Below are 57,171 nucleotides of genomic sequence, written 5' to 3'. Positions count from 1 at the left end.
GGTCGCACCCGTCGTCGGCCTCGGAGTCGCGTCCGCGCTGAGCTTCCAAAACCCTACCGTCGCGCGCGTGTTCGTCCTCGAGACGGCGATGCCCGCCGCCGTGACACCGCTCGTTTTGATGATCGAGTTCGCCGGCAGCGCCCGCTCGGACGGCGTGCTCGTTTCGGAGTACGTCTCGACCTGCGTGTTTCTGACGACGCTGCTTTCGATTCCTGCCCTGACCATCACGATCGCAATTTTGCAGTCCGGCGTGGTGATCTGAGCGACGGTCGGCCGCTGTTCGGATCCCGTACAGAGGCTCTCCGTCCGGCCTCAGCGAACGCCGCGTCCGCTATGACCATCCATAATAAACTATTAAACGTTTATTTTCACCGGCATCAGCGACTACGAGCCATTCCACCGTCGATTCCGCACAACCATGGTGTAGTTCACCACACTGAATTTATGTATGTGTTCGTTGCATTTGTCGGTGATGGCTATAAGTAATACGGTGGTGGCAGCCCTGAACGAACTGCCGTCGCCACAGACAGACACCGACGACGCGGCCGGAGTCACCGAAGAAGCGACCGAAACCCGATTCCAGAGCAGTCTCGGGGTACCGACGCTGGCGCTGCGACCAATCCGCCAGTCGCTCGTCTTGCAGGGATTCACGCAGCGCGTCGAGGGGAACTATGGGAGCCGATAAGCCCATTCGCTACCCCGTAATCGATCGCAGACCATCGAGAATCTCCGGATCGGTCGTCTCGTCCGACCTGCCGGACCAGCTCCGCCCGTGGAACCGTCCGCGAACTGTCCAGCGACCGGGAACGGACGGTGTGCGTCTATGACTGCTCACCGACGATCGTCGGACGGCCGGACGGACCGCGTGGCTGTGATCGGCGCGTCGATGACGCAGTTCGGACACCGCGAGGATGAGTGGATCATGGACCTTCTCGCCGAGGCCGGAACGGAGTGTCTCGACGATGCAGGCGTCGATGCGGACGAGATCGAGCACCTCTACGTCTCGAATATGACCAGCGGCGAGTTCGAGGGAATGACCGGCGTGATGAACGCGTTAGTTCACGAGCTTGGAACGATACCGGCCTACACCCAACGCGTCGATCAGACGAGTGCCAGCGGCGGCGCAGGAATATACGCCGCGTGGCGGTCGGTGGTAAGCGGGGACAGCGACATGACGCTGCTCGTCGGCGGCGAAAAGATGACCCATCGGTCGACCGCCGAATCGACCGACATCATCGCCTCCGTGGGCCATCCCGTCGAGTACAAACACGGGGTCACGCTGCCGTCCTTTGCCGGGCTCACCGCGCGCCACTACCTGGAGCGATTCGACGCACCCCGGGAGAGCCTGGCGCACGTCGCCGCCAAGAACCACCGGAACGGTATCGATAACCCCAACGCACAGTTCCAGAAGGCGGTAGACGAGGAGACCATCCTCGAGTCTCCGATCGTCGCCGACCCGCTGCGATTGTACGACTTCTGTCCGATCACGGACGGCTCGGCCGCGCTCATGTTCTGTCCCGAGTCCATCGCCGAGGAGTACGCCGACGAGTACGCCGTCATCTCGGGGATCGACGGCGCGAGCGATACCCACGTCGTCCACGAGCGCAAGGACCCGACCGTGATGGGCGGGGTCGTCGACAGCGGCTCGGGGGCCTACGAAATGAGCGGCCTCGAGCCCGCAGACATCGAGGTGGCCGAACTCCACGATATGTTCACCATTCTCGAGTTCCTGCAGATGGAAGGGCTGGGATTCGCCGAGCAGGGCGAGGCCTGGAAGCTCGTCGGGGAGGGACACACCGAGCGCGACGGGGAATTGCCGATCAACACCTCCGGCGGGCTCAAATCGAAGGGGCACCCGCTCGGCGCGAGCGGCGTCGCCCAGGGCGTCGAGATCTACGAACAGCTCGTCGGCGAGGCCGGCCCGCGACAGGTCGACGCGGAGACGGGGCTGTGCTGTAACGTCGGCGGCTTCGGTAACTGCGTGATCACCACCATCATGGAGGCTGCACAATGAGCATGGACGCGACCCGCTACGAAGACGGCTCGATCAGCTATCCCGGCCACGCGCGCGGCCCGAACGGCGCGGAGCCGGTCGAAACGATCGATCTCAGCGAATTCACCGCCGAAATCGTTACCTGGACGACCAGTACCGCGACGCCGCCCGGCGTCCGCGAACCCAACCACATCGCCATCGTCGAGTTCGACGTAAGCGAGGCCCAGGGGGCCTCGGAAAGTCAGACGAAGTCCGACGGTGACGGCGAGTCGGTCCGTGCGATCGGCCAACTGACCACCGGTGAGGTCGAGACGGGCGACGAGGTCCGTCCTGTTCACGTCGACGAACTCCGCGAACCCGGCGCCGGCATTCGCGAGCCCGAGAGTCAGGACTGGGACGGCTACCGGTTCGAGCCGGTGTGAGAGGAGTCGAACGCTCCTCAGTGTCACTCGTCGTGCTCGGACCCGCTCGAGGGCTTGAGAAGCGGCGGTGAGATGGATAGCAAAAGTGAACGAGGCGGTGAGATGGATAGGAAGCGAGCGAAGAGAGGAGGGCTCGATCAGTGCCCCTGATCGTGCGGGTTCAGCGCCGTGCCGTAGTTCTCGGCGTGGTCCGTGTAGTCGATGAACCGAGGCGCATCCGGATCGAAGGGGCGCTCTAAGCTCTCGAAGGCCTTCTTCTTGTCCCAGCCCTGGAGTTTGCCGACCGCGCTTTTGTCCTCGAGGTCGTGGTAATCGAGTTTCGGCTCGGTCAACTCCCAGGCGTTCATCCCCTGCTCGGTGCGGACGATGACGCTCGAGTACTCGTCGGACGAGCCGACGGAGCCGACGGTGATGTCGGCACAGAAGCCGGTGAAGTCGGCACACTCGTCACAGCCTTTGAGCGCAGCGTCGTGGAAGTTCTCGATGTCTTCCTCTAAGATCATCTCGCCGTCGTGGCCGTAGACCATCATCTTGCCGTGGAGGACGTCCATCTTGCCGATCTCGTCGGGCGAAATGTCTCGTTTTTCCTCCAACTGTTCGCCCATGAGGCTGTAGTAGTTGAAGTTCTTCGTACACATCAGCGCGATCGTATAGTCGACCGCGCGAACGCCCTCGTTCTGTGCCTGGTAGTCCCACTCGAAGTCCTGCAGGGCGCGGATGCCCTCGATCTCACAGGGCGTACCGACGATAGCGAGACTGAGTTCGTCCCAGGACTTGTCGGGAAGCTTGTGCTCCCACTGCTCTAAGTTCAGGTTGCCGAGGGCCATCGTCTGGTTGTAGACGGTCCCGGCGTTCTCGATGAGCTCCTCGGTGGTCGTCGCGAGGTAGCTCTCTGCCTTCCAGGCCTCCTCGTCGCTCTCGGTGGCGACGAGCGCGCCGTCGATCTCGCCTTCCTCGAGCAGCGTTGCGAGGACCCCGGTGACGACGCCGCCGTCCTGGGCCCCGTCGGTCCAGGTCGTCCTCGACCTTCGCGGAGAACTCCGTGATCGGATCGCCGGCACCCTTGACGTTGTCCTCGCCGCCAGTGATCTTCCACTGGCGCTCGTACCGGAGGCCGCCGCGGGGACAGAAGTCCCAACAGAGCGAACAGCCGGTACACATCTTGACCAGTTTCGGCAGACCGTCGTCGCCGATCCCGATCGAGTCCGACGGACAGGCGGCGACGCAGGTCCCACACTGGATACAGCGGCCGTCGTCGATGACGGCCTCGTCTAATTCCATGAACCAGGTCTTTTCGTCCGGCGTCTCGATGTCGTTCATCTGCGACCGGATCGAGTACTCCGGCGTTTCGAGATCGGCGCCATCCGGGATTCCGACGCGCGCGTCGGGCGAACCGTTGTCGACGTCCTGACTGACGTTTTCGGCGGGCTCGGTGAATTCGAGGTCGCCGAGGTCGCCCATCTCGTCGACGTTGGCAACGCCGGCACCGTCAGAGCGGAGCTCTGACGAGGATTCACTCGCTACGTTCGCGTCACCCCCGTCGGTCGCAACGGGCTGATTCGCCGTCCCGTCCCGGGTCTTCTCGCCGCAGGTGCAGGTATCGGGCGAGCAACTGTCGCCGTTGGCCCCGCCGCCGTCCGTGGCGATGGCACCCTCTCGAGCGTGGTCCGCGCCCTCGCGAGAGCGTGCCTCACCGCTGCTCGCATCGGGCACGATGACGGCGTCGTCATCGTCGTCCGATGCAGGGACGTGGGGGAATCGACGCTCGTCGCCGCAGCTTCTGGACTCGTTTCGATCGTCCTCACCGTCAGTCCCCATGGGCAACACCCCGTGCGACCGGCGCATCGGCCCCTTGCATGATCGTGCGAAGCCGGTCGTTGTCGACGCGACGACACCACTGGTAGAACTTCTCACTGTCGTTGCGATCCTCGGAATAGGCGTCGAACAGTTGCTCGAGCGCCGGGATCACGGAGTCGGCGGGCACCGCGTTCTGGACCCAGTCCAAAAACTCGTTGTCGGCACCTAACGAGCCGCCGAGGCCGAAGTCCATCCCCTCGACGAGGGTGTCGCCCTCCTCGTTGGAACTGTCTTCGTCCTCGAGTTTGACGGTTTCGCCGCGGAAGCCGATGTCGGCGATCTGGGGTTGGGCGCAGGACGCCGAGCAGCCGGACATGTGCATCCGGATGGCCTCGATGTCGTCGGGGACGTCGATACGGTCGTCGAGCTCGCGAGCCCAACGCTTGGTTCGCTTTTTCGTCTCGATGATCGCGTAGTTACAGAACTCACTGCCCGTACAGCCGACCGCACCCCGCGAGAACGGCCCCGGATCGGGGCTGTACTCCTGGGCGAACGGCTCCGCGAGGAGGTCGTCGACGTTCTCTTCGGGAATGTGGGTGATGAGGAAGTTCTGGTCAGTCGCCAGGCGGACGGAGGCGTCATCGGTGCCGTACTTCTCGGCGGCGCGGGCGGCAGCGGCGAACTCGTCGCCGCCCATGCGGCCTGCGACGACGTTAAAGCCAACGTACTGCAGGCCGTCTTGCTTCTGGTCGCGAACGCCGACGTGGTCGCCCTGGTAGCCGACGGTCAGGTTCCGGCCGGCGGTGGGCAGGTCGATCGTACAGCGGTCGCGGATCGCCTCCTCGAATTTCTCGGGACCGAGCTGCTCTACGAGGTAGCGCATGCGGCAGACGCCGCGGTTGTTGCGGTCACCGATTTCCTTGAACGTCTGGGCGACGGCGCGACAGAACTCGACAGCGTCCTCGGGTTTGATGAAAACGTCGAGTTCGGAGCCCATCCGCGGTCCGTCGGAGAGGCCGCCGCCAACGCGGGCGTGGAAACCGTAGAGGTGATCGCCACCGTCGGACGAGTCCGACGAGCCTCCGGCTTCGCCGGAGACGTCGATCTCCTTCTTCGCGGGGACGAGCCCGACGTCGTTGATCTGGGACTGCGCACAGTCGTGGGCGCAGCCGGTGATCGTCATTTTGAACTTCCGCGGAAGGTTGGCGTACTCGCGATTCTCGGTGAAGAAGTCCGAGACGGCTTCGATGACCGGTTGTGCATTAAAACACTCGTGGTCGTCGAGTCCGGCCGCGGGGCAGCCCAGCACGTTCCGCGCTGAGTCGCCACAGCCCTGTACCGTCGTCAGCCCGACCTCGTCGTAGCGCTCCCACATTTCGGGCACGTCTTCGACGCGGATCCAGTGTTTCTGGATGTCCTGCCGGGTCGTGATATCGAGGTATGCGTCTCCCCAGAGTTCGTTCTGTTCTTCGCCACCGTACTCTTCGGGGGCGACAGCCAGGTCGTCGGTGACCTCGCCGATCACTTCGGCCTGTTCCGGTGTCAGATATCCCCCAGGCACCTTGGTTCGGATCATGAAGTAACCCTCCTGCTTCTGGGCGTACATTCCGGCCCACTTCAGGCGCTCCCACTCGCCACCGCCGGCTCGATCCTCGATTTCCTCGAAAGACAGGTTTTCTTCGGCGTATTCGTGGACGTCGTCGATGACGTCGAGAGGATGTTTCTCCTGTTTGTGTTCTTCGACTGTATTCATACGACCCACCTCGTGAGTCGTGCAGAATCAAAAGAACCGACGCTTTCGAAATTCGTGCGGACCATTGTTTACCGAATAATACACCCCCTCGCCTATACAGTCAAGCAACTCGGCGAATCATGACGTGGGTCGTTTTCACCAGTAAATATTGCCTCCAAGAGTTGGCGTTATCGATCGAGGAAGCCGGAAATTCGGGCAGAAGATCAAAATACGCCGTTCAAAGCAGCGTATCGCAATAGGCGCGTCGGTGATAGAAGCAACAAACACCGGTAGTTCGTAATCACGGGTGGCGTCGACTGTTGACGGTCGATAACCGATAGCTATCGGTATCTGTATCCGAAACAGGCGACGAGTTCGCCATCGCGTCGGGGATCGGGGGAAAGCGTCGGTTTCTCAGCGATACCATCATACTGCGCCCGGAGAGCGATCCGGTCGTCGAAATAGTAGGTGGCGCGAATGTCCCATTCGTCGCTCGGCGGCGACTGTTGGGTTTGCTTCGTCAGATTGTAAACGATCGCAACCAGAACCGCGTGAGCAGCGTTAGACGAGTCGATAAGAGACGTCTGCGAGGCGGTGCGCTGAAGGGCGAAGAACCGCGTTACAGATCCATATTTAGTAAGAAACGCGTTCTGTCGATACGCTCGCTCGAATTTCGTGGCGTACTCGAGAGCGCTGTTTTGAAGCGACGACGGACGGTCTATCGAACCGCGATTGTCGTCGGAAATCAGCTCAGCCGGCGGCGTCGGATACGTTCTCGGCTCGAGTGCATCTTCGGCGGCCGGCGCGAGAGGAGTCGGACGCGTGATTGCACTGCACTCGTACCTGTCGGCAGGGACGAGGCCTGAATCGAGCGACAGTGCCTCCCCGTTGGAGGCGCTTCGCTGAAACCCGCCCGTCGCTACTGCTGCGGTCGTCGCGAACGACGCGAGGAACGCCCGCCGAGAGCGAGGAGGGTTCATACAGGGCCATCTCGGACGAATAATAAGTGTCTTCCGAAATGGCAAACAACTGAAGTTCTGATGATGACCGGTAGTCGGCTACTCGTCGGCGAGTAGTCGATCGACCATCTCGTCCGGGTCGAACCGTTCTATATCATCGTAGCCCTGTCCGACGCCGAGGAACAGGATGGGTTTCCCGGTGACGTGGGCGACCGAGATTGCCGCACCACCGTTGGAGTCGGCGTCGGCTTTCGTTAGGATTGCCCCGTCGATCTCGGCGGCTTCGTTGAACTCACGCGCGCGATTGACCGCATCCTGGCCGGCGACCGCTTCGTCGACGAACAGCGTCATGTCGGGGCCGACAACGCGATCGATTTTCTCGAGTTGATCCATCAATCCCTCGTTGGTGTGGAGTCGACCTGCGGTGTCGCCGAGGACGATATCGACGTCGTTCGCCTCGGCGTACTCGACAGCGTCGTACAGCACCGCTGCAGGATCGCCGCCCTGTTCGTGGCTGATACACTTCGTTTCCAGGGCATTGGCATGCTCTTGAATCTGCTCGTTGGCTCCGGCGCGGTAGGTGTCGCCGTTTGCCATCACGGTCGAGTACCCACGGTTCTCGAAGTACTGACTCAATTTGGCGATTGATGTTGTCTTTCCGACGCCGTTGACGCCGGTGAAGATGATAGTAACGGGCTTGTCCTCGATTGCAATCCGCTCGTCGAAGTCGAACTGGCCGACGCTAATCACGTCGGAGATCGCATCGTGTAACGCTTCTTCTACGACCTCGCCCGTCGAGGTGGTAAAGGTCCGAGTCTCGCCGATCAACTCGTCGCGGATGTTGTCGAGAATCTCCTCCGCAACTCCCATTTCGACGTCACTCGAAAGCAGTGCCATCTCGAGTTCGTGAAGCGGGCCCTCGAGGTCGTCTTCCTCGATGACGAACTTCCCCTTGACGAGGGATCGGGCCTTGGCACCGAATCCGGTCGAACTACCGTCGTCTTGGGATTCGTCGCCGTCGTCGACAGCCGTCTCGTCCTCACGAGACGCCGTCCCGTCCGACCCTTCCTCCGGTTCGGCGGATTCCTCGGCGAATTCGGGTTCGGTGTCGGCCGCAGGCTCCTGACCAGGGGCCTCGGCTGGTCGTGACCCGGGGGAGTTGGCCGTCGCAGTCACCCTTCCTGCCGGTTCGCTCTCTCCCGGACCGGCGGTCGGTTCGTCAGCTTCCGCTTCCTGCTGGTCCATCTCCGGCTCGCTATCGTCTTCGTCGAGTTCCGCGCCCTCGATGTCGTCTTCGTCGAGTTCCGCGCCCTCGATGTCGTCTTCGTCGAGTTCCGTGCCCTCGATGTCGTCTTCGTCGAGTTCCGCGCCCTCGATGTCGTCTTCGTCGAGTTCCGCGCCCTCGATGTCGTCTTCGTCGACATCTTCGATGTTCTCTTCGGCGGCTTCTTCGGCGTCTTTGCGGAAGCTTCCGAGTTTCTCCTTCAAATTATCGAACATGGGTGGCGAGTGAGGACCGACGCGTTACTCGTCGGGGCCCTGACCCTGACCCATCTGCTGCATCTGCTGTTGCATCGCCTGCTGCTGGATCTGCTGGGCCTGCTGTTCGAGTTCGCTGCTCTCGGTTTCGAGTTCGGCGATATCCTCGTTGACCTCGTCGATTCGGTCGTCGAGACGTTCTTTCTTGTTTTCGAGGACATCGACGGCGTCGCCCTCTTCGAACTCCGCGGCGTAGTCGGCGCCGAGGTCGACGATCACTTCGTCGATGTCTTCGATGGTCGCTCGGAGGTACGCGCCGCCGCCGACCGGTACCTGAACCGTCGAGTCGGTCTCGAGCGATCTGAGGGCCTCGATTGCCTCGTCGACCTCGGTTTTCTCCTGTTGGATGGCTTGGACGTTGGTCTGGAGGGCTTCGATCTGTTCTTCGATTTCCTGGAGTTCCTGGGACAGTTGCTGGAGTTGCTGTTGACTCATCGTTCGGATACCTCGTCGAGTTCGATTTCGGTCCGCTTGAGCCCGTGCTGGCTGCCGAGTTGAGAGAAGGCGTGTTCCCGGGCGACGTTCTCGTTTTCGGCGTCGATGGTCGTCTCGAACGGCGCGTAGCCGTCTCGACTCTTGAATCGACCACTGACCGTAAATTGACTCATGTCTATCTCTCCGGCAGGCAGTCGGAAGAATCTTCCCTTCCTGTTCGGTCGCCAGCGCATCGAGTCGGTAGACGGATGCGAATCGGCCGATAGCAGGCGCCGGGTCATCGGGGTTCTTTCGGCCACGGAGAACACCAAACATGACTGTTTTAATAACTATATCTCGAATGGTCATTTTGCTATTTTCTAAATCGTATCCCTGAATAATACGACCCTATCAGATGAAATTGACTTGGTGAAACGGCTGGTGAATGATAATCAGCTATCCGTCGGTTTCCGACTTCAAATACGGCATTTAGCGGCGTTTCACGTCATCTTCTATCGATAACCACAGTTAGTCGATTATTAGACCTGTTGGTATCAATATAGACTAAAAGTGCGATTTTTAGCCGGCCCACCGTGTGTAATGGCATTCTTCTGAAATCGTATACAAAATACGTTACTAAGGGGACGTCGTTCCGAATTACCTTACCTTCAATATTTAAATATCAGATATTATTACTAATATGTAGAGTTTTACTTAGGCAATACTATCGAAATTATAACATATAAAAGGGACGACGGCGCGCGCCTCGAGCGAGGGATGATCCCACGTCAGTCGAGGTACCAATAGCGTGTGTCGGCAACTGTGAAGCGACCGATAGTACCAGGTCGAGCGAGGCCGAGCAAACGGCACCCCCGAACTGGGTATTCGCGCCATCTCGTCCCGATTCGACGGTCAGGTCACCGGTCTATTTTCGCAGGTCGAAGGGTTTATGCGGGTAACGAGCCTCTGTTTGGGTACTCGATGCACGGAGTGCGACAGCGTACTGCACGAAGTCGAGTACGGCGAGTGTGACATCGCCGTCTTTCACATCGACGAATGCGGTTTCAAGAGGCACACCCCCACGGTCGACTATCCGAGCCAAACGGGATGTCGACGAGTCGTGAGGAATCGACGACGAGGCGAAGATGCGGTCCGATTCGGTGAAGCACACGGTCTCCGGATCTCGAGAGCTATCCGATCGACACCTCCGAGTGAGGGCTCGACGCGCCGCAGTCTTGCGAGCGTGTAGGCGCCATCGTCGGCGGCGCGGATAGCGGCTGCGCTGGAACTAAAATAGCAGAAACACCCGAGACAGCGGCGCTGAAGGTCAAAATACTTTTGGTCCGACGTGCGGTGGTTCTATTCGGTATGAAATTTGGGATCTTCCCGATAGAAGGTGGTGATACCTGGGAGGGCGTCACCGAAGATTGTCAGTTAGCGGAGCGCGTCGGCTTCGAATCGTGCTGGGTAAACGACCACCAGGCGACCGAGGGCGACAACTATTGGCCGTCGCCACTCACGCGTTTGACCAGCATCGGAACGGCGACCGAGTCGCTCGAGTTAGTTACCTCAGTCATGATTCTGCCACTGTACAATCCCCTGCACGTCGCTCAACGGGCGGCCATGCTGGACAACATCTCCGGCGGCCGGCTGACGCTCGGTGTCGGGTTGGGCTACGTCGAAAAGGAATTCGACGCGTTCGGCGTGCCGATGGACGAGCGAGCCGGACGGATGATCGAGGGCATTCAGTTTATCGACGAGTTCCTCTCGGCCGAAGAGCCGATCAGCTACGACTGTCCGTTCTTTTCGGTCGAAGACTGGCAGCCGTTGCCGAAGACGATACAGGAACCGCGGCCGTCGCTGTGGATCGGCGGCTGGGGCGACAAGCAGATCGCCCGTTCGGTGAAATTCAGCGACGCCTGGGTACCGGGAGTGGTCGCCGACCTCGAGATCGTTCAGGACCGAAAGGAGAAACAACGGGCGGTCGCGGCGTCTCAGAACGCCGACTGGGACGCGATGGAACATCCGCTCATGCGCGAAGCGGTCATCGGAAGAACCGAAGCGGAAGTCATGGAGCGCAAGGAGTACGTTCACCGAACCTACATGGACGAGTACGGCGGCGAGTTCTCGCATCCGCTCTTGTCGGGAGACTCGGTCGAAGACTTCGAGGAACTGGCCGACGATCGGTTCATCTTCGGAACGCCCGAGGAGGTCGCCGAACAGATCGAGGAGATGCGCGATCGGTTCCCGCTGGACCATCTGGCAGTCCGGTTCCACCACTCGGGGATGCCCGCCGAACTCGTTCGTGATCAGATCGAACTCTTCGGCGAGGAAGTGATTCCGGAGTTCGAGTAATCGTTCGCGACGGAACTGACGGCACGGTGGACGTTGTGGGCTGCGCTACCCATTGTCGATACCGCAGATTGTTTTCGCCGTTCGGGATGATAGCCGGAGACGTGGTACAGAAACGCGATGAGAGGTATCCGGAGAGCAGTCTAATCGGGGTCTAGCCCGACGCCGCCTAACGGACGCGTCGGTGGTCGATGGGGTCGACAGGCACAGCGAAGCCGAAAACGATAGGGGTCCGTAATCGAGTAAACGGTCAGCTGTACGTGGACACGACCTGATCCAGCGCCAGGGAGACGATCTTGTAGAAGGCGACCGCGACCAGCATTATGACGATGATCGTCCCGAACGCGAATCCGATCTCGGCACGCTGAGTTGCTCTGACGATCAGGAATCCGAGACCGTCTCCCGTCGCCAGGAATTCCGCGATAATGACGCCGACGAGGGAGAGCTGGACCGCGATACGAGTGCTGCTGGCGATATGCGGGAGGGCCTCCCAGATTTTGATGTACCGCAGCATCTGCCAGCGGGAGGCGCCGATGACGTCTCCGAGATACTTGAACTCCTCTTTCGTCTGGGACATCCCGGTGAGCGTGTTGATAAAGACAGGGAAGAACGCAACCCACGCGCCGAACAGGCCGACCGCCATCGTTCCGCGTCCGAACCAGATGATGAACAACGGTGCCAGAATCGCGTGTGGAAACGAGTAGACGAACACGATAACGGGCATGGACATCTGACGAACGGTCGCGACTTCCGAGATGAGGACGCCAAGTGCAACTCCGATGATCATGGCGAATACGAACGCCAGGATGGCTTCGGAGAACGTCACGAGGATACCGTCCACGATCATGTCCTTGTTCGCCATCGTCTGTCGATAGGTGAACTCGATGCTCGGGAAGTACGTGTTGCCACGCGTGTTCAGGAATCTGGAGTAGCCTTCCCAGACCGCGAGCAGTCCGAGGACGACGACCATGGACCATCGTTTCCGTCTGTACTGCGAACGAGCGCCGAGTTTGATTGATTCCCACATTGTTACTCCGTGGCGAAGAAACTGGCTTCTTGCCAGAACACGATTCGGTCCTGAAGCAGGTACATTACGAAGATCAACGTCGTCGTCGTCAATCCGAGCAACAGGACGACGGCGATTACCATGTCGAGGTTGAGAGCGCGCAACCCGAATAGCGCGAGAAAACCGAGCCCCTTCTGGCCCGCAACGAATTCGCCGACGACGGCCCCGATCATCGCGAGGGAAACGCCGACTTTCATTCCGTCGAAGATACTCGGCAGGGCGTTGAAAAATCGCACGTATCGGAACTCCTGCCACGTCGTCGCCCCGATGACGGTCATCAGGTTCTCCGTCTCCTCGGGTATCGAATCGAGGCCGTCGATCGTGTTGATAAAGATAGGGAAAAACGCGATCCACGTCGCGATCAGCAGGTTCGAGTAGGTCCCGATCCCGATGTAAAAGATGATCAACGGCGCCAATGTCACGCGCGGAACGGAATTAGCACCGACGATGACGGGCATGAGCGCCCTCCGCAAACCGTCGAAGACGATCAGTGGGACGGCGATAACTATCGATAGCACTACGGCGATGCAAAATCCCAGGAGACCGGCAGTAAGCGTCGGCCATAGATTCTCGAAGATGAGCCCCTGCAGGTCCAAAAACGTGACGACCACTTCGCTCGGCGCTGCGAGAACGTAGTCTGGAACCACATCCAAAACGCCGGCTGCCAGTTCCCAGGTGACCAGCAGGATACCGATTCCGAGGAGCGAGAGGCCCCACCGTCCTGTCCGCGACGACAGTACGGAACCCGCCGAAGCGCTCAGACGCGCCTGAAACTCACTCACTGAAGTACTCATACGTATCAGACACCAGGTCCACGAACGTTTCGTCGTGGCGCGTTTCTTTCGTTCGCGGGCGGGGCAGGTCGACGTCGATCACGTCGAGGATGCTCGCGGGCCGCGGAGAGAGAACGACGACGCGGTCAGAAAGGAAAACGGCCTCCTCGAGGTCGTGCGTAATGAACAGGATCGTCTTGTTCGTCTCGTTCCAGATCCGGAGCAACTCGGCGTTCATCTTGTCCTTCGTCAGCGCGTCGAGCGCGCCGAACGGTTCGTCCATCAGTAACACGTCCGGATCGTACACGAGGCTCTGACAGATCGTCACGCGCTGTTGCATGCCGCCGGAGAGTTCCTGGGGATACGCGTCGGCGAACTCCTCGAGGCCGGTCATCGAAAGGAGGTCCGATGCACGTTCCCGGTAGTATTCCTCGTCTCGTTCGAGAACGCCGTTCTCGGACATCACCGTAACCGGGAGCATGATGTTATCGTATACCGTCCGCCAGTCGAGCAGGACGGGGCTCTGGAAAACGAGACCGACGCTGTTCTTCTGGTGATCGTCCGACTGGACGTCGACCCCGTTGATCTCGACGCGACCGTCGGTCGGATCGAAAATCCCGGCTGCGAGGTGGAGCAACGTCGACTTGCCACAACCCGACGGACCGACGACGGAAATAAACTCACCCTGATCGACACTGAGAGAAATATCTTCGATGGCGAGAATCGATTCGGATTCAGTGTCGTATCGCTTCTTCACGTTGTCGTAGAGGATCGCCGCGGACTGTTGCGTTGATTCCTCAGTGAGAGACATTGAGAGGAGTTTCTGGTTCAGGGTACAAATAACTTCACGTGCGGAACTCACGTGCCGATTTACTGACCGCCCGGTCACGAGAGCTGCGATTCCTCACGCAGAGGTCGAGAGCGATCGGACGGTGATCTGCGCTGTCGAACGGTGGGGTTTCGGTTACAGGAAGTACTCGTTCCAGCGACCGGCGTAGTCTTTGACCTGTGAATACTCGTCGTCGTCGAACGTCGCCAGTTCCGCCTGGTCCTGGATGTCCGCCAGGACCAGGTCCTCTCCCGACGGAAGGTCTCCGGGATTGTCGACGAGCGCGTCCCCGACCACGTCGAGTGTCTCCTGCGTTTTCCCGGCCGTAATCGAGCCGAGCCCGTTCTGTTTAACCTCCTCGCCCATCGAGAGGGTCACCGCAACCTTGAGTTCGTCCTCCAGTTGCGCCCGCTCCTGGGCCTGTAGTGCGGTATTCACCTCGTTGATCAGGATGTCCAGGGTCTCGTCGGGGTTGAGCATACACCAGCGCTGGGCCTTCGAATACCCCTCGAGAACTCCGACCGCGTAGTCGACGTTCTCGTCGTCGGAGATCCACTCGCCGTTTGCAAAGAACGGATAGCCGTAGATGTCCGCGTGAGTGCCAAGCGGCGAAACGCCGAACTCGAGATCGAGCTGGCGCTGGTAGACCGCGAGTTGCTGGAGCGATCCCCACACCGCGTTAACCTCACCCGACTCCAAGAGCCCGGTGACGACCTCCTGCTCGGCGAACTCGGCGCTGCCGACGTCATCCGGGTTCACGCCGACGACCGACGGGTAAACCGGCCAGGTAACTTCTGCGAACGGCGACGCCAGTGCGACGTTCGCGTTCTCGAGATCGTCTTCCCCGGCGAGTTGGTCTTTGACGTAGAAAAACGTCAAAATCTGGCGGTTCCTGGAGTTCCCGAACATCTGGAGGTTGTATCCCTCCGCGAGACCGCTCGTGGTCGATGCCCAGTCACCGTGTCCCATCGCCTCTTCGCCCGTACCGACCCGTCGTGCGGTATCCGGAGAGTTCTCGCCGGTTTTGACGTTAGGCGGCGTTACACCGGCGTCGTCCCAGTGACCCTTTTGGAGACCGACGTGTGCGAACGCCCACGTCGGTGTCGCGTCCCAGGGCTGTCTGAGGATCGTGTCGCTGGTTTCGGGGCCGCTGCCCCCGTCGTTACCGAGACAACCGGCGAGTGTCCCGGTGACCAATCCGGCGGCTGACGCTTGCAGGAACGATCGACGATCGATGCTTTCCGGCAACGTATCATCGAGCACACTAGTAATTCGGCGCAGTGACTTGCCATCACCTGACATGAGAACCTTGTACATAGGGCAATATGATAAACGTTTCGCACTAGAATGGGTAGCGACGACCCCACGTTGTGAGGGGGCCGTCGTAGAGAGTCATCGTGAGTCGATATTACGGACGGTCGAGAAGCGGGAATACGTCGGAATAACTGACGTGGTCGCCCGACAGTCTATCGAACGATCGCCGGACCGCTTCCCCTGTGGAAAGGGAGGCCGTACGCTCCTGTCTGGGATAACGCGACGACCCGTCGCCGAGACAACCGATGGGATCGGCGAGCGCGTCGTCCATCTCCTCAGAACGAGTTACGTGCGCCGAAACGAGACGAAGCTGACGGCGCGGTCGATCACACCGGATCGAACGGCTGAGTCGGTCGGCGTCGACCCGTTCCGATCACCGACGGTCGAGTTCGGCCTGAACGATATCACCGACGGTCGAGTTCGGCCTGAACGATATCACCGACGGTCGAGTTCGGCCTGAACGATATCACCGACGACGTCGAGGTCGATGTTCCCACCTGAGAGTACCGGGACGACGACCTCGCCCTCGACGTCGATAGCCCCCGACAGCAACGCCGCTACTGGCGCGGCCCCGGCCCCCTCGACGACGACCTTGTCGGTCTCGAGCAGGCGCGCGAGCGCGTGCTCGATCGCGTCGTCGTCGACGGTCACCACCTCGTCGACGTGGGACTCGATGACCGAGAGTGGTTTCGTTCCCGGGCTGTTGATCGCGATCCCGTCAGCGACGGTATCGACGGAGTCGAGCGTCGTCGCCTGCCCCTTCTCGAGTGATCGAGCGATCGTCGAAGCGCCGTCGGCCTGAACGCCGACGATGCGGACCGACGGGTTGAGCCCCTTCACGAGGAGCGAAATACCGCTGATGAGTCCGCCGCCGCCGATCGGGACGACGAGAACGTCGCAGTCGGGTCGAGTCCTGAGCACTTCGAGGCCCAGGGTCCCCTGGCCCGCGATGACCGTCCAGTCGTCGAACGTCGGGACGTAGGTGGCGCCGTCCCGGTCTCGGATTTCGTATGCACGTTCCTTCGCCGCCCCGTAGTCGTCGCCTGACAGGACGATCGAGGCACCGTAACTTTCCGTCGCCTCGACTTTGCTCCGGGGCGTGGACTCGGGCATGACGATCGTCGCCTCGAGGTCGTACCTGTTCGCGGCGAACGCGACGCCCTGGGCGTGATTTCCGGAACTGGCCGTGATCACGCCGGTCTCTTGTAACGTCTCGAGGTGCGTCGTAACGTAGTTGGTCGCCCCCCGAATCTTGAACGATCCCGTTCGCTGGAGGTTTTCGAGTTTGAGATGGATCTCGGCGTCGACGGACGCAGAGAGTGCCCGGGAGTGGACGATCGGGGTTTCGCGTACGGTCGGTCTAATCGAATCTTCAGCGTCGAATACGTGTGTCGGGTCGATCATCGTAAGCTAGGTGGGAGAGATGTGAAACGGGAACCGCGGTTCGAACGCCCGATCTCAGAGACAGCCGAGGTCCTGGAGGATCGTCCTGAGTTCGTCGCGACGCTCTGGATCCATCCCCTGCTGGGGCGGTCGAACCGTCGCGTGGTCGAACGTCCCCATCAGGTGAAGCGCCTCCTTGAGTCGAACCCGGTATCGTCCGGGCGGATCTCCGTAGAGGAAGTTCGTCAGGTCGAGCATCTCGCTGCGAAGTTCCTGCGCTCGCTCGAGGTCACCGTCGTGGACTGCTCGGAGTTTCTCGACGTGCATCTCGGGGATCAGGTTCGCATAGGAAATGAGTGCCGTCTCAGCTCCGAGAAGGTACGAGTGATAGAGGAACGTGTCGTCGCCGGTCATGAGAGTGAACTGATCGCGGACCGGTTCGACGGCCCGGACGGTCTGCTCGTATCGGACCGGGTCGAAAGTCGCGTCTTTCAGTGCGACGACCTCGTCGAGTTTGCAGAGTTCGACGTACGCTGCGATCGGCAGCGCGATATCGCCGTAATTTCCGAACTGGAACGCAATCAGCGGCACGTCTACAGCCTCGGCAATCCCCTTGTAGTGGTCGAGGATGATGTTCGGATCACCGTGGCTGTAGACGTCGATCGGAACCGGCATCAGGGCGTCTGCACCGGCTTCCTCGGCGCGCTTCGCCTGTTTGATCGCCTGCGTCGTGCTTTCGCCGCTGATTCCGGAGAAGACGAGCGCGTCGTCGCCTGCCGCTTCGCGGTGAACGCGGATGACGTCCTCTTTGACGTCCATTGGCGTCATCTTGCTCTCGCCGGAGTGGGCGTTCGCGATCACTGCGACGATACCGTCGACAGAACTCAAGTGATCGATGTGGTCGTAGAGGTCGTCTTCAGCGAGTCCGTAGTCGGGCGTGAGTGGCGTTACTGTCGCCGGAATGACGCCGTTCTTGATAGTATTCTTGACGTCAGCATAGGCTTCCTTCATGGGCTGTGATACCCACTGACGAAAAGCGGATATTTAAGCGTTTCCTCGACAGCAAAGCGAACTGGGAGCCAAAACCCACTCGAAAGACCTATCACATCCTCGTCGGAAATCAATCGTATGGACCCAACAGCGCACCACTACGGAATTACTGTCTCGGATCTCGACCGATCGATAGCGTTCTATCGCGACGTACTCGGGATGACGGTCGCCGATCGATTTTCGATGGATCCGGATCGGTTCGGCGACCTACTGGGCGTCGACGACGGGCAGGCGGAGGTCGCGTTTCTCGACGGCTTCGGCTTCCGTCTCGAACTCGAGGAACACGCGAAACCGAACGGAAACGTCAACGAACGGACGACGCCGAGCGACGTCGGCTACCCGCACCTGTGTCTGGAAGTCGATAACATCGAAGATGCCTATCGGTCACTTCGCGACGACGCCGACTTCGTTAGCCCGCCGGGTCAAGCGTCCGAGAGCGGAGCCAAAATCTGTTACTTCCGGGACCCGGACGGGAACCTGATCGAACTTATCGAATCGCCGTCGGCCTGACGACGGGGTTACTACGCCGTGTTCGAACGCCGACCACCGACTTCTGCCACCCTCGTTGCTCGTTCGAATCGGTGCAGTTTCGCATTTCGCTAGCGCCGCTGGCATCCCACGGTCGAGTTGCGAACACGGCTGCCGTCCGTTATCAGCGACAAGAGCCGCTGCAGGGCCGCCACGGGACGATTCATCCGTAACGATCGAGGCCAGTCGAGCAGGTTCAGATATCTCGATGCCTGATTCGATAATCGCGACCGATCGTTCCACGCTCGAGAACGGCGTGTTATTTTTCCATAGATTATAATAAGAATTATAACATAATGGGCGTCGGAAGGGGAGGGTGGATTGGAGATGGAAAAAGCGAGCACGCCTTCTACCGAGAGGATGTGGGCGTCTACGGATGTCGAAGCGAATTTCGATTTCTATCGCTCGATCGTCCTCGACTGGACCCACACAGAAGATATTCCGTGATACAGAATACATAAGTGCGTTCGTTCCCCCATTCGAAATCATGGGAGAATCGGAAACCAACGGTCGGACGGTAAAATCGGGGCAGACGCTCCTGGCAGTCATCGAGGCGCTCAAAGAACTGGACGGAGCGTCAGTCTCCGAACTCGCCGCTGAACTCGACATCGCGAAGAGTACCGCCCACCGGCACGTGACGACGCTCGCCGAGAACGGTTACGTCGATCAGATAGACGATACCTACACCCTTTCGTTTCGATTTCTCGACCTCGGGGGCTACGTCCGCGATCAGCACCGCCTGTACAAGCAAATTAGACCGAGTCTCGAACGGCTCAGCGAAGAAACCGGGGAGCTCGCGACGTTCATCGTCGAAGACGATGGGATGGGAGTTTTCGTGTATCGGGAACTCGGTTCCAACGGCGTGAATACCGCCGCACGGGTCGGGAGCCATACGTACCTCCATCAGACGGCGGCAGGAAAGGCGATACTGGCGGAATTTTCCGAAGAACGGTTCGAGGAGATACTCGACCGACACGGGCTCCCACGGAAGACGGCACATACCATCACTGACGATGCCGAACTCCGGGAGGAGATCGAGGAAATCCGCCGACGGGGCTACGCGTACGCCGCCGAAGAGAACACGAAAGGCCTGACGAGCGTCGGAGCAGCGGTCTACGGACCGAACGACGCGTTGCTCGGGGCAGTGAGCATAGACGGTCCATCCCACAGACTACAGGGCGAGTGGCTCAACGACGAAATTCCCCAGGTCCTCCTCAGCGCCATCAACGAATACGAGCTCAACGTTTCGTATCTGTGATCCGCGTTACATCCGGTGAATCCGGTGTTCGGTCGCAATCGCGTCGACCTCACCACCGCTGTGGTAACCGACTCGATCAATTTTACACCCGTATAGGCGTAATTCGTTTTGATCCAGTACGATAGAAACTCCCTGCGATCGAACGCATTCCGCACCGAACTCGATAACTGATACGGTCGTGCGCGCGGCGATTGAATTATCGACGAGGGGAAGGACGATCGTTTTAGTACCTCATCAGCCGTCGTCGAGTCACCGATCAATTCCGAAGCTACCCGAATACTTATAATGATAGAATTCTGGTAGTCATAACAGCGAGAATATCCGGCACATAGGCAAATTATTCTCCTGTAGCCGTTTTTTGTCCGACTACAGGTTTCTAGATGGATCTCATTCGTGAAGTTGTTTCTTCCCTGCCTAACTTTCGTTTTTATATTTTTACCCCCTATTATCCAAACTTGTCGTGCGAATGCGAGATTTTACAGAAGATAGTAGAGTTTTATAGAGAATATAGCCATATATCAAACCATACATGCAATCTAACTCTTAGTATCTGAAATCGGAGTGGTTTCTGAATATGTATATTATAGTGCTATTTTATGAGCGAGAGGTCACGCACGAGTAGAGCAGTAACATACTCTTGGGAAAAATTTCGGAGGGGGAGGCATTCCGTCCGACTTCCAGGATACTCCCACCGACGTTTTGCGAAGAGAGCCTCCGCTTTTACAGGCGGAACAGGTCGAATGCGTCGGGACCGTCCGAGTGCGGTCCTCTCTCGCGATCGAGCGACGCGTCGCCGAGCAGCTCTCCCGCAAGATCCGCGGACAAACGTGTCGCCGAACGTCGCAACGTCGTTGATGTGTCCATCCGCTGTTCGAGGGTGCTGAGACTTCATTCTGACTGCGAATCTGTCGATTTCGCTCGAGAAAGGGATACCCGTCGGTGTTTCGAACGACGTGTCTCCGAGGGGGATCACGCGACCAGAGACTCGTTTACGAACGGCGTGGCGATACCCACGACCGTCGCTTCCGTTCGTTCGCTAATCGGCTGACCAGCGGGTGGGAGACGTGGCGGCAAAAATGCACGGGGAAGACCGAAAGGTGGTCGCGAACGTCCTTATCAGAGATGCTCAATCCAGATAGCCGAGTGCGTCCTCGATTCGGCCCAGTTCGGGACCGGTCGTTTCCTCGCCAACGACGTAGCCGGATTCGTTCGCGACGAGTCCGGAACCGACTAACGGCGCACCGTAGTTTATCGTGCCGACGTCGGCCCGAACGTCCAGAACCGCTTCGAGACCGTCGAGTTCCTCGTCGGTCGCCTTCGGATGGCAGAGAACGCCGGTGTTGGTCACCACCGCTGCTGTTCCGACGGTCCTGACGCCAGCCAGGTCGCCACGTTCGACGGGCACCTCGAGCGTGTCCTCGACGATCTGAACTGCCTCGCGGGGCAGGTCTGGATGAACGTACGCCCCGTAATCGTTCGCGAGGACGACGTTTCCGGCAGCGTTGATGCTTCCTGGCAGTTCGGCGACGGTGACGTCGACCGCTGCTTCGAGCGTCTCCCGTTCGTACTCGAGGACGCGAGAGCTGACGAGCAGGCCGTTCTCGTTTCCTGTCGCTAGAGCGCCGACCGTCGAGGAGCCGCCGACGGTCGTTGAGATGGCGGAAACCTCGAGTTCGTCGGTCAGGTCGGCGACGATATCGTCGTCGGCGTCGGGGCGAACGAGCACGTGCGAGTCGGTCGCACAGGCGAAGACGCCGATGTAGGACGACCCGGCGAAGGCGAGGCGTTGCAAGTTTAGTCTGCGACCTCGGCTTCGACGATGGCTTCACCGTCCTCGTCGAAGCGGGCCGCACGGACGCGCAGTTTCCGCGGCGGATTCGAGCGCCCGTTCGACCAGACGGTCTCGTTGATAGAGGGGTCCAGTCGGATGGCCGCTTCGTCGACCGCGAAGTGTTTCGCGAGATGTTCGCGAACGAGACGCATCGCGTAATCCGCAGCCTCGTGGTTCGGGCCCTTCTTGACGTCGCGCAGAGGAACGGTTACGACGCGTTCCTCGAAATCACTGGCACTCATGGTTATTCGTCAGTGTCGTTGCGCCGCCAGTTGCGCCGCTTCGGGTTGCGCTGGACTTCCATGTCGGTCTTCATCATGACCCACGCTGGCACGCGGCTATTCTGGTTCTCGAGTTTGGCAAGTCGCTTCTTCTTGCCCTTCGATTTTTTACCCATAGTAGCCGGACGTAGCCCACGCTGGCTTAAAATCTTGTCCATCTTGCAGGGACTGGAGCGATCTCCGACTCGATCTGCTGCCCGGTCGACTCGGACTCACGTGTGGAAGCCGTTAGCCCGCGAATCGGTGCTCGAGAAAACGAGTCACGGCTTCGCACGTCGCCTCACTGAGTTCCGTCGTGTAGACCCAGTTTTCGATCCCCTCGGTTCCATCGTGACGGGCGAATCGGTCGTGATCGTAACAGCCGGTGCCGTGAAAGCGCGTCCCCCCGCCGATCCGATCCGGACCAGCGTAAGCGGTCGCGATCGGAGAAATTTGCAGGGTATCATCGGCCGTCCGGACGGCAACCCCGAGTTCGTGATCGCAGTACGTATCGCCGACCGAGTGAACGATATCGTCTTCGAGGAACGTATGGAGCGTCTCGTGGATCACCATGTTCCGTGTGACCGCTCTCGAATCCCAGAATTCGGTTGCGCCGACGTTCGCGACCGTCTGTGCGCCGGTGTCACCGGCATCCGAGCCAGTCATCGAGTTCGGTGCCACCGTCCCGCCGTACCCGACGCGATAATTGAGCGGCGCCCACCGCAAAAGGACGTGACAGGTCCGCCTGACGGGCGCATCTCGCTCCCGTAACCGTTCGCGAAAGCGTTCGAGGAGGGCCTCGAGAGACGGGAGAACGGAATCGACCGATGACGGGATCGACGGGAGTGAAAAGAGAACGGGGGCTCCGCGGTCGACACGAACCTCGAGATCCTCGAGGCGAGAGCGCTCGCGGGCGTACGCAATCACTTGCTCGAACGCGGATTCGATGGCAGCCAGCGCGTCTCGGAACGGCGGCGGCCAGTTTCCGCGCAGTTCACCGAGCCCGTATCGTAACCGTGCCTGAAGTGGAACGAAACTGGGATACACGCGAATCCGAACTGGCCCATTCGGGAGGGGGTCAGTCGCCGTAGTACCGGTGCTATCGGTATCGACACCGGGTCGGAGCGGGGTTGCAAGGGCCGCACCGCCGATTGCAGCGAGGGCCTCTCGGCGAGTGACGCGCCCTCGGCGACCCGTGCTCGCGGCGGACCGATCGTCAGACATCGCCTCGAATCCGCTACGGCAGAACGCGCCATTATACCACGGGATGCCCCCTGACGAAACGGTTGGCACCGGACCAATTACCGTGATCCAGTGCCGATCACGGTCCGCGGACGGAGCGGCGACGCTCGGAGACGGAACAGAGAGATGAAATAGCGGCTGGCGGGCATTCGCTGGCGAGTGAGACCGGTCCAGTTCGAGTAGCGAGCAGCGCCTCACTCTAACGGGAACGACGCGACCGTCGAGTAGACCGGTCCGTCGTCCGTGAGGGTGCTTTCGGTCAATCGGACCTCGTTGACGCGAGTTTCGCCGATGGTCGGATCGCGTTCCCGAACGAACTCCTGAACTCGGTCTTTTCCGCCGGCGTGTTCCATTCGTGCCAGCGTAACGTGAGGGGTGAAATCGTGGTTTTCGGCGTCGAATCCCATCACCGTCGTCCGGTTTTCGATCGCCTCGAACAACTTCGCAAGCTGCTCGCCGCCGTGCTCGACGCCCATCCAGACGACGGTGATGTACTCGAAACTCGGGAAAACCCCGAGTCCGCCGTATCGGACGGTGAACGGAGCGACGTCGGCATCGTCAACGGCGGCCTCGAGTTCCCGCTCGAGGGCGGGGAGCCGATCCGCGTCGACGTCGCCGAGGAACTTCATCGTTATATGGGCCTGCTCGGGATCGGTGAAGCTGAGCCCACTTGCACCCTCGAGATCAGTCTGGAGGTCGGCGATCGGTTCGGCGAACTCGTCGGGGAGGTCGACGCTGACGAACAGTCGCTTTTGCATGTGGAATCGTACGGGTGCCTGGTGTATGGACTCTTTCGTCGGCCGCGTCTCTCGGAACCGGAGTCGGAGCTGATCGAGGGCCGGCCGCGATAGGGTCGACCGTTAGGGAAGCGAGTTATTTCCGGTGAGACCGACGACTACCTATGACCGACGTTGCCGTTCTCGGTGGCGGAATCGGAGGCCTCACCGCAGCGCACGAACTCGCCGAGCGCGGGTTCGACGTTACCGTCTTCGAGGCGAACGACCGCTTCGGCGGAAAGGCCCGGTCGATGCCGATCACCGACGGGTCTGCGGCGCTGCACGGCGAACACGGCTTTCGGTTCTTTCCGGCGTTCTACCGGCACGTCATCGATACGATGAGACGGATTCCCGACGGGGACGGAACCGTCTCGGACAACCTCGTCGAGACCGAGGAGACGCTCATCGCCAGCGCGACTGGGCCGGATCAGATCGCCCAGACGGGAACGCCCGATACGGTTCGCGGCTGGCTCGAGGCGCTGCGTCCGGCGTTTGCCGAAGACCTGCCGCCGAGAGACGTTCGCTTCCTGCTCGAGCGATTGCTGTACCTGCTGACCGCCTGCGAAGCCCGACGCGAGGGCGAACTCGACGACGTCTCCTGGTGGGAGTTCATCGACGCCGAAAACCGCTCCCCGGAATTTCGCGATCGGCTCGCGTTCGCCGTTCAGTCGCTCGTCGCGCTGCGGCCGCAGGTCGGGAGCGCCCGGACGATCGGCACCGTCTATCTGCGATTGCTGTTCGGCCAGTTCGATCCGACGCAGCCGACCGAACGCGTACTGAACGCGCCGACGAGCGAGGCCTGGATCGACCCGTGGCTCAGCCACCTCGAGACGCTCGGCGTCGAATTCCGTTCGAACACCCTCGTCGAGCGACTCGAGGCGGATGGTCGACGCGTCACCGGTGGCGCGGTAGCCGGCGGGAAAACGATCGCAGCCGACGAATACGTTCTCGCCGTACCGGTCGAGGTTGCCCCCGAGCTGATTCCGACGGAACTCGTTCGGACCGCGCCCGAGCTCGACCGGATCAGTCGACTCGAAACGGCCTGGATGAGCGGCATCCAGTTCTATCTCTCGGACGACGTCGACCTGACGCGCGGCCATCAGGTCTACGCTGACGCTCCGTGGGCGCTGACGTCGATATCTCAGCGACAGTTCTGGACCGGCTACGACCTCGATCGCCACGGTCCCGACGAGGTCGAGGGCGTCCTCTCCGTGATCGCATCGGACTGGGACGCGCCGGGAATCCTGTTCGACAAACCTGCGAGATCGTGTACGCGCGAGGAGATCGCTGCGGAGATCTGGGCGCAGTTGAAAGATCACCTGAACGGTCCCGAGGAACGGTTACGCGACGACCTCCTCGTCGACTGGTTTCTCGACCCGGCGATCGTCGAGACCGGTGTTACGTCGGAGATCCAACGGGCGGGCGACGAAAGCGTAGGTCACTCGAGCGGACTGCCGGGCGGTGAAACCGCCTCAGGCGGGACGGCAAAGCAATCCCTCGACTCGCGGAAAGAAGCCGGCGACGAGGAAGGCGTCGAGAACCGATCGCCGCTGTTGATCAACACCGTCGGCTCGTTGCGAAACCGGCCGCCGGCCGACGTCGACGTGGAGAACCTGACGCTGGCGAGCGATTACGTGCGAACGAACGCCGATCTGGCCTCCATGGAGTCGGCCAACGAGGCCGGTCGCCGCGCGGCGAACGCCGTTCTCGAGCGACACGGGATAAGCGGCCCACGGGTGCAAATCTGGGAGTTCCAGGAACCGACCGTTTTCGAGCCGCTCAAGCGTCAGGACCGGCTCCGGTACCGACTGGGAATCCCCCATCCCGCGGCGGTGACGCAGTCGCTCCGTGGCACTACCAGACGGCTCGCCGGAGGACGGTAAGAACCGAGGTCGGTGATGGCGAAATGCCGCCGATACCCGGGTCGCAGCCCTTAACAGTCGTCACCGCCAATTCGAGGTAATGACCGACCGAGACGACGAACGCGACCATCGGTTCTCCGAAGGTGAGGGGTTCGGCGACCCCTACGAGCAGTTCGATCTGGATCCGCCGGAACTGGGCGTCGATCCCTCGAAAGTCGATCCCGTGGACTCGCGCATCGTCACCGACACGCTCGATGCGCACAATATCGATCAGGGCGACGTCGACGCCACCGAATTGCTCGACGTCGGGTTGAACTACATGCAGATCAACCGCTACGAGCAAGCGACCGACGCCTTCGAGCGGACCGCACGCTTCGCCGAGAACGAGCGCCTCGAACAGGAAGCGTGGGTCAACAAGGGCGTCGCCCACGCCGAACTCGAGGAGTACGACGAGGCGATCGGTGCCCACCGCGAGGCGCTGCAAATCGACGACGAGAGCGAACATGCCGCGACCGCCGAGACGAACCTCGCCTACGCCCTCTGGGAATTCGGCGAAACTGCGCAGGCGCTCGAACACGCTGAGCGCGCAATCGAGATCGACGAACGGTTCGCCGAGGGCTGGTTCAACCGCGCGTTCTTCCTCTCCGAGCGCGGACTGGCAGAGGAAGCGCTGCACTGCATCGACAACGCGATCCGACTCGGCCTCCGCAACGCGAAGGTCCTCGAAGAGAAAGCCGAAATCCTCGAAGAACTGGGCGAGTACGACCAGGCCGAGGAAATCGCGGAGGAGGCAAACGGAATGCGCGAGCAAGCCGAACAACAGATGATGCAAGACCGCGAGGAACTATACAGCCAAGAACCGGGTGCCGCCGGGGCCGATGCAGGTGTCGGAACCGGCCCTCGAGGTACCGAACGTCGGTCACCGCCCGAGGGACAGGACGACCTCGGATTGGACGATCTCGGGATCGCTGATTCAAGCAGTGAGGACGATCGCGACCGCGAGTGGGAACTCGAATAGATGATCCTCAACGAGCGAGAAACCCAGGAAGGATTGCTCGTCGCCGTCTGTGACGAGGACGTTCTCGGCGAAACGTTCGAAGAAGGCGATCTTTCCCTGACCGTCACCGAGGAGTTCTACGGGGGTGACGAAGCCGACGAGCGGGCGATCGTCGAGAGCCTCACGCAGGCTGCAGTCGCTAACATCGTCGGCACCCGCGCCGTCGAACTGGCTATCGAGGAGGGTTTTGTCGACGAAGCGAACGTTCTCGAAGTGGGGCCGACGCTGCACGCGCAGTTGCTGCGGATGCAATAACTGGAACTACCGAGCCAGGTCTCTTTCGGTAGGGTCTCCCCAACGGCGGCGGACGCTGATATTCGATGGCACGTATCATACTGTTCTCGATATGGGAGTTTTCAGATCTGAATTACAATTATCCGCTACTGGTAGATATGTGCTAATTACCGTTCCATATTGTACTAATACTTTCTGTACCGTTCGGTATTGATTGAGCCGGCGTATGACCGACCCAAACGCAACGGACGACGTCGAAGGATCGAATCGAAGCCGCCCGACGACCCGCCGATCGCTTCTTACGAGTGGAGCGGCAGTGGCCGTGAGCACTGGTATCGGCACCGTCGGCACTGTCAGTGCGAGAGCAGACGATCCCTGTCCCAGCTCGCCCACCGAAGACCCGAGCGAGGAGGCACCGACCACCCCGGATGAAGACAATCAGGACCCACCACGCCGCGAATCGCTAACGTTGCAATCGAATACGGCGTACGAAACTGAGGTCTTCATCACCGATGCCGCACGTCCGGGACCGACGGCGATGGTCGTCGGTGGAATGGACGGGAACGAACAGGCCGGGATTGAAGCGGCCTCTCGGATCAGCAAGTGGAAACCGGAACGCGGGACGCTCGTCGTCCTTCCGGAAGCGGACGCGGTCGCCGTCGACCAACGAACGTACAACAGCCCGAGAGGGAATCTCAACCGACAGTTTCCGGCAAACCGGACGCCGACGACGCCGCTCGCGAGAGAGCTCTGGAACCTCATCACGGAGATCGATCCGACCGTCGTCATCGACTTCCACAGTTCGAAAGGAATCTGGGGTTCCGACCTCGGTCCGGACGGATACGGGCAAGCGATCTATCCGTCCGCAGTCGGCAACTCACGGCGAATCGCAGCGGACACGGCCGAGTTCATGAACGACGAGTACGTCGACGGCGCCTACCCATCAGCCTACCGCGTTACTGTCGGAAATACGCTCCGCGGGAACAAACCGAAGCTGATGCACAAGGTCGCCGGCGACCTCGAGCGGCCGGGATACCTCACGGAGGTCACCCGGTACGATACCTCGCTCGCCACCCGTATCGAGTGGACCACGGCGATGGGCGCCAGGCTGCTGCGGGCGCACGGAATCCGATAACCGCGAGACCGGGCCGACATCCGATTCTCTCGTCGCCGAAGTACAGCGTACCCGCGCTCGATCCGCCGTCACGAGCCCCGCTGCTCGTCGCCGTCCGGGCTTCCGTATCTCCCTCGAGGCTGCAGTGGGGCTTTGCGTGGGGGACGCCACGCCGTCACAGGTCCGTCTTCTGGAACCGGACGTAACCGATCGCGACGGGCACGACTAGCCAGCACAGCAAGACGACGACCCCGAACCAGTCCTGCAGGAAGAACGGGGCCTCTCCCGGGTATCGTTCGGCGGGTGTCATCCCGTAGGCCTCCATCGACTGGAGCCCGTACTGGAACTTGAAGGGGTAGATCGAGTTCTCGACGATGGAACTGGCCAGATTGGTGTACGCGAATATCGGATTGAACTGCTGGACGACGAGGTACCACGTTTCGGCCGCGACTGGCGGGCCCTCGTCGTATATCAGATAGTACGGCCCCGCGGTGAGAAGCTCCCACAGCGCGACGAACACCATGTAGAGGCCGACGACGATCGCCATCGATTTCCCCCGCGTAGAGACTCCGGCGGAAACCCCGACGGCCAGGCCGACGAAGGTCAACCCGAACAGCAGCGATACCGCGGCGAATCCGAGCCAATCGAGGAACGGAACCGAACCGAAGAGACCGGCTCCGAGGATCAGCGAGACGAGGAAGGCGAGCCCGACGGCGAGCCCGACGACACCCATCCGACCCAGCAGCTTTCCGATAACGACGTCGGTCCGATTCGGCGGCAGGCCCAGCAGGAGCTTGATACTCCCCGAGCGCCGTTCCCCGACGACGGCCATGTAACCGGCGATCAGCGCCGCGACCGGGAGAATGACCTGCAGCGGCATCCCGAGGAAGCTGAGTACCTCAGCCGCGGAAACGTCGTCCATCGTGTACCAGATCGCGACGTACCCGATGGCGACGAGCCCGACGAGGAGGCCGATCAACGACCAGAGGAGCTTCGAGCGACCGGCGTCGTCGAATTCCTTGCGTGCGACGGTGGGAATGTGTGACGTCATCGCGCCACCTCCCCTTCGATCCCGCCCCCATCCGCCGTCTCCGTTTCCGCTACGTCCGTATCCGTCGTCTCCGTTTCCGCTACGTCCGCATCCGCCCTGCCAGCCTCCGTTTTCGTCCCGAGGCCGTCGGTCACTTCGTCCGCATCGCCGTTGGTCAGCACCGTGAACAGCGACTCGAGCGAGACTTCCTCGATTCGTACGTCCCGAATCGTCGCGCCGGCATCCGCGAGCGCAGTCACGACACCCGCTTTCGCGACCGAATCGGTGACCGAGCACTCGAGCGTCCGACCGGATGCGGCAACGTCGGTGATTCCCTCGACGGTAGTGGCGACCGTTCGGTGTTCGTCGGCGGGCCCGGCGAGCGTAAGCGTCATGGTCGCGCCGCCACCGATCTCCTCGCGAAGCCCCTCGATCGTGTCGACGGCGACGAGTTCACCCTCGTTCAACACGCCCACGCGGTCACAGACCGTCTCGACGTGTTCCAGGATGTGACTCGAGAAGAAGACGGTCGTTCCTCGCTCGGCCTCGGTCCGAACGAGATCCTGCATCTCGCGGATGCCGTGGGGATCGAGCCCGCTCGAGGGTTCGTCCATAATCAGCAAGTCGGGGTCGCCGACCAGCGCCATGCCGGTCGCGAGTCGCTGTCGCATCCCCTTGGAGTAGTCGCCGGCCGGCCTGGCGGCGTCTTCGGGCGAGAGCCCGACGCGGTCGACGATCTCGTCGGGATCGTCGGCGGCGTCTTTCGTTTCGATGGCAAATTCGATGTGCCGGCGGCCCGACAGACGCGGGTAGACGTCGAACCCCTCCGGAAGGATACCGACGCGGGGACTGATCGAATCGGCCTCGGCCTGAGCGTCGTAGCCCAGAACCGTCGCTGACCCCGCCGTCGGTCGAGTGAAATCCAAAAGCATGTTGATCGTCGTCGACTTCCCCGCCCCGTTCGGGCCGAGGAAGCCGAACACCTCGCCCTCGTCGACAGTGAGATCGAGGTCATCGACGGCAGTGAGCTCGCCGTACTGCTTCGTCAAACCGGATGTCTCGATAGCAGTCATCCTACCAGCGACTACAGTCGGGCCCCACATAGACCGGCAGTCGCAGTTTCACAGTCGGAAACTGTGGACTCTTTTATATCATCTATCCTTACGAAGTCCTGTATGACCGACGATGAGGAGCAGGAAGTGCTCGCGTTACTCGACGACGAGTACGCCCGACGCATCCTCATCGCCGCCAGCGAGGAACCGATGTCCGTCGACCGACTCACCGATCGCTGTGACGCGTCGCCACCGACGATCTATCGACGGATCGATCGACTCGAAGCGAAGGGGTTCCTCGACGAGCACCAGGAGCTGGATCCAGATGGACACCACTACAAGATATACAGCACGCGACTCGAGCGCGTGGCGATCGAGATCGCCGAGGGCTCGATGGAGATGGACGTGTACCGCCGCGACGAAGCGCCCGCCGACCGGTTTACACGACTGTTCGAGGATCTGTGATCGCGATGAACGGGGCCCCACTACAGACTGTTTCGGACGGCTCGACGACTGTCGCGATCGCCGTCTTCCTCGGTCAGGCAACCGCGTTCGTGATCGCCTGCTGGATCGCCAAACGGTCCTACGACGGCTACCGGGACGCTCGCCGACCCGCGTTGCTCTGGCTCGCACTCGGCATCGCGCTGCTGGCCGCGGTGCCGACTGTCGTCCGATTCTTGCTCCCGACCGTGTTCGACGCAAGTTCGCTGACGACGAGCGTACTGGCGACTGCGAGCGAGATCGCCGGCCTCACGGCGATCCTCTATACCGTCTACGGCCGACCGTGAGATGGTCACACCCTGTGCGACGATCGACACAACCGCACCGACCGCACCGACCACTGCAACCGCGTCGATTGCACTACCCACTGCAACCGCACCGACCCCATTACCCACCACGGACCCGACGACGATGATACTGAAACCGTTCGACGCCGCACGCCCCGACCGATCGAAGACGAGGAGGTGTCGATGAGCGCGAGCATCGTATCCGCCATCGCTCCCGTACTCGAGGGACCCCGGGCCGTCGTTTTCCTCCTCGAGACGACGGTGGTCGGTCTCGACGAGGCGACGACGATCTTTTTCCTCGGGTTGGCAAGCGCCGTACTCGGCACCGTCGTAACGTGGACGGCCTATCGAGGGTTCGTTCGTAACGACAGTCAGCCGATGTTGTTTCTGGCCATCGGCGTCGCCTTCCTCACGGTCGTGCCGTTCGTCCTCTCACACGCGGTCGAACTGACGACCGACGCGGCCGACGCGACGGTATTGCTCGTCGTCACCGCCTGTCACCTGCTTGGCCTGATCGCCATCGTTCGATCATTTCGGCGACCCAATTCCGGGTGAAATCAAACGCATGTCACTGCCACTTGCCTCAGTCGAAAACGCACTCGCCCGCACTGTCTCGCTGAGTCGCCGGTTTCTCGGCGTCATCGGCCGCAAACAGACGTACGCCAACATCGTCTATTTGTTGCTCTCGTTTCCGCTCGGAATCGGGTATTTCACGGTCCTCGTCACCGGGGCCGCCATCCCGATCGGCCTCTCGTTTGCACTCGTCGATATGGCCACAACGGACCCGTTCGTACTACTGATCGCCTGGATTCCACTCACGCTCGTCCTCGTGTGCATCGGCGGTCCGCTCGCGCTGCTCGTCCTGTTTGCCACGGTTGAGTTGGCTGCCCTCGAGCGCGTTCTTGCCGATCGATTGCTCAGCGTTTCCGTCCCGACCTCGGCACCCCCACGGAGTATTCGCGATCGCGCGCGGCGGCTCGTTTTCGACCGCGGAACGTGGAAAGGCGTCGGCTACCTGTTCAGCAAGTTCGTACTCGGGACGGCTTCGTTCGTTATGCTCACCCTGGGTGGGACGTTTACCTACGCACTGGTCGCCGCTCCGCTCCACTACCGAAACGAGACCGTTGGAATCCACATCGGCGATCCAATCGAGTTCGTCCCCCAGCTAACCTATCAGCACGACGGATGGACCATCGATATCTCTCCGGTTACGCTCTCGATCGCCGATGGCGAACTAATTTCGCTGTACGTGGACTCCCTTCCGGCGGCGCTGGCCGTGTCGTCGATAGGCGTTCTCGTGGGCCTCGTCGTCCTCCATTTATTCAATGTCGTCACGCAACTGTACGCCCGATATACGGAGCTACTACTGCGGGGCACGCAGCCATCGATCTTCAGCGAGCCACCCGTATTTTAGGCCGTCAAAATTAGCGAAGATCGCTGGCTTGGTCTAGATCCGTCCATGCTGTTGGTGTGTGATTCCGCGGTCGCGTCGACTCGGTCGCCGACGACCACCAATATTGTTTGGGAACACTGGTAACTCCGACCAACTCGAAGCCGATATTGCGGCAGGGCACTCATAGCACGAGCGTGTCGCTGCCGTTCAGTTCCCATCCCCCTCACACCCCCGCTCCCCCCTTTGCATTCCACCCCCACTCCCCCCTTCGCATTCCACCCCCGCTCCCTCCTTCACATCCCGCCTCTGCTCCCCCCTTCGCATTCCACCCCTGCTCCCGGTTTCAGTCCGCCAACGGTGGAGGCAACTTCGCACCTCCGAACCGCAACCGGCTCGTATCAACAGTCGGTCGCGCAAGGAACGGTCGACGGGGTGAAGACCGAAGGAGTGTTTTGTGTGCGGACCATTCTAGTCACCAATGAGTCACCAGAACCTCGAGTCGCTCGACGTCGGAGCGATCCGGGACGAGTTCCCGATTCTCCAGCGGGAGTTCGACGGCCAACAGGTCGTCTATCTCGATAACGCGGCGACGACACAGACGCCAGATCAGGTCGTCGATGCGATGAGCGACTACTACCGCGGGTACAACGCCAACGTCCATCGCGGGATCCACCACCTGAGCCAGGAGGCCTCGATCGCTTACGAGGAGGCCCACGACAGAGTCGCCGAGTTCATCGGCGCAGACGGCCGCGAGGAGGTCATCTTCACCAAGAACACGACCGAAGCCGAGAACCTGATAGCCTACTCCTGGGGTCTGAACGAACTCGGCCCCGACGACGACGTCGTGCTGACAGAAATGGAACACCACGCGTCGTTGGTCACGTGGCAGCAGATCGCCAAACGTGCCGGCGCCGACGTCAAGTACATTCGGGTTACGTCGGACGGCCGCCTCGATATGGACCACGCCCGCGAACTCATCACAGACGACACCGCGATGATCTCGGCGGTCCACGTTTCCAACACCCTCGGCACAGTCAACCCCGTCTCTGAACTCGTCGATATCGCCCACGACCACGATGCGCTGGCGTTCATCGACGGCGCGCAGGCGGTTCCAAACCGACCCGTCGACGTCGGGGCCCTCGATGCCGACTTTTACGCCTTTTCCGGGCACAAGATGGCCGGTCCAACCGGCATCGGCGTCCTCTACGGCAAGCAGGACCTGCTCGAGGACATGCACCCGTACCTCTACGGGGGCGATATGATCACGAAGGTCACCTACGAGGACTCGACCTGGAACGAACTCCCCTGGAAGTTCGAGGCCGGAACCCCACAGATCGCCGAAGCCGTCGGCCTCGTCGCCGCAATCGACTGGCTCGAGGAGATCGGCATGGACCGCATCCGGGTCCACGAGGAGGAAATCGCCCGCTACGCCTACGAGCAACTCGCCGCCGAACCGGACGTGGAGATCTACGGCCCCGAACCCGGCCCGGAGCGTGGCGGTCTCGTCGGATTTAACCTCGAGAGCGTCCACGCCCACGACCTGGCCTCGATCATGAACGACCACGCGGTCGCGATCCGTGCCGGCGACCACTGTACCCAGCCGCTGCACGATAAGCTCGGAGTCGCGGCCTCGGCTCGAGCCTCGTTCTACGTCTACAACACGAAAGAAGAGGTCGACAAACTCGTCGCGGCCATCGACGACGCGCGTCAGTTGTTCGCGTGAGCGACAACTGACCGCGAGGAGATGTCGACGACGTCGGCGTGAACGAGCGACGTGAGTGCACGACGGCCAGCGAGAGTATAGCTCTCGCCAGGCGCGTCAGTTGTTTCGCTGACGCGCGAGGGATGTCTCGCCGAGCAAATCGAGGCACGGCTCGAAGCGGTTTGGCCGCTTCGTAGATGCGCGTCAGCTCTTCGTGTGAGGGAACGCTGACGGCGAGGGACGTCGACAGTCTCAACTGCGATAGGATTCGTACTGTTGACCGGCACTCTCCAGGAGCACCTCCCGGAACTCTTCGTCGTCGTCCAGCGTGGTCCGTAAATAGTACCAGATGGCCACCTGGACTACGATCCCGAGCCCAAACACGAACCAGTAGGTCACCGAGATGAGCTCGAGAACGCTCGTTCGAATGGTCGTTCCCGGTTCGAAAAGCGCTCCGCCGAGCGAGAGCGAAACGAGCGTCGCTCCCCAGGATGCCGACACGGCGATCATGATCGCTGTCTCGATAAACCACGCCGCAACGATCCCAACGATCGCGGCTGCGAGGACGGTGGGATCGACGAGATTGGACGGTTCGGACAGCGAGAGATCGGTAAGAACGATCGCGACGGCAGCCCCGCCGACCGCCCCAGGGATAGCGACGATCAAATACCGGAAGGATACCGCGAGCGCGATTCCGATGATCGGTGCCGCCACGAGGACGACGAGCCCCCACTGTCCGGTAGTCGCCTCGGACTGGAGGGAGACCACTCCGGCGCTCAGTCCGATCAGGAACCCGAGCGCATAGAGCCCTTCTTTGAAGAACAGAAACCCGCCCCCTGCCAAAAGGACGCCGAGTATCAACAACAACAGGTTTGCTATCATTGCCGTATCAGACAGTGATGTGGGACGTTTTACATAAACGTTTAGTATAATTTCAGCGCTGTTGAGATGCATGGTTTGGTGTCGTTCAGCTGTCGCTCGAACGGCGCGCGTATCGTCCCCACGTCGAGGTACGAACGACGATACTCGAGGTAATCGCTGGTCCGTTCGTTCGTCTGATCGTCGGGAAACCTCACTGCACTCTTGCCGTTGAGCGCGGTGAGCCCGCCTGTAGTGGAATCGTTCGTCATTTCAGCACCTACTGAGCCAATCATATCAGTGTTATTATGATAAACGAGTAGGTATAACCACATCGACTGTTTATATATTGGCTCTCATATCGGTGATTAATATTATCAATTACCATCGGTATATGGGAGTGAATGTCGAGTGAAAATTCACGGGCAGAGAGCGAATCCGACGGAACAGAAAAACTACCGACAGTTGGCCGCCGATCAATGCTCCGACGAAGCGGCGCAGGAATAGCTGGCCTCGGCCTGCTTGGAAACGCCATTGACGTTGCAACCGCGACGACTAATTGCGCCGACGGACCGTTCCAACAGGCCTACCCCGCTGGATCAGTCACGTTTAGTGACATTCCATCGCCAGAAGGCCCCAGTCCCAACCCAAACGAGAGCGCGGCAGACACGAACGTAACCCCCGCAGATCCAGAAAACAAAGACCGACTAGAAGGCGAACATGCGACGATCAAGGAGCAAGGGCCTCCAGGGCGCGCACAACGGGCCGAGTCCGGCATCGTACCGATGAATCGACCCGACGCAGGCGACGGCGGGCTACAGATTGGCACCGAATACGACGGTATCACTGTCGATGGAACCCGTGGTGGGGTACCATCTGATTCACAAATCGCCACCAGTCACGACAAAAACCTACACGCAGTCAACCGACAGGTAGCCATATTCGACAAGAACACTGGCGAACAAGAACTCACGGTCCGACTCGAGGATATCTGGGAACCAGTTATCGCCACCCCGGAGAGCGGGTTCGTTTCCGACACTCCACTCGTATTTGACCCGCGGGCACGATATGATCGGAAGGAAGATCGATTCGTCCTCTGTGCGGTACAACTCCAGCAAGGCATCGCAGAAGACGGGAGTACAATCGGACGCGAAGAAATCGAAGAAAGGTCGGACGGGCCTGGGAAATATGAAACGATGGGAGAAAGCGGTTCCAGCGCAGCTAGCGACCCCGATCCTCGCCCGCCAAAAGGATATTTCGTGGTCGCAGCCTCCGCGACGAGCGACCCAACCGGTAAATGGCACATCTACCGACTGCCACCGGAGGACGCCAACGGTCCCGACAATCTTGGATTGGTCGATTACCCCCAGTTAGGGCTCGATCGCGATGCGATTTATCTTTCACAGAACTTTTTCCCGAACGACGACAGCGACGTCTCGGTATCGATCGTTACACTCGACAAAGCAGCGATGTACGACGGCGACGCGGTCACCGCCCACCATTTCGATAATCTAGACAACCCGACTGACAGCTACCAGGATTTCACGGTTCAGCCAGCACTCCAGCCGTTTTCTGGCGGCAGTGACGGCACGTATTACTTCCTCAATACCGTGTTTCCCCAAACCGAAGACGCGCCGCTTGCGAGTACACTCACGCAGTGGGAACTCACCAGCCCGCTCGACGATCCGACGCTTCGCTGTTTCATCGTCGAAGTCGATTCGTACGCCAGTCCGCCGACCGCTGCGCAACCGGATTCAGAGAAGCCCATCGACACTCTCGGCCGTCGGCTCATGAACGTCGATTACAACGCCGAAACCGGGTCACTCTGGACCGCGCATGCCACCGCCATCAGCTGGAACGGGAGTGACGTCCGATCGGCCATCACGTGGTATGAGATCGATGCAGAGTCACGTTCACTCGTCCAGAGTGGTATCTACGGTGACCCCGGATCGTCGTATTTCATCCCAACGATTAACTCTGATGGTAATTCTACGGTCATCGCCCACAACGTGAGCGGCCCCGACACATTCCCACGAATGGATGTCGGCGGACGGACCGCAGACTTCAGCCAGAATGTCATCGAAGACGCCGTGGTCGTTCAAGACGGAGAGTCACACTACAATTATGACGAGAATTCGGAGTCGATTCGCTGGGGGGACTACAACGGGATTTCGGTCGATCCCGATACCGGTCGTTTCTGGACAGTGAGCCAGTATTCGCCCGACATCAATATTCCGCCCGAAGCCGGGCGTCGAGACCCCTACCGCACCCGTATCGCTGAAGTGTCCTTCGAGCAGAGAAATGAATAGGGTGGCACCGTACTGAAAGTTCAAGGGACAGGGGTGGCGCATCTCGTGTCACTTTTCCGCAGACGGTAATTCGAACAGTGGTCCAGTATTCGAACGCGAACGATGCCAACCTCCCTCGTGAACACGGTCTTTCGTGATTCGTTTGCCGATCGACCGTTCACGGTTGGCAGACGCGCATGGACGATGGCTATATTTTCCCGCCGCCGAAATACGTTCAACTATGCTCGAAGCAGTTCGCAACCGCGCCAGATCCTATTTCACGGATGCGTCACCGGCCCACGACTGGCACCACGTCCAGCGGGTCGAGGCGCTAGCTGAGACGATCGTCGATCGCCACGCAGAATCGGTCGACGAACGCATCGTCCGACTCGCCGTTTTCCTCCACGATATCGGCCGGAGCAAGGAGGATCGCGGCGAAATCGACGATCACGCAACCTGGGGTGCACGGGAATCAGGGCGGATTCTGCACGATTTCGACGAAGCCCCGAACGCGGTCGAGCGCGTCCAGCACTGTATCCGCGCACATCGATACTCGAACGATATCGAACCCGCAACGCTCGAGGCGAAACTCGTCTCCGACGCGGACAACCTCGACGCGCTCGGCGCGGTTGGTATCGCCCGCGTGTTCGCCCACGGCGGCGAAATCGGGACGCCGATACACGGGTCTTCCCGCTCGACCACCGGAGACGACGCCGGCACCTGTGCGACCCAGTACGACCACTTCTACGAGAAGATCCTCGACCTGCCGGAGCGGATGTACACCGACGTTGGTCGCGAACTCGCCGCCGACCGTGCGGCGTTCGTGCGGGAGTACCTCGAGCGATTCGACGAGGAGGTTACGGGAGACGCGTGACGGACGCGGAAGCCGACGGAACGCGGACGTGACCGTTCGTTTCGTCCCCGGAACCCTTTTACAACTCACTGGCCTATCCGCACACGACAATGGGACTGGGTTCGGATATGTACCGACAGCAGATCCTCGACCACTACAAAAACCCCCGGAACTACGGGGGGCTCAAGGATCCCACGTTTACCCACGTCGGCGAGAACCCGATGTGTGGCGACGAGATCCGCATGGACGTCAAACTCGACGAGGACGAGGAGACGATCGAGCGGGTCGCCTTCCAGGGCGATGGCTGTGCGATCAGTCAAGCCTCCGCCAGCATGCTCTCCGGCGAACTCGTCGGGAAAAGCGTCGACGAACTGCTCGAGATGGACCGCGACGACGTAATCGACATGCTAGGGGTCGACATTTCACCGATGCGAGTCAAATGTGCCGTCCTCGCCGAGAAGGTCGCCCAGGACGGCGCTGAGATCTACCAGGGCGAACTCGACGTGGAGAAGACGACGACTGAGGACTGACGCTACCCCGTTTTCTGTGTCGGATGTGCTCGCTGTGCGAACACGGCGCTCGAAGCGAAAGCTGGCCCAAAAGACCGGAAGAAGAACTCGCTTCCGCGCCCTCGTTCACGTCGTTCGCGAGAGCGGCGAATCGATGACGGTCGGCCTTCCCGAGGACGCGATTCACGTCTTCGATCATAGGTGGGAGGTCTTTTAGCGGGCGGTGTCGGATTGACACCGCCCGAGACAAGAGACGAGGGCGGACAATCCCCTCTCGCTTCACCGCTGACACAGCTACGGACGGAGCTCGCGTGGATCGAATACCCACGAACTCGAGCACCGTCTGCGCCAGGTCACCGCTCGGGTCCGACCTGGTACAGCGGGTTCGGGACGGTACCGTGTTCGATCGCGTGGGGCCGCTCGGAGAGGTCACCGTAGCCAACGTCGGCGATCCGGTTGCGGTTCAGCGTTAGCTTCGGAACCGTCGGCTCGAGCAGATCGAATAGCTCGAACCGGTCTTCGAGGTCGGGGAACCGCGCGTGATAGTCCTCGATCGCGGTCCGGACCTGTCCCCAGAACCGGTCCTCCGAGTAGTCGTGGTGGCGGACCAGCAAGTCAGCGAGATAGCGGTAGACACCGACGAGCAGGCCGTAGACGACGAACAGACGCAGTTCTTCCGGCGGTACCGAGAGGAGCACGTCGTCGAGTGCGGCCGGCAGGTCACGGAGTTCCTCGAGCGGCGCGTCGGCGACGTTGACGTCGTCGACGAAATCCTTGACGCCGAGCCGTGACGGCCGGTGGTCCTCGAGAACGAGGATCGTGTTCTCCCCGTGGGGCGAGAACGCGGTTCCGTACCGGTAGAGATAGTGCAGGAGCGGCGGGAGCATCGTGTCGAACAGTTCCTCGAGCCACGACGAGAGCGAGAGGGCGGAGCGTTGGACCAGTTTCGAGACCACCGGCGTTCCGTCTTCGACGTGTAGCAACGCAGCGAGGGTCATCGCCCGCTCGTCCTCGTCGATCAGGTCCGTGACGCTCTCCCGCCAGACGCAGCCAAGCAGTTCGGTGTACTGGTAGGCCGGCCCGGAAAGCGCATCGAAGGTCGGATGATCGACGTTCACGCCCGCGATTTCGCCGGGCAAGACGACCTCGCACTCGTTGCGCAGGAAGGGGTCCGAGTCGCGGATGCGTTTGATGTACTCCGTGACGGAGGGGGCCGCTTCGGTGCGCTCGCCCGGCAAGCCGCGCCAGACGAGCGTGTTGGAGATCTGCATCGGGAGCTTGACGTTGTGCCTGGCGGGCTCGTCGAGGTTGACGAACGTCCGGACAGACTGCATAGGCAGGTACTCGTTCGGACCCATCCCGAGCGGGACGATGTCGTCCGTCGCGATCTGTTTACCGAACAGCGGGACGATCGCGTTCTTCCACTGCCAGTCGTGGACCGGCAGGAACCGATACTCGTCCGGTTCGAGCCCCCGATGGACGAGTTCGTCGCGGAATCGACCGTACTGGCTCCCGAGTTCCGACTCGAGCAGGGACTCGTGGTCGAGTCCGTCGACGCTGGCGAACGAGGCCGTCTCGCGTGCGACGGCACACCAGGAGAGCCGAATCGGCTCGGAGCACTCCGGTGCGTAGTCGCGGTAGTCGTCGTACCCCCAGCCGACCCGGCCCTTGTTGAAGGTAAGCCACGGGTGGCCGGTCATTTCGCCTTCGATCTCGGCGTAGCTCATCTCGAGGATGGAGTCCGCGGGGCTGGCGGCATCGTCGGTGGCGCTGCCGTTATCAGTTGTATCGGCAACCTCACCGTCGGCGATATCACCGTCTGCACCGTCGACGTCATCGCCGGCGTCGATGTGCGCATCCGCGAGCAGCGTCTTGCTGTATTCGCGGACGAGGTGGCCGGCCGTAATGGAGTCCATCTCGACCGTCGGTTCGACGTCGACAACGAACTGGAGGGGGTCAGCGGCGGGTTCGAACCCGTCGCCCGCATCGCGTTCGATCGAGTCGACGCGAACGCTATAGCTGTCCCAGTACCGTTCGACGGCGTCGAAGCGGTAGCGCGTCCCCTCGAGATCGATCTCGTACCGCGTCCACTCGCCGTTTGGGCCGTCGACGTCGACCGGCTTGGGTTCGAGCATGTCCTCGTATGCGAACTCTCGAAGGATCTTCCCGAGCAGTTCCCGTCCGACGTCGTCCCAGCGGTCCGCGGTCAGCACGTCGTTCAGCCGTTCGATTCCGTCGAGTCCGTACTCCGTATCCGTCTCCGAACCTTGTCGTGCGTTTTGCATGAGTTACTTCGTCTCTATTGAAAGCGATCGTACAGCGTCGGTTCGAGCGGGCGCGTGGTTGGCGAACGCGTCGACGTCGAAATCCTGAAAGACGGTCTCCCGGTCGACGGGATACACCTCGCGGCCGGCCAGCTGGTCGATGATAACCGCGTTCCGGTAACAACCCAGACCGAGGTCCGGCGTTCCCACGCCGTGCGTGTGTATCCCGGCGTTCTGGACGAAGACGCGGCCGCCGGACCCGCCTGCGTTGCCGAGAGCACCGTCGAGGCGGTACGCCTCGTCGACGCGGAGTCGCTCCCGGTCGTCGAACGCAAGTCGATCGGCGATTGGCTCGAGAAACGCCGGCATCGGCCGGTGGTAGCCCGTTCCGAGGATGACGGCGTCGGTCTCGAGTGCGAACTCGCGTTCCTGCTGGCGCTGCTCGCACTCGAGCCAGTAGCTGCCGTCGACCCGTTCGACGTCGACGACGGCAGTCGTCGCGAGCATTCCGAAATCGGGCTCGCGGTCGCCGATGGATCGCTCGTAGAGGGTGTCGTAGATCCGATCGCTGGTCTCGGGATCGATCCCTTTGTACAGCAGGTCCTGTTCGGCCAGCAGGTCGTCCTTTCGCGACTGCGGCAAGTCGTAGAAGTACCGAGTGTACTCGGGCGTGAAGTGCTGGAGACCGAGCTTCGAGTACTCCATGGGGAAGAAGCCGTCCGAGCGGGTGAGCCAGTCGAGTCGGTACTGATGGGCCGACTGGCGCTCGAGCAGGTCGAGGACGACTTCCGCCGCGCTCTGCCCAGAGCCGACGACGGTGATCGCGTCGGTCGCGAGAACGTCGTCGCGGCGCTCGAGGAAGTCGGCAGTATGGAACAGCGAGCCGTCGGCGTGAGCGTAGGGTCGGGCGAACTCGGGCAGTGCGGGCCGTGAGCCGACGCCCACGACTAGATCCGCGGCGCGGTAGCAGTATCGCCGTCCAGTGTCGGGGTCGACGGCCTCGACGACGAACGTCCCCTCGTCGGACGGAGACGTCTCGGTCGTCTCCGTTCTCGATCCGTTCGGACTGCTATCCGCAGCCTCGTACTCGACTCTTGTCACCTCCCGTCCGAACCGCGTCGTCGGGACGCCCTCGGCGACCCAGCGGAGGTACTCGTCGTACTCGCGGCGGGGGATTTGGAACGTCTCGTAGAAGTAAAACTCGTAGATGCGGTCGTATTCGCGGACGTAATTGAGGAAGCTGTAGGGATTGGTCGGATCGGCCATCGTCACCAGGTCCGCGAGAAACGGCACCTCGAGCGTCACACCCTCGATCAGCATCCCCTCGTGCCAGGCGAACTCGCGGTCCTGCTCGAGGAAGACGGCATCGAGGTCGAGTTCGGGATCGGCACCGTCGAGCAACGCCGCAAGTCCGAGGTTGAACGGGCCGAGGCCGACACCGAGGACGTCGTAGTGCCCGCGGTCGATGACGGGACGTGAATCGCCGTCCTCAGTCATCGTCGCTCACCTCGGGCGATCGCGCGTCCGCCTCGGCGGCGGTCGGCGGCCAGATTTCGCGTTCGAATCGGTCCCGCGTGCAGACGGCGAAGACCGCCGTCTTGTCTTCCGCCTCGAATTCGAACTCCCGTCGGAGGTCCCAGCCACACTGTTCCGCGGTCGCGAGAACCGCCTCGTTGCGGGCGTCGGGTTCGGCGACGAGTCGGTCGGTCTCGGGATGGCTGAACTGGAGCGCCATCATCGTCCGAAGCAGGGGAGCCGCGTACCCCTCTCCGAGGTATTCCTCGGGACCGAACAGGAGGTGAACGCCCTGATCGGCGGGCTCGGCATCGTAGTACGCCGCCAGGTCGTCCGCGGCGGCCCAGTACCGTTCCCAGTAACTCATCGGAACGTGATCCAGACAGCCGACGTACAGCGTCCGGTGGTCGTCCGCGAGCTTTTGCCGGAGCGTCTCGCGAAAGGCGAGCAAGGGCTCGTCGAGATCCCAGTAGGGTTTGACGTGGGGCGAACCAAACCACGCGTGCAAGCGGCCGAGGTCACGCTCGAGCGAGACCGGACGGAACCCGATGTGGCGATCGATCGTCTCGTCGTAGTACTCGAAATCGTACACCGAGACGACAGTATTGTGCGGGCCGCGGGACGGGGATCGTGCCGTCATCGGCGCCCCTCCGGACCCGAGTCGTCGGACTGACCAACCCTGCCCGTCCCGTCGACCTGACCGGACTCATCCGTCCCGTCGACCTGACCGGACTCATCCGTCCCGTCGACCTGACCGGACTCATCCGTCCCGTCGACCTGATCTGTCCTGCCCGTCTCATTGGCTCGCCCGACTGATTTCGACGAGTCGACCAGCGGGTTCCGAACGTCGGCGTAGACCGACTGCTCGTCGAGCGAGGGCGCGTTCAGTTCGTCTAACCCGCGAAGCCGTGTCAGCAAGTTCGCCTTTCGAGGCACGGTCGGCGACTCGAGCAGCGGCTCCAGAATCGTCGTTCCCGGCCGGTCGAACTCACTGAGAGAGTCGAGTTCCTCGCGGAGTATCGGAAGGAGCACAGCTTCATCGACCAGTCCCGCGGTCCCGAAGGCGTTGATGACGCCGATGGCGTTGTTGAGCACGACGTAGTAGCGGATTCGCTCGTCTGCGACGTCGTCCGGACAGATCGAGTTCGCCCGGCCGCCGATTCCGGGGAGGTACGTTTCGAGCCGATCGGACGCGCTCTCGGGGAAGTAATAGCCCTGATTGTCACGATAGCGGAACTCGGCGGGGTAACCGGCGTCGGAAAGCGTGAGGACGCTGTTTTGCTGGTGCGCCTCGAGACCGATCCCCTGCTCGAGGTAGAGCCACAGGAGCGGCCGGACCGAGATTTCTAGATACCGGCGGAACCACTCCTCGCTGACGGCTGCGGTCTCGCGGCTCTCGCGCTCGGCGATGGCCGCGATGATGCGACCGAGACGGGACCGGCCGTCACCGATCGCATCTTGGCAGAGCGCGACGACGGGCGTCGCCCGCCGAGCGTCGTCGCCGCGGAACGGATTTGCCCGGAGCACGGCCTCGAAACCGGATTCGTCGCCATCGACACCCAGCGCGTCCGGATCGATCGTCATGTACGCTGGGTCGCGGATCACGTCGAACGCTGGGAATCGGTCGCGTAGTTCGTCGCCGAATTCGGTCGCCAATAGCGCCGAAATCGCGACGCCGCGCTCGAGTTCCGGGCGCTTGTTCGTCCGGATCGAGTTGGTGATCTCGACCGCGAGCGATCCCTTGAGCATAAACGGCGAATCGGGCGCGTACAGCGTCCGCACCGAGGAGGTCGGGTGGAACTCCCGCCCCAGCGGCCCGAGGGACTCGAGGCGACCCGCCGCGACGAGGTCCCGGACGGCCGGTCGATCGAGTAATCGCTCCGCCTGCCACGGGTGAACGGGCAAGAGGACGTCGTCGGCTGCGAGGTACCCGTCGAGGACCGACTCGGCGACCGTCGGATCCGCCCGCAACGCATCGCGGACCCATTCGGCCGCGGATTCGTCGCAGGCGGACTCCGCCTCGACGATGTCCGGATCGGCGCGGACGTAGTGCAACTGGAACGAGCCCTCGAGTTCGGGAGCGTACCGTTCGGCGGTGCGTTCCAGTCCGCGGCGACTCTTCGGAGTCGGATGGCGCAGGTGGCCGAAAACGAGCGACTGTTCGGCCTCGCAGAAGGCAAACGACTGTCCGTACAGGGTCGCGTCGTCGTCCGCGCGAGCGTCGACGAACCGCTCGATGTTCCGACAGGATCGGACGACCCGTTCGACGAGGTCGTCGCGGTTCCCGTCGACACCCCGCTCGAGTGCGAGTTCCTTCGTCACGAGCGTCGCGAGCGTGACGTAGTCCAGTTCGACCGGTTCACCGTCGCTCTCGGCCCGGTAGTAGGCGGGCAGGTCGAACAGATGACGGTCGGTGGGGGAGCGGTAGTCGACGGGAACGACGAGCGCTAGCCCCTGGTTCGGGAGTGGACACCGGAGGGCGAGCCCGCTCGACGGCTGGCAATCGACGGGTGCGTCCGCGGCCGGGACGAACTCGCCGGCACCGGTCTCGTGACAGTAGCTGTTCAGGAAGCTGTGCACCGACGCATCGCGGGCGACGCGCGTCGGGTCGATGCGGTCCTCGTCGGTCGTCGTCGTTGCCGTCGGCTGTCTAGTTGTCATGTCGGATCGAGCACCTCGCATTCGAGCGTCTCGCCCCGGTCGACGACCGTCTCGAGAGCGTCTCGGAGGTCCGAAAGCGTCGTTCGGGGGTTCAGTAGGGTCATTTTCAACGCCGCGATACCGTCGATTTCCGTGCGAGCGAGAAGCACCGCATCGTCGGCCAGCAGCTCGTCGCGGAGCGTGCGGTTCACGCGGTCGACGTGGGCCAGCTCGCTCGAATCGGTCCGCCCGCTCGGTCGGTCCGGACGGTATCGAAAGACGACCGCGCTCAGTTCGGGCTCGCAACACAGTTCCAGCGCCGGTTCGGACCGTATCTCGGCTGCGACCGCGTCGGCGAGGTCGCAGACGTACTCGACGCAATCGGCCAGCCCCGACCGTCCGAGCGCGTTGAACGTCACGAAGGGCTTCAGCGCATCGAATCGGCGGGTCGTCCGCAACGATTTCGAAACGAGGTTCGGGACCCCCGTCGACTCGTCGCGTTCGGGATTGAGGTAGGCCGCGTTCCGCTCGAGCAGCCGATACCGCTCCCCGTCGCGGAGGAGGAAGGCCCCGCAGCCGATCGGCTGATAGAACAGTTTGTGGAAGTCGACGCTGATCGAGTCGGCGCGATCGATCCCCGCGAGCTTCGGGCGGAGTCGATCGCTGATCGCGCACGCCCCGCCGTAGGCGGCGTCGACGTGGAGCCACAGGTCGCGGTCGGCGGCCCGATCTGCGAGCGCCGAAAGCGGGTCGATGCTGCCGAAGTCCGTCGTCCCGGCGGTGCCGACGAGCGCGAACGGACGGCGGCCGTCGGCCTCGAGACGCTCGAGGGTCGCGTCCAGCGCGGACAGATCGATCCGGCGGTCGTCGTCGGTCGGAACGGTAACGACCGCGTCGTCACCGAGTCCGAGGAGGTGGGCTGCCTGTTCGGTCGTGAAGTGAGCGGCATCCGAGCAGAGGACGCGGAGGTCGGCCGCCTCGGGCGGCAATCCGGCCGTCTGGACGGACCGGTCGAATCGCGTCTCGCAGTACCAGTCGCGGGCCAGAAGCAAACTGAGGACGTTCGACTCCGTCCCGCCGCTCGTGAACACGCCGTCGGCACCGGATGGATACTCGAACAGATCGCAGCAGACGTCTATGACGCGTTCTTCCAGGACCGACGCCGCGGGGGCCTGATCGAACGAGTCCATCGACTGGTTCGAGCCCGAGAGCAACACTTCGGCGGCGAGCGCAGGAATCGCCGGCGGACAGTGGAGATGGGCGACGCAGCCGGGGTCGTGAACGCGAACGGAGCGATCGAGTATTTCGTCGGCGACCGTCTCGAGGACGACCTCGACCGACTCGCCCTCGTCGGGGAAGACGGCCAGTTCATCCAGCTGCTTCCGAAGCGCCTCGGGATCGGGCCCCGAATACGGGCCCTCGGCCGTCGCGAACGACTCGACGAGAGCGTCACGCGCCCGACGAATCGCGTCCTCGTACGCGGCGTTGCCGTCGGGATGGCCGAGAAAGGCATCCGCGGCCGCGGGCGGCGTTGGTGCGTCGGTTCTCGGGCGGAGCGACTCCGCACCCTCGTCGCCAGTCATGCTCGCGTCTCCGCGCGATCACGGCCGCGGGAGTGGGCCGATCTGACGCTTTCGTAAACGATGTCGCCGACGTCGTCGATCTGCGAGGGCGAAATCGAAAGCGGCGGGAGCAATCGGACGACGCTCCCGTGGCGACCGCCCGTCTCGACGATGAGTCCGCGTTCGAACGCCGCCGTCTGAACGGCCGACGCGAGGTTGCCGTCGGCGGGGTATCGCCCGAGCGAATCCGTCTCCCCGTCAGGATCGACGAGTTCCATCCCGACCATGAGCCCGCGGCCGCGGACGTCGCCGACGGCCTCGAACGTCCCGGCCGTCTCCTCGAGGTGCGCCTGAAGCCGTTCGCCCATCGCCGCGGCGTGGGTTTCTAGGTCGTGTTCGAGGACGTACTCGATCGTCGCCGCGCCGGCTGCCATCCCGAGCTGATTTCCGCGAAACGTGCCCGCGTGAGCGCCGGGCTCCCAGATGTCCAGCGATTCGTCGTAGACGACGACCGACACCGGGAGTCCACCGCCGATCGCCTTCGAGAGCGTCAGCACGTCCGGGACGACATCGGCGTGTTCGACCGCGTACAGTTCGCCGGTGCGACCGAGCCCGGTCTGGATCTCGTCGACGATCAGCGGGATGTCGTGTTCGCGCGTGATCCGACGCATCGCTCGGAGCCACTCGTCGGGCGCCGGCACGACACCGCCTTCGCCCTGGACGGGTTCGAGGATCATCCCTGCGGGGTCGACGATGCCGCTGTCGGGATTCGAAAGCGTTCGCTCGACGTACTCGGCGCTCGTCTGCCAGCAATCCCCGCCGCCGAGTCCGAACGGACAGCGGTAGGCGTACGGATACGGCGCGTGATGAACGTCGGAGACGTGCCCGGCGATCGGCTCTCTGGGTGCCGTATCACCCATCAACTCGAGTGCTCCCCGTGTCATCCCGTGGTAGGCCCCCTGGAAGGCCACCATCGATCGGTTTCCCGTGGCCGTCTTGACGAGTTTCATCGCGGCCTCGACGGCGTCCGTCCCGGCAGGACTACAGAACTGGACTTTCGCGCTCTCGGCGAACTCGTCGGGGAGGCTCTCGAGCAGGCGATCGACGAACCGTTCCTTGATCGGCGTCGTCAGGTCGAGCGTGTGCATCGCTCGGTCGCGCTCGAACAACTCCTCGAGGCGCTCGACGATCGCGGGATGATTGTGGCCGAGCGCGAGCGTTCCCGCACCGGCCAGACAGTCGATGTACTCGTTCCCGTCGACGTCCTCTACGATCGCGCCCTCGGCGCGTTCGATCGCGAGCGGGAGCGACCGGGGATAGGTTCGCGCGTTCGACTCCCGACGGGTCTGCTGTTCGAGGAGAGCGTCGGCCGACGATCCGCTAGCAGTCACGACAGCTCACCCTCCGTCCGCCGACGATACGTTCCCGAAGAACGTTGTACTATCGTTCGATGCATTCGAACTTTAGGTTCGCCTAAACCAATAAAAGCGTATCGGTTTTTAGGTAGACCTAAAATTTGAGGGGCGAAGATCGTCCGAGGAAACGACGACACAGCGCGGCCGACGTCGAAGGCACCGCGGTTCGACGTCACGCGATCTCCGGCACCCGGACCCGACGTCCGGCCGACCGATCGCTTCAGCCATGATCGCCGCCTCGAGAGGCGATCGGCATCGTGGTACCGCGGGTCGCTGTCGCTCAGCGGGTTGTTGTGGCCCCATAGATCGAGATCGCAGCGTGAGTCTCCGTCGATGCCGGTCGATGGAATCCGAATTGCCGCCGACGGACGGCACGGTGGCCACAGTAACTCGGTAAAAAAGGGAAAACGATGACGTCGAAATCAAACGGGAACGAAACGGCAGGTCGTTACTCCGGCTTCAGTCCGCCGTCCTGAACGCGCATGACAGCCTCGCCGTCCGCGAGGTTCGGCGCGTCCACCAGCCGGACGATACGCTTGTCGCCCTTGGACTTGCGGAGATAGATCCGGAAGGTGGACTTGTGACCCAGAATGTTGCCACCGATCGGCTGCGTCGGGTCGCCGAAGAACGAGTCGGGGTTCGAGGCGACCTGGTTCGTGACGATGACGGCGCAGTTGTAGAGGTTGCCGACCTTGTCTATGTCGTGCAGGTGCTTGTTGAGCTTTTGCTGGCGGTTCGCGAGTTCGCCCCGGCCGACGTACTCCGCGCGGAAGTGCGCGGTCAGCGAGTCGACGCAGAGCAACCGAACGGGGTACTCCGAGTCCTCGTGTTCGCTCGCGAGTTCTTTGGACTTCTCGGCGAGCAGCATCTGGTGGTTCGAGTTGAACGCCTTCGCGACGTGGATTTTCTCCAAGACGTCGTCGACGAGTTCGTCGACCGCCGCCTCGTCGTCGGCCGATCCTTCGATCTCGCGATCCGCGAGCGTCGCGTCGATGGTGTCGTCAGGTAGGCCGCGGACCATGTCGTCGATCCGCTCGGGACGGAACGTGTCCTCGCTGTCCACGAAGATGGCGCTCCCGTGGAGGCCGCCGACCTCCTTCGGAAGCTGGACGTTGACGGCCATCTGGTGGGTTACCTGGGACTTGCCGGCACCGAACTCGCCGTAAACCTCGGTGATCGATTGCGTTTCGATTCCGCCGCCGAGCAGGTCGTCGACTTCGTCGATGTGCCAGCTCAGTTTGCCGATTTCGTTTCGGCGCTCGAGTACCGTCGACCCGGTTTCGAAGCCGCCGACGTCGGCGGCGTCGCGAGCCGCGTTGACGATGTCCGCCGCGGTGGAATCGCCGACATCGGCCGTGTTCGATAGCTCCGACGGAGAGGCGACGGCCAGACTCTGGAAGGAGTCGAAGCCTGCATCGTGGAGTTTGTCTGCGGTTGCCGGTCCGACGCCGGGGAGCGTCTCGAGATCTGCTTCGGGCATACTCCACCGTTGTGCCGGACCCCCCATAAAGCCTCGTTAACAGGAGAGTGGAAGTGAAAGTGCAAGACTGCGGCGGGAGGTGTGACAGCGACTTTCCGGTTCAGACGGGAACGAACGCGACAGTGAAGCAACCGGCCGACCGTCGGAAAACCGAAACCGAAACCGAATAGCGCCGAGACCAGCCGAAGTCCGAAATGAACGAGGTCCAAAATCCAACGAGCCGAAACGAACGGATCTGACTGGAACCCGACTCAGCGTCCTCAGTCGTCGGTCTCCCACTCGAGACAGCGGAGGCGGCCGTCGTCGGTACCGACGACGAGTCGACCGGGCGCGACCGCGGGCGTGCCCGCGATGGCATCGTCGGCCCGGAAGTGCCAGCGAGGGTCGCAGTCGTCGACGCCGATTCCGTACAGCGAGCCGTCAGCATCGCCGACGCAGACGATGTCGCCGACGACGACGGGACAGGAACGGACGGGGCCGTCGAGTTCGATTCCCTTCCGCGAGAACAGCCAGCCGCGCAGTTTGCGGCGGCCGACGGTCGTGTCGGTGACGTGCAAATAGCCGTCTGCGCCCCCGACGAACGTCGTCTCGGCTGCCGCGAGAACGGTCGCGGACGTCGTAAGCGAATCGCGAATCTCGTACGTGAACCACGACTTGCCGGTGACGGCGTCGAGCGCGAGCATCGTTCCCCCGTCGTCGCCGACGTACAATCGATCGGCCGCGACGGTCGGTCCGGCCGTGACCGCCCCGGCAGTCGGCGCGGTCCAGACTTCGTCGCCAGATTCGGCTTCGAGTGCGAGTACCGTCCCGTTTGCAGTCCCTGCGAACACCCGTTCGTCGATCCATCGGTCGGCTGTCTCTGACCGGTGATCGTCGTCGAACAGATCCGAGTCCACCGTACCCGAAAGCTGATTCCGGGACGATCGATTTCGATCGACCGCACGCCCGTCGGCGGTCGCCGGACAGCCGACTACGGCCGACTCGGTCTCGAACGTCCAGCGTTCCGCGCCCATCTCGGCCTCGAGCGCGGTCAGACCGTCCGCGTGGCCGGCATAGAGACGTCCGTCCGAGAGGGCGAGGGCGGACTCGAGGGCACCCGGAAGCTCGACCCGCCATTGCGGGTCGCCCGTCGTAGAATCAAGCCCGTAAACGGTTCCGTCTGCCGTCGCCAGATACAGCCGGTCGCGGGTGACGACCGGCGTCGCGTCGGTCGCGACCGTCGTCTCGAAGGTCCACCCCCGCCGGCCCGTCTCGGCCTCGAGCGCGTAGCAGTTCCCGCGGCTCGTGCCGACGTAGACGGTATCGCGGTCGAGGACGGGCGATCCCGGGATGCCGACGAGGTCGGTCGTCCAGCCCTCGACGACGCGTGACGGCCCCTCGAGGTCGCGCCGGAGTCCCGAGTTGTGCGGATCGCCCTTGTACTGGTTCCACTCGATCACGACGTGAGGATACCGACCGAACTGCCATAACGATGGGTGGATGCGACGGCGCTGTCCGCGACAACAGCGAGTCGTGGCGGAACAGTAGTGTCCGGCCATCGACAGCAAATCCGAAATGTCGGACGGGTCCGGCAGGTCAACGGGTCAGCGAGATGGAGGGGGCGAGCGCGAGGTGTACCGTGGAGACAAATCGCTCCGCTGCAGCCTTCCTCGGCGAACCGGTCTCGAGGAGCATCGACACCGTACGACGGTCACGCGCCGATTTGTCGAACTGACAGTCAGTGTTGATATACGGCGTCCATTGCGAAGGCAGGGACAGGGCTATTCCCGTTCGCAACCCATGCCAACCCATGGCAGAGGAAGACGACCTCGACGACCTCCTCGAGGAACTGGACAGTCAGGGCGATCTCGAAACGTCCCAGCAAGTGCTGTCGCTGCGAACGGAGAGCCGGCGATACGACAAACCGGTGACCATCATCGACGGATTCGACCTGCCCGACCCCGAAATCGAATCGACCGCCTCGGATCTCAAGAGTGCGCTGGGAACTGGCGGAACGGTAGACGAGGGCCGCATCGAACTACAGGGCGACCATCGAGACCGCGTTCCGGAACTGCTCCGCGATAGAGGGTTCGACGTTCGCGAGTGACCGCACCCGGCCGCCGGATCGGCAGAACCGACCGCGGGGACTCGCCGCATCAACCCGACCGAACCGAGTCCCGTCACCGGTCCGGTCGCCGCAGCGGGAGCGAGTTATTTAAGCCTCTCATCGCAAGTACGTGTATGAACATCCGATCCGCACGAGCCGACGATTTCGACCCCATCACGGCCGTCGCTCGTGCCACCTGGCACGACACCTACGACGAACTCGAGACGGACGTGATCGACCGAACCGTCGACAACTGGTACACCACCGATTCGATGCCCCTCGAGGCGCCGGGGACGGTCGTCCTCGTCGCTGAAAAGGACGACGACATCGTCGGCTTTACGCACGCAGTCGCCCAGGGCGAAAGCGCCGACATTCTCCGCATGTACGTCCACCCGGACCATCAGGGGGAGGGAATCGGCTCGAAACTCCACGAGCGACTGATTACAGACCTCGAGGCGTACGACGTCGACCGGGTCCGATCGATCGACTTCGCGTTCAACGACACCAGCCGCGCCTTCTACGAGGGACTCGGTTTCGAACAGACCGACGAAGGTGAAGTCGAAATAGACGGCGAGAACTACCCGGAAGCGGTCTACACGCTCGAATTGTCGTAACGCGGATTCGGCCGGTCCCGGTCGTCCGAAGGACGAATTTTCCCTCCGGTAGACCGCACCCGGTGGATCGCTCGTGGCCGTTCCACATCCCGTCGCAACTCGCGACGGCACCGAACGCGATTTAGATGGCGTCGCATCCACCGGAATAAAGGACCTAACTGAGACGGTGCAATCACTTTGTCAGTCGCTGTCGTACGCCGCGATATGGAGATCAGACCAGCCACCCGCGACGACCGCGAGCAGATCCGAGCCGTCGCGCGCGACACGTGGCACGACACCTACGACGAACTCGATCCGGACACGATCGATCAGACGATCGACGAGTGGTACGGCGACGAAGCGCTCGAGGCGGCGCTGTCGAAGCCCGGCACCGCGTTTCTCGTTGCGGAGAAAAACGAGGAGGTCGTCGGTTTCACCCACGGCGTCGTCACCGAAGACGAAGGCGACGTCCTGCGACTGTCCGTCCATCCGGACCACCAGGGCGAAGGAACCGGCACGGCGCTGTACGAACGGTTGCGCGAGGACCTGCGGGACTTCAACATGAAACGAATGTGTGCGATCGATCTCGCATCGAACGACGGCGGGCGGGAGTTTTACGAAAGCCACGGCTTCGAGCCGACCGACGAGGACGACGTCGAGATCGGCGGGCAGCAGCGACGGGAAGTCGTCTACACGCTCGAGTTGTGATCCCGCGCCCGGACCTCGTCGGATAGCGGGGTGACGGCGCTGACCAATATGGTTGGAACTCGTCGAAACCACCCGTGGGGCGCTCACTTCGAAAGCGATCCGGAACACCTTGCAAGTGCATAGCAGGGACGCAAGTGGTCCGACGATGTGGTCCACCGTATTACAATGGGGACGAAAACGCCGAGCGAGGCCGACATTCTGCGGCCGATCGGGACAATCTCGACGACGTACCTCGTGCTGGTCGCCATCGCCGGGCTGGCACTTCTCGCCTTCCTCGTCGGATGGGCCTATCAGCTACAACAGGGGCTGGTCGTCACTGCCCTCGGTGACTGGGGCAGCGGTGGTGGCGTCACGTGGGGGATCTACATCGGCGCGTTCATCTGGTGGGTCGGGATCGCCCACGGAGGGATCATCCTTTCGGCCGCGGTCAGGCTCCTCGGAATGGACCGGTATATGCCCGTGGCGCGACTCGCCGAGTTGCTCACCATCAGCGGACTTTCCGCAGCGGGATTCTACATCATCGTTCACCTCGGCCGACCCGACCGGATGGTCACGAGCGTCATCGGCCACTACCACATTACGATCCACGCCTCGCCGCTGGTGTGGGACGTGACCGTCATCACGGCCTACTTCGTGTTGACGGCGACCTACCTCGGACTGACCCTGCGCTACGACGTGAGCCGACTGCGCGATCAGTTACCGGATCGCCTCGATCCGATCTACCGTGTTATGACGATCGGCTACACCGAGAAAGAAGACGCAGTCGTCGAACGAATGGTCTGGTGGCTCGCGCTCGCGATCATCATCATGGCCCCACTCTTGCTCCACGGCGGCGTCATCCCGTGGCTGTTCGCCGTGTTGCCGAACTATCCGACCTGGTTCGGCGGCGTACAGGGCCCGCAGTTCCTCACCATCGCCCTCACGTCGGCCATCAGCGGCGTGATCATCCTCGCGTTTTCGTTCCGGCACGCCTACGACTGGGATCACATCTTCACCGACGACATCTTCCGGGGCTTGCTCCTCTGGCTCGGCTTCTTCTGTCTACTCTTCCTGTGGCTCCAGCTCCAGCAGAACATCACCGGGCTGTTCCAGGCCCCCATAGACCTGACCATCGCGGCGCTGGCCCGTGCGACCAATCCCATCTACCTCACGTCGATGTCGCTGGTCTTCGTGACGCTTTCGTACATCTTCGCTCAGGCGATCCGGCCGTCACTGTTCACCAAACGTCGCGCCGTCATCTCCGGCCTGGCCGTGCTCACCGCGACGATCCTCGAGAAGGTCCTGTTCGTCGTCGAAGGGTTTCTCCACCCGACGTTCGACATCTACGGGGCGGTGCCGGGCGTCTACGTCCCGAGTCTGATCGAAATCGCCTCGATCACCGGGACGGTCGGCATGGTCTGTCTGTTCTTTCTCACCGTCGCCAAAATCTTCCCGGTGGTCGAACTCCACGCGATCGAACACCTGCGCGAGGAACACGAACACGACTAATATTTCCCACGGCTCACGCCGGAGGGCCCCCATTGGGGGGTCGAATCCCCGAGTAGCAGGAGGTTCGCAGGTTCGTCGTCGCATGGGACGACGAGAATCTTCGATTCTCGAACCACGTGACCCCGAGCGGTCCACGCCACATGGTCGTCTACCCGAGTATATTCCAAAAATACTATTGCAATAATATTATTTGATACTGATGTGCAAGATAGTATCCGTCCTCTCGAGAAGGAGATCATGGAATTTTGGAATGAAATTAATGCATACGATCGCGCGCAACGAGACACAGAGGATGAACTTTTCTTCCTCGATGGTCCTCCAAATCCGAGTGGTGACACGCACCTCGGGACGGTCTGGAATAAGATATTGAAGGACACGATCATTCGTGTTGGAAGAATGTCGGAATATGCTGTCGTCGATCGCCCTGGTTTCGATACCCAACTGTTCATCACCGAACAGCGGATCGCTTCTGAGAGAGGTATTGAATCCCTCGCAGCGCTTTCAGACTTCGGCGTCGAGACATTCGAACAACAGTGTCACCAACTGGAAAGCGATTTTATAGAAACGCTCAAAGACGATTTTCAGGACTGCGGAATCTGGATGGATTGGGACAATTCGTATCGGACAGACTCACCGGCGTACGCCGATTCAGCGTGGTGGACGTTCAGTAGGATCGCTGATAACGGATATCTAGCAAAGGGCGACCAAGTCGTTAACTGGTGCCCGGAGTGTCGTGCCCCACGGTACAAACGATCAGAAGTCGACACTGCAGAGCTTCGTTATCGAGATCCACCAGAGCAACAACAGCACACGCTATTCGTCGCGTATCCGATCGTCGGGAAAACAGCCGCTCTGGTGACACGTGTTTCCGAGCGCTGGGAAGTTCTTGCAAATTCGTTTTTGGCAGTGGAACACAATGACGAATACGTCAAATTGTCGTTTCCAGACTTCTCTCGACCCGACCTGTACGTCGCCGCCGACTCGTATCAAACGGTTGTCCCCGAAACTGAGGGGGTCGAGTTCGAAGTCGTAGATCGAGTCAGCGGGTCGTTCTTCGCATCTCACTCGTACGAACACCCACTTACAGAGAATGGAGGTTGTGACCACGGCGGTCAGATACTCACTGTTGATTCACTCTCCGAACGGACCGGTATACGCCACGGTACGCCTGCGACGAGTGAAAGAGACAGACGGCTCGCGACCACCCACGACCTGCTAGTCCTGGAACCAATCGACGAGGCTGGCCGAATTCGTAATACTGGAACTCCGTTCGATGGTGACGGACTCCGTACGCGAGAGGAGGTTCGGAGTATCGGTGACGAAATTCAGCAGTCGCTTGCTGAGGATGGCTATGTTATCAGGCGTGGGGCCAGCCACGATCGAACAGACCAGTGCTGGCTCTGTGGTGGGGAAGTGCTTCCACGGATCGATACTGCGTGGTATATCAAGCTCGACGGATTGAAGGATCAGATAGACAGAGCGATTGAGTCGACGGAGTGGTATCCCAATACGACCGAAGCCGAGATGAAGTCGCCTTCCTCATGGCACCCTGATTGGTCGCGTGATCCGAGATTTGTTCACGAACCTGCTGTGAACCACGATTGGCTCATCGAACAGGAATCCACCTGGGGGCTCCCGATGCCGATTTGGGCCGCCGAGACTGATCCCAACGACTACATCGTGATCGAATCGCGTGCTGAGCTATCCCGACGTGCGGATCAGGAAATTGAACCGGACGACCTCATTCCACGCAAGTCGGTCCTCGATAATATCACGATTACTGAAGGCGGGACAACGTATCAACGGGTTTCGGGAATTTTTGCGGACCGATACAGTGCTGGTCTGGCAGCCGTTGCTGTCGCCGGTGCACCGGACGATATGACCATGTTCGATCAGCGATTTCCCGCAGATATTATCGTTGAAGCTCGGGACCAGCCGTCTATATGGTTCTTTATGCAACTTGCAATTGGCGTCACAGGCTTTGACGAGATGCCGTTCGACCGCGCATTGATGCACGGGTTTCTCACAGATGAGAACGGAGAGAAAATGTCAAAATCGGTCGGCAACATCGTCACACCCGGAGAAGTAGTCGACAGATACGGTGCAGACCCCGTTCGGCTGTACCTTCTCAAAAATACACGGTGGAACCGAGATATCCCAGTGGAATGGGACGAGATCGAGACGCTCACCTCACTACTGGCCGATATGATCGACGCTGTCGATACTGCTTTGGCACTCGTCGATTCCGTTCCGTCTGTTACCGGACACGATACAGCGCTCGCACGTGCATACACCAATGCCCTCAGTGCGATCGAACGAGAGAGTGACCGAATTACCGAGAGCCTTCGGTCGTTTGACTTTGCCGCCGCTGTCGACCGTCTGTTACCTCTGATTTACTCTCTCACGACACGGAGCTATCTTCCCACTGTAATCCAATACGGGGAGGACAACGAACAACTACCGACCGAAGTCCAAACCGAACTCGAGCATATCCTCGAACTCCTTGCCCGACTGCTTGCACCGTACTCACCACATATTGCCGAACGGATCTATCAGTCGGTGTGCGACGGAGAAAAAACCGTTCACGAGCTGTCGTTTCCGTTCGGCCATCAGCCAGCCGCGGTCTGGCAGGAATAAAAACAGCTCAGCATCGGATGCCGTTTTTTGCTGGCGGTGTTCAGTCCGTTTCGAGGTGGTCCCTCCGACCGACGACGGGACGGACCGATGGTCCCTCCGACCATTTGAACGGGCGCTTCGCGCCCGTGAGCAGATCGCGTGACGGTAAACGCAAACGACGTGTCTGCGCTGGCCGCAGATAGCGGCCAGAACGGACGTCTACGCGAAAGCCCCCGTAACGAAGTCGTTCGAGCAACGTTAGCGCGTTTTTCGTGGTGATGAGAGGCTTTGCCATCTCGAACCACAAACGCCGATAGTACGGACAATTGATTCGATCAGACGGACCTCGAGTCCACCTGGCGTTCGAATGGATGACATCGGTCAATCTCCCAACCGTAACCGATGATCGATCCCCTCTTTCAAACCGAATGGACCCAGACCACCGTCGGTTTCACTCCAGTTACTACGCTGCCCGCGTACGATAATCGAAATGTTTTATACCCGATTAGCAGTAATTAAATTCATGTATACTGGTATTGCTGAAAC

General features: G+C 61.4%; 53 protein-coding genes and 1 pseudogene (2 of these 54 only partly in view). 25 read left to right on the top strand and 29 right to left on the bottom strand.

Annotation, left to right across the window (positions count from 1 at the left end):
* The 4 genes from HYG82_RS35595 to HYG82_RS35580 form a co-directional block, all read left to right on the top strand.
* A protein-coding gene (locus HYG82_RS35595) for an AEC family transporter (RefSeq protein WP_179262101.1) crosses the window boundary here: on the top strand, nt 1-262 show its 3' portion. 698 nt of this gene lie to the left of the window's left edge; only the last 262 of its 960 coding nucleotides appear in the window; the start codon falls outside the window, past its left edge; it ends in the stop codon at nt 260-262.
* Between the two features lie 210 nt (nt 263-472).
* Nucleotides 473-685: a hypothetical protein gene (locus HYG82_RS35590; RefSeq protein WP_179262099.1), complete on the top strand. Its 213-nt coding sequence runs from the start codon at nt 473-475 to the stop codon at nt 683-685.
* Between the two features lie 138 nt (nt 686-823).
* On the top strand, nt 824-2,014 hold the full coding sequence (locus HYG82_RS35585) for a thiolase family protein (protein WP_179262097.1): 1,191 nt from the start codon (nt 824-826) through the stop codon (nt 2,012-2,014).
* Nucleotides 2,011-2,415, top strand: coding sequence for a PhlB family protein (locus HYG82_RS35580; RefSeq protein WP_179262095.1), 405 nt, complete (start codon nt 2,011-2,013; stop codon nt 2,413-2,415). The genes HYG82_RS35585 and HYG82_RS35580 overlap by 4 nt, the downstream gene beginning before the upstream one ends.
* Before the next feature lie 137 nt (nt 2,416-2,552).
* On the opposite strand, the pseudogene HYG82_RS35575 reads toward HYG82_RS35580, so the two are convergent.
* From HYG82_RS35575 to rpl18a, 6 genes and pseudogenes are all read right to left on the bottom strand, one after another.
* Nucleotides 2,553-4,233: pseudogene (locus tag HYG82_RS35575) on the bottom strand (Coenzyme F420 hydrogenase/dehydrogenase, beta subunit C-terminal domain).
* Nucleotides 4,223-5,965, bottom strand: coding sequence for a nitrite/sulfite reductase (locus tag HYG82_RS35570; protein WP_179262093.1), 1,743 nt, complete (start codon nt 5,963-5,965; stop codon nt 4,223-4,225). Before HYG82_RS35570 ends, HYG82_RS35575 begins: the two are co-directional and overlap by 11 nt.
* Before the next feature lie 320 nt (nt 5,966-6,285).
* The gene (locus tag HYG82_RS35565) at nt 6,286-6,924 is read right to left on the bottom strand and encodes a hypothetical protein (RefSeq protein WP_179262091.1); all 639 of its coding nucleotides are present in this window, start codon (nt 6,922-6,924) and stop codon (nt 6,286-6,288) included.
* Nucleotides 6,925-7,002: 78 nt separating this feature from the next.
* Nucleotides 7,003-8,403, bottom strand: a complete 1,401-nt coding sequence (gene ftsY / locus HYG82_RS35560) for a signal recognition particle-docking protein FtsY (protein WP_179262089.1) — start codon at nt 8,401-8,403, stop codon at nt 7,003-7,005.
* A 24-nt stretch (nt 8,404-8,427) separates the two neighbouring features.
* Nucleotides 8,428-8,877: a prefoldin subunit alpha gene (gene pfdA / locus HYG82_RS35555; protein WP_179262087.1), complete on the bottom strand. Its 450-nt coding sequence runs from the start codon at nt 8,875-8,877 to the stop codon at nt 8,428-8,430.
* Entirely contained in the window at nt 8,874-9,050 is a 177-nt protein-coding gene (gene rpl18a / locus HYG82_RS35550; RefSeq protein WP_179262085.1) for a 50S ribosomal protein L18Ae, read from the bottom strand. The genes pfdA and rpl18a overlap by 4 nt, the downstream gene beginning before the upstream one ends.
* 1,174 nt (nt 9,051-10,224) lie before the next feature.
* Here rpl18a and HYG82_RS35545 point away from each other — a divergent pair.
* Complete coding sequence (locus HYG82_RS35545; RefSeq protein ID WP_179262083.1) at nt 10,225-11,211, top strand: LLM class flavin-dependent oxidoreductase; 987 nt, start codon at nt 10,225-10,227, stop codon at nt 11,209-11,211.
* A gap of 247 nt (nt 11,212-11,458) precedes the next feature.
* Here HYG82_RS35545 and HYG82_RS35540 read toward each other — a convergent pair whose 3' ends face one another.
* From HYG82_RS35540 to HYG82_RS35515, 6 genes are all read right to left on the bottom strand, one after another.
* Nucleotides 11,459-12,235 (bottom strand): ABC transporter permease, encoded by a 777-nt coding sequence (locus HYG82_RS35540; protein ID WP_235217715.1) that lies wholly within the window; start codon nt 12,233-12,235, stop codon nt 11,459-11,461.
* 2 nt (nt 12,236-12,237) lie between these two features.
* Entirely contained in the window at nt 12,238-13,068 is an 831-nt protein-coding gene (locus HYG82_RS35535) for an ABC transporter permease (RefSeq protein ID WP_179262079.1), read from the bottom strand.
* Complete coding sequence (locus HYG82_RS35530; RefSeq protein WP_179262077.1) at nt 13,049-13,858, bottom strand: ABC transporter ATP-binding protein; 810 nt, start codon at nt 13,856-13,858, stop codon at nt 13,049-13,051. The genes HYG82_RS35535 and HYG82_RS35530 overlap by 20 nt, the downstream gene beginning before the upstream one ends.
* 153 nt (nt 13,859-14,011) lie before the next feature.
* Nucleotides 14,012-15,178, bottom strand: a complete 1,167-nt coding sequence (locus tag HYG82_RS35525) for an ABC transporter substrate-binding protein (protein WP_179262075.1) — start codon at nt 15,176-15,178, stop codon at nt 14,012-14,014.
* 447 nt (nt 15,179-15,625) lie between these two features.
* Entirely contained in the window at nt 15,626-16,594 is a 969-nt protein-coding gene (gene ilvA, locus HYG82_RS35520; RefSeq protein ID WP_179262073.1) for a threonine ammonia-lyase, read from the bottom strand.
* Nucleotides 16,595-16,648: 54 nt separating this feature from the next.
* Nucleotides 16,649-17,584 (bottom strand): dihydrodipicolinate synthase family protein, encoded by a 936-nt coding sequence (locus HYG82_RS35515; protein ID WP_179262071.1) that lies wholly within the window; start codon nt 17,582-17,584, stop codon nt 16,649-16,651.
* Nucleotides 17,585-17,701: 117 nt separating this feature from the next.
* Here HYG82_RS35515 and HYG82_RS35510 point away from each other — a divergent pair, with 117 nt between their 5' ends.
* Together HYG82_RS35510 and HYG82_RS35505 are read left to right on the top strand one after the other, a co-directional pair.
* Complete coding sequence (locus HYG82_RS35510; protein WP_179262069.1) at nt 17,702-18,133, top strand: VOC family protein; 432 nt, start codon at nt 17,702-17,704, stop codon at nt 18,131-18,133.
* Nucleotides 18,134-18,638: 505 nt separating this feature from the next.
* A complete protein-coding gene (locus tag HYG82_RS35505) occupies nt 18,639-19,409 on the top strand; it encodes an IclR family transcriptional regulator (RefSeq protein WP_179262067.1) in 771 nt (256 codons plus the stop codon).
* Nucleotides 19,410-20,535: 1,126 nt separating this feature from the next.
* On the opposite strand, the gene HYG82_RS35500 is transcribed toward HYG82_RS35505, so the two are convergent.
* From HYG82_RS35500 to thpR, 5 genes are all read right to left on the bottom strand, one after another.
* Nucleotides 20,536-21,201 (bottom strand): translation initiation factor IF-6, encoded by a 666-nt coding sequence (locus tag HYG82_RS35500; protein WP_179262065.1) that lies wholly within the window; start codon nt 21,199-21,201, stop codon nt 20,536-20,538.
* Nucleotides 21,202-21,203: 2 nt separating this feature from the next.
* Complete coding sequence (locus HYG82_RS35495; protein ID WP_179262063.1) at nt 21,204-21,482, bottom strand: 50S ribosomal protein L31e; 279 nt, start codon at nt 21,480-21,482, stop codon at nt 21,204-21,206.
* 2 nt (nt 21,483-21,484) lie between these two features.
* Entirely contained in the window at nt 21,485-21,637 is a 153-nt protein-coding gene (locus HYG82_RS35490) for a 50S ribosomal protein L39e (protein ID WP_004267621.1), read from the bottom strand.
* Between the two features lie 112 nt (nt 21,638-21,749).
* Nucleotides 21,750-22,724 carry a hypothetical protein gene (locus HYG82_RS35485; RefSeq protein WP_179262061.1) on the bottom strand — a complete coding sequence of 325 codons (975 nt, stop codon included), beginning with the start codon at nt 22,722-22,724 and terminating at the stop codon, nt 21,750-21,752.
* Nucleotides 22,725-22,936: 212 nt separating this feature from the next.
* Nucleotides 22,937-23,500, bottom strand: a complete 564-nt coding sequence (gene thpR / locus HYG82_RS35480; RefSeq protein ID WP_179262059.1) for an RNA 2',3'-cyclic phosphodiesterase — start codon at nt 23,498-23,500, stop codon at nt 22,937-22,939.
* Between the two features lie 143 nt (nt 23,501-23,643).
* On the opposite strand from thpR, the gene HYG82_RS35475 reads away from it, so the two are divergent.
* The 4 genes from HYG82_RS35475 to HYG82_RS35460 all read left to right on the top strand — a co-directional run bounded on the left by HYG82_RS35475 (nt 23,644) and on the right by HYG82_RS35460 (nt 27,806).
* Nucleotides 23,644-25,401, top strand: a complete 1,758-nt coding sequence (locus HYG82_RS35475) for a hydroxysqualene dehydroxylase (protein ID WP_179262057.1) — start codon at nt 23,644-23,646, stop codon at nt 25,399-25,401.
* Between the two features lie 79 nt (nt 25,402-25,480).
* Nucleotides 25,481-26,398: a tetratricopeptide repeat protein gene (locus tag HYG82_RS35470; protein WP_179262055.1), complete on the top strand. Its 918-nt coding sequence runs from the start codon at nt 25,481-25,483 to the stop codon at nt 26,396-26,398.
* Nucleotides 26,399-26,692, top strand: coding sequence for a DUF424 domain-containing protein (locus tag HYG82_RS35465; protein WP_179262053.1), 294 nt, complete (start codon nt 26,399-26,401; stop codon nt 26,690-26,692).
* A 205-nt stretch (nt 26,693-26,897) separates the two neighbouring features.
* Nucleotides 26,898-27,806: a succinylglutamate desuccinylase/aspartoacylase family protein gene (locus tag HYG82_RS35460; protein WP_179262051.1), complete on the top strand. Its 909-nt coding sequence runs from the start codon at nt 26,898-26,900 to the stop codon at nt 27,804-27,806.
* A gap of 154 nt (nt 27,807-27,960) precedes the next feature.
* Here HYG82_RS35460 and HYG82_RS35455 read toward each other — a convergent pair whose 3' ends face one another.
* Both HYG82_RS35455 and HYG82_RS35450 read right to left on the bottom strand, forming a co-directional pair.
* Nucleotides 27,961-28,836: an ABC transporter permease gene (locus HYG82_RS35455; RefSeq protein WP_179262049.1), complete on the bottom strand. Its 876-nt coding sequence runs from the start codon at nt 28,834-28,836 to the stop codon at nt 27,961-27,963.
* Nucleotides 28,833-29,888, bottom strand: coding sequence for an ABC transporter ATP-binding protein (locus HYG82_RS35450; RefSeq protein WP_179262047.1), 1,056 nt, complete (start codon nt 29,886-29,888; stop codon nt 28,833-28,835). Before HYG82_RS35450 ends, HYG82_RS35455 begins: the two co-directional genes overlap by 4 nt.
* A 102-nt stretch (nt 29,889-29,990) precedes the next feature.
* On the opposite strand from HYG82_RS35450, the gene HYG82_RS35445 reads away from it, so the two are divergent.
* From HYG82_RS35445 to HYG82_RS35425, 5 genes are all read left to right on the top strand, one after another.
* On the top strand, nt 29,991-30,332 hold the full coding sequence (locus tag HYG82_RS35445; RefSeq protein WP_179262045.1) for an ArsR/SmtB family transcription factor: 342 nt from the start codon (nt 29,991-29,993) through the stop codon (nt 30,330-30,332).
* A gap of 5 nt (nt 30,333-30,337) precedes the next feature.
* A complete protein-coding gene (locus tag HYG82_RS35440) occupies nt 30,338-30,655 on the top strand; it encodes a hypothetical protein (protein ID WP_179262043.1) in 318 nt (105 codons plus the stop codon).
* A gap of 183 nt (nt 30,656-30,838) precedes the next feature.
* Complete coding sequence (locus HYG82_RS35435; RefSeq protein WP_235217714.1) at nt 30,839-31,210, top strand: DUF7521 family protein; 372 nt, start codon at nt 30,839-30,841, stop codon at nt 31,208-31,210.
* Nucleotides 31,211-31,220: 10 nt separating this feature from the next.
* Entirely contained in the window at nt 31,221-32,069 is an 849-nt protein-coding gene (locus HYG82_RS35430; RefSeq protein ID WP_179262041.1) for a sensor domain-containing protein, read from the top strand.
* A gap of 457 nt (nt 32,070-32,526) precedes the next feature.
* Nucleotides 32,527-33,771, top strand: coding sequence for an aminotransferase class V-fold PLP-dependent enzyme (locus HYG82_RS35425; protein ID WP_179262039.1), 1,245 nt, complete (start codon nt 32,527-32,529; stop codon nt 33,769-33,771).
* Nucleotides 33,772-34,002: 231 nt separating this feature from the next.
* Here the strand turns inward: HYG82_RS35425 and HYG82_RS35420 are convergent, their stop codons facing one another.
* Nucleotides 34,003-34,632 (bottom strand): hypothetical protein, encoded by a 630-nt coding sequence (locus tag HYG82_RS35420; protein WP_179262037.1) that lies wholly within the window; start codon nt 34,630-34,632, stop codon nt 34,003-34,005.
* 41 nt (nt 34,633-34,673) lie between these two features.
* A complete protein-coding gene (locus HYG82_RS35415) occupies nt 34,674-34,880 on the bottom strand; it encodes a hypothetical protein (protein WP_179262035.1) in 207 nt (68 codons plus the stop codon).
* 207 nt (nt 34,881-35,087) lie between these two features.
* Between HYG82_RS35415 and HYG82_RS35410 the strand changes: the two genes are divergently transcribed.
* The 3 genes from HYG82_RS35410 (at nt 35,088) to sufU (ending at nt 38,279) form a co-directional block, all read left to right on the top strand.
* A complete protein-coding gene (locus tag HYG82_RS35410) occupies nt 35,088-36,917 on the top strand; it encodes a hypothetical protein (protein WP_179262033.1) in 1,830 nt (609 codons plus the stop codon).
* Nucleotides 36,918-37,137: 220 nt separating this feature from the next.
* Nucleotides 37,138-37,770: an HD domain-containing protein gene (locus HYG82_RS35405; protein ID WP_179262031.1), complete on the top strand. Its 633-nt coding sequence runs from the start codon at nt 37,138-37,140 to the stop codon at nt 37,768-37,770.
* Between the two features lie 89 nt (nt 37,771-37,859).
* The gene (gene sufU / locus HYG82_RS35400; protein WP_179262028.1) at nt 37,860-38,279 is read left to right on the top strand and encodes a Fe-S cluster assembly sulfur transfer protein SufU; all 420 of its coding nucleotides are present in this window, start codon (nt 37,860-37,862) and stop codon (nt 38,277-38,279) included.
* Nucleotides 38,280-38,611: 332 nt separating this feature from the next.
* Here the strand turns inward: sufU and HYG82_RS35395 are convergent, their stop codons facing one another.
* From HYG82_RS35395 to HYG82_RS35360, 8 genes are all read right to left on the bottom strand, one after another.
* Entirely contained in the window at nt 38,612-40,543 is a 1,932-nt protein-coding gene (locus HYG82_RS35395) for an IucA/IucC family protein (RefSeq protein WP_179262026.1), read from the bottom strand.
* Between the two features lie 3 nt (nt 40,544-40,546).
* On the bottom strand, nt 40,547-42,019 hold the full coding sequence (locus HYG82_RS35390; RefSeq protein WP_179262024.1) for a lysine N(6)-hydroxylase/L-ornithine N(5)-oxygenase family protein: 1,473 nt from the start codon (nt 42,017-42,019) through the stop codon (nt 40,547-40,549).
* The gene (locus tag HYG82_RS35385) at nt 42,012-42,677 is read right to left on the bottom strand and encodes a GNAT family N-acetyltransferase (protein ID WP_179262022.1); all 666 of its coding nucleotides are present in this window, start codon (nt 42,675-42,677) and stop codon (nt 42,012-42,014) included. Before HYG82_RS35385 ends, HYG82_RS35390 begins: the two co-directional genes overlap by 8 nt.
* Nucleotides 42,674-44,698, bottom strand: coding sequence for an IucA/IucC family protein (locus HYG82_RS35380; RefSeq protein ID WP_179262020.1), 2,025 nt, complete (start codon nt 44,696-44,698; stop codon nt 42,674-42,676). The genes HYG82_RS35385 and HYG82_RS35380 overlap by 4 nt, the downstream gene beginning before the upstream one ends.
* Nucleotides 44,695-46,260, bottom strand: coding sequence for a pyridoxal phosphate-dependent decarboxylase family protein (locus tag HYG82_RS35375; protein ID WP_179262018.1), 1,566 nt, complete (start codon nt 46,258-46,260; stop codon nt 44,695-44,697). Before HYG82_RS35375 ends, HYG82_RS35380 begins: the two co-directional genes overlap by 4 nt.
* The gene (locus HYG82_RS35370) at nt 46,257-47,630 is read right to left on the bottom strand and encodes a diaminobutyrate--2-oxoglutarate transaminase (RefSeq protein ID WP_179262016.1); all 1,374 of its coding nucleotides are present in this window, start codon (nt 47,628-47,630) and stop codon (nt 46,257-46,259) included. The genes HYG82_RS35375 and HYG82_RS35370 overlap by 4 nt, the downstream gene beginning before the upstream one ends.
* Before the next feature lie 472 nt (nt 47,631-48,102).
* Nucleotides 48,103-49,134: a DNA repair and recombination protein RadA gene (gene radA / locus HYG82_RS35365; protein WP_179262014.1), complete on the bottom strand. Its 1,032-nt coding sequence runs from the start codon at nt 49,132-49,134 to the stop codon at nt 48,103-48,105.
* Between the two features lie 260 nt (nt 49,135-49,394).
* Complete coding sequence (locus HYG82_RS35360; RefSeq protein WP_179262012.1) at nt 49,395-50,573, bottom strand: outer membrane protein assembly factor BamB family protein; 1,179 nt, start codon at nt 50,571-50,573, stop codon at nt 49,395-49,397.
* Between the two features lie 350 nt (nt 50,574-50,923).
* Between HYG82_RS35360 and HYG82_RS35355 the strand changes: the two genes are divergently transcribed.
* From HYG82_RS35355 to HYG82_RS35330, 6 genes are all read left to right on the top strand, one after another.
* Nucleotides 50,924-51,220: an SUI1 family translation initiation factor gene (locus tag HYG82_RS35355; protein ID WP_179262010.1), complete on the top strand. Its 297-nt coding sequence runs from the start codon at nt 50,924-50,926 to the stop codon at nt 51,218-51,220.
* Nucleotides 51,221-51,354: 134 nt separating this feature from the next.
* Complete coding sequence (locus HYG82_RS35350) at nt 51,355-51,834, top strand: GNAT family N-acetyltransferase (RefSeq protein WP_179262008.1); 480 nt, start codon at nt 51,355-51,357, stop codon at nt 51,832-51,834.
* A 204-nt stretch (nt 51,835-52,038) separates the two neighbouring features.
* On the top strand, nt 52,039-52,521 hold the full coding sequence (locus tag HYG82_RS35345) for a GNAT family N-acetyltransferase (RefSeq protein WP_179262006.1): 483 nt from the start codon (nt 52,039-52,041) through the stop codon (nt 52,519-52,521).
* A 165-nt stretch (nt 52,522-52,686) separates the two neighbouring features.
* On the top strand, nt 52,687-54,009 hold the full coding sequence (gene nrfD / locus HYG82_RS35340; protein WP_179262004.1) for an NrfD/PsrC family molybdoenzyme membrane anchor subunit: 1,323 nt from the start codon (nt 52,687-52,689) through the stop codon (nt 54,007-54,009).
* A 237-nt stretch (nt 54,010-54,246) separates the two neighbouring features.
* Entirely contained in the window at nt 54,247-56,646 is a 2,400-nt protein-coding gene (locus HYG82_RS35335; RefSeq protein WP_235217713.1) for a class I tRNA ligase family protein, read from the top strand.
* Between the two features lie 502 nt (nt 56,647-57,148).
* Nucleotides 57,149-57,171: the beginning of a riboflavin synthase gene (locus HYG82_RS35330; protein ID WP_179262000.1), read on the top strand. It continues 565 nt past the right edge of the window; 23 of the gene's 588 nt are visible here — the first part of the coding sequence; the start codon lies at nt 57,149-57,151; the stop codon falls past the right edge of the window.

The organism is Natrinema halophilum (assembly GCF_013402815.2).
Lineage (GTDB): Archaea > Halobacteriota > Halobacteria > Halobacteriales > Natrialbaceae > Natrinema > Natrinema halophilum.
Note: the sequence above shows the minus strand (reverse complement) of the source record. Positions and strands in the feature narration are given on the sequence as shown.

Bases quoted from the DNA above. Each gene is read 5' to 3' on its own strand.
- HYG82_RS35410 (WP_179262033.1), top strand. From the start codon at position 35,088: ATGCTCCGACGAAGCGGCGCAGGAATAGCTGGCCTCGGCCTGCTTGGA.
- HYG82_RS35485 (WP_179262061.1), bottom strand. From the start codon at position 22,724: ATGTCTGACGATCGGTCCGCCGCGAGCACGGGTCGCCGAGGGCGCGTC.
- HYG82_RS35425 (WP_179262039.1), top strand. From the start codon at position 32,527: ATGAGTCACCAGAACCTCGAGTCGCTCGACGTCGGAGCGATCCGGGAC.
- HYG82_RS35440 (WP_179262043.1), top strand. From the start codon at position 30,338: ATGAACGGGGCCCCACTACAGACTGTTTCGGACGGCTCGACGACTGTC.
- HYG82_RS35540 (WP_235217715.1), bottom strand. From the start codon at position 12,235: ATGTGGGAATCAATCAAACTCGGCGCTCGTTCGCAGTACAGACGGAAA.
- HYG82_RS35460 (WP_179262051.1), top strand. From the start codon at position 26,898: ATGACCGACCCAAACGCAACGGACGACGTCGAAGGATCGAATCGAAGC.
- HYG82_RS35420 (WP_179262037.1), bottom strand. From the start codon at position 34,632: ATGATAGCAAACCTGTTGTTGTTGATACTCGGCGTCCTTTTGGCAGGG.
- HYG82_RS35405 (WP_179262031.1), top strand. From the start codon at position 37,138: ATGCTCGAAGCAGTTCGCAACCGCGCCAGATCCTATTTCACGGATGCG.
- HYG82_RS35495 (WP_179262063.1), bottom strand. From the start codon at position 21,482: ATGAGTGCCAGTGATTTCGAGGAACGCGTCGTAACCGTTCCTCTGCGC.
- HYG82_RS35475 (WP_179262057.1), top strand. From the start codon at position 23,644: ATGACCGACGTTGCCGTTCTCGGTGGCGGAATCGGAGGCCTCACCGCA.
- HYG82_RS35445 (WP_179262045.1), top strand. From the start codon at position 29,991: ATGACCGACGATGAGGAGCAGGAAGTGCTCGCGTTACTCGACGACGAG.
- HYG82_RS35565 (WP_179262091.1), bottom strand. From the start codon at position 6,924: ATGAACCCTCCTCGCTCTCGGCGGGCGTTCCTCGCGTCGTTCGCGACG.
- HYG82_RS35355 (WP_179262010.1), top strand. From the start codon at position 50,924: ATGGCAGAGGAAGACGACCTCGACGACCTCCTCGAGGAACTGGACAGT.
- HYG82_RS35505 (WP_179262067.1), top strand. From the start codon at position 18,639: ATGGGAGAATCGGAAACCAACGGTCGGACGGTAAAATCGGGGCAGACG.
- rpl18a (WP_179262085.1), bottom strand. From the start codon at position 9,050: ATGAGTCAATTTACGGTCAGTGGTCGATTCAAGAGTCGAGACGGCTAC.
- HYG82_RS35415 (WP_179262035.1), bottom strand. From the start codon at position 34,880: ATGACGAACGATTCCACTACAGGCGGGCTCACCGCGCTCAACGGCAAG.
- thpR (WP_179262059.1), bottom strand. From the start codon at position 23,500: ATGCAAAAGCGACTGTTCGTCAGCGTCGACCTCCCCGACGAGTTCGCC.
- ftsY (WP_179262089.1), bottom strand. From the start codon at position 8,403: ATGTTCGATAATTTGAAGGAGAAACTCGGAAGCTTCCGCAAAGACGCC.
- HYG82_RS35465 (WP_179262053.1), top strand. From the start codon at position 26,399: ATGATCCTCAACGAGCGAGAAACCCAGGAAGGATTGCTCGTCGCCGTC.
- HYG82_RS35430 (WP_179262041.1), top strand. From the start codon at position 31,221: ATGTCACTGCCACTTGCCTCAGTCGAAAACGCACTCGCCCGCACTGTC.
- HYG82_RS35490 (WP_004267621.1), bottom strand. From the start codon at position 21,637: ATGGGTAAAAAATCGAAGGGCAAGAAGAAGCGACTTGCCAAACTCGAG.
- pfdA (WP_179262087.1), bottom strand. From the start codon at position 8,877: ATGAGTCAACAGCAACTCCAGCAACTGTCCCAGGAACTCCAGGAAATC.
- HYG82_RS35470 (WP_179262055.1), top strand. From the start codon at position 25,481: ATGACCGACCGAGACGACGAACGCGACCATCGGTTCTCCGAAGGTGAG.
- HYG82_RS35435 (WP_235217714.1), top strand. From the start codon at position 30,839: ATGAGCGCGAGCATCGTATCCGCCATCGCTCCCGTACTCGAGGGACCC.
- HYG82_RS35350 (WP_179262008.1), top strand. From the start codon at position 51,355: ATGAACATCCGATCCGCACGAGCCGACGATTTCGACCCCATCACGGCC.
- HYG82_RS35570 (WP_179262093.1), bottom strand. From the start codon at position 5,965: ATGAATACAGTCGAAGAACACAAACAGGAGAAACATCCTCTCGACGTC.
- HYG82_RS35385 (WP_179262022.1), bottom strand. From the start codon at position 42,677: ATGACGGCACGATCCCCGTCCCGCGGCCCGCACAATACTGTCGTCTCG.
- HYG82_RS35455 (WP_179262049.1), bottom strand. From the start codon at position 28,836: ATGACGTCACACATTCCCACCGTCGCACGCAAGGAATTCGACGACGCC.
- ilvA (WP_179262073.1), bottom strand. From the start codon at position 16,594: ATGATCGACCCGACACACGTATTCGACGCTGAAGATTCGATTAGACCG.
- HYG82_RS35450 (WP_179262047.1), bottom strand. From the start codon at position 29,888: ATGACTGCTATCGAGACATCCGGTTTGACGAAGCAGTACGGCGAGCTC.
- HYG82_RS35375 (WP_179262018.1), bottom strand. From the start codon at position 46,260: ATGACTGGCGACGAGGGTGCGGAGTCGCTCCGCCCGAGAACCGACGCA.
- HYG82_RS35545 (WP_179262083.1), top strand. From the start codon at position 10,225: ATGAAATTTGGGATCTTCCCGATAGAAGGTGGTGATACCTGGGAGGGC.
- HYG82_RS35395 (WP_179262026.1), bottom strand. From the start codon at position 40,543: ATGCAAAACGCACGACAAGGTTCGGAGACGGATACGGAGTACGGACTC.
- HYG82_RS35380 (WP_179262020.1), bottom strand. From the start codon at position 44,698: ATGACAACTAGACAGCCGACGGCAACGACGACGACCGACGAGGACCGC.
- sufU (WP_179262028.1), top strand. From the start codon at position 37,860: ATGGGACTGGGTTCGGATATGTACCGACAGCAGATCCTCGACCACTAC.
- HYG82_RS35515 (WP_179262071.1), bottom strand. From the start codon at position 17,584: ATGAAGGAAGCCTATGCTGACGTCAAGAATACTATCAAGAACGGCGTC.
- HYG82_RS35525 (WP_179262075.1), bottom strand. From the start codon at position 15,178: ATGTCAGGTGATGGCAAGTCACTGCGCCGAATTACTAGTGTGCTCGAT.
- HYG82_RS35535 (WP_179262079.1), bottom strand. From the start codon at position 13,068: ATGAGTACTTCAGTGAGTGAGTTTCAGGCGCGTCTGAGCGCTTCGGCG.
- radA (WP_179262014.1), bottom strand. From the start codon at position 49,134: ATGCCCGAAGCAGATCTCGAGACGCTCCCCGGCGTCGGACCGGCAACC.
- HYG82_RS35580 (WP_179262095.1), top strand. From the start codon at position 2,011: ATGAGCATGGACGCGACCCGCTACGAAGACGGCTCGATCAGCTATCCC.
- HYG82_RS35530 (WP_179262077.1), bottom strand. From the start codon at position 13,858: ATGTCTCTCACTGAGGAATCAACGCAACAGTCCGCGGCGATCCTCTAC.
- HYG82_RS35585 (WP_179262097.1), top strand. From the start codon at position 824: ATGACTGCTCACCGACGATCGTCGGACGGCCGGACGGACCGCGTGGCT.
- HYG82_RS35510 (WP_179262069.1), top strand. From the start codon at position 17,702: ATGGACCCAACAGCGCACCACTACGGAATTACTGTCTCGGATCTCGAC.
- nrfD (WP_179262004.1), top strand. From the start codon at position 52,687: ATGGGGACGAAAACGCCGAGCGAGGCCGACATTCTGCGGCCGATCGGG.
- HYG82_RS35590 (WP_179262099.1), top strand. From the start codon at position 473: ATGGCTATAAGTAATACGGTGGTGGCAGCCCTGAACGAACTGCCGTCG.
- HYG82_RS35390 (WP_179262024.1), bottom strand. From the start codon at position 42,019: ATGACTGAGGACGGCGATTCACGTCCCGTCATCGACCGCGGGCACTAC.
- HYG82_RS35345 (WP_179262006.1), top strand. From the start codon at position 52,039: ATGGAGATCAGACCAGCCACCCGCGACGACCGCGAGCAGATCCGAGCC.
- HYG82_RS35335 (WP_235217713.1), top strand. From the start codon at position 54,247: ATGGAATTTTGGAATGAAATTAATGCATACGATCGCGCGCAACGAGAC.